Origin of the sequence: Cryobacterium sp. Hh38 (assembly GCF_004403235.1) — a bacterium.
Taxonomy (GTDB): domain Bacteria; phylum Actinomycetota; class Actinomycetes; order Actinomycetales; family Microbacteriaceae; genus Cryobacterium; species Cryobacterium levicorallinum.
Map to the genome: position 1 here is coordinate 1 of NZ_SOHD01000049.1, position 55,122 is coordinate 55,122.

The following is a 55,122-nucleotide window of genomic DNA, read 5'->3' on the forward strand; positions in this document are numbered from 1 at the left end:
CGGTGGTGGGGAACTGGGCGGCGCTGAGGTGTTCCCCGGTGACGGAGATCACGGCCGCGTAGTGCGTGTCCTTGTGCGTGTCCACCCCCGCGACGATCAGAGACTGATCGTTCATGGTGTACTTCCCTTCGTTCGTGTTTCAGAATGGGAAGTGGCGGCCGGGCGAGCAGACAAGACGTTGACGAGACCGGGTCGAAGAGGTCAAGCTCCTATGAGGTCATGCCCGCCCGGCCGCCACTTCAGCACCGCCCAGGCCAGACAGATCAAAGCAAAGACAGACCCCTCGCGGGGCCGTCAGTCAAGTTGAGGGTCATGCCCTGAACGGCTGTTTCCAGTATCAACGTCAAGNCCTGAACGGCTGTTTCCAGTATCAACGTCAAGACCCGCTCTTGGTATCAGTGAACCGTGCACGCGCTGCCGCAGCGCAGTTGGGTAGGTCAGCAGCGTCAACGGCCACCATGCATCCGCGCTCCCACGGGCTAGTCCATATCCAAAACCTTGTGCGTCCCGATAAGTAGGAACGCCAGGGTGGTGCCGTCGAAGCTCCAGGCTAGTCGGCCATCCGGCGCGAACGTGGCTTCGAATCGTTTCGGGCTGATCGACTTGAAGCGCTGAATGACCTTGATACGCCGTCTGGTCGCGATACTTCGAGACTCACTCTCGCTACCTTTTCCGGCTGCTTGCAACTGCAGCAGATGAAGGATGTCCCTCTGCGCCTCCAGAGCCTGTTTTCGCAGGTCATCGGATTTCAGTTTTCGGAATTGCCGCTGATAGATGGTGGAGAGGGCTATCTGAATTTCAGCCATTCAGTGCGCGCTCTGCCTCGTCGAGCGACGTGAACGTCGTGAACGGCCCCTTGGCCGCGGCGTCGATCTCGGCGAGTGTCTCGTCGGTCAGCCAATCCTCCTGGGCGACGGGAGCCATCCGCTTGATGACGATCGTGTCGCCGACGATCAGGACGTCGAGCGGATCCCCGACACTGAGCCCGAGCTCGCGGGTCAGTTTGGCGGGTACGGTGATCTGGTTATGCGTACGGAGTGTGAGTATGGCCATGTCAACCTCGAAATTCTTGTTTTCTTAAATTCTAATATATCTGGCCATCGTCAGTCCGTCTAGCTCACGCCGGAACCGGGTCGGGTACTGCCGGGGCAGGCGACTTGGCTCAGCACGCGACGGCGAGACGTCTCGAGGGCATCGCCGCTCGGCATCCGTTTCACGCGGGTGCAAGTACTTTCACCCTCTTGTTTACTTATCGACGGATGCGATCTCAAGAAGGCCTAGGAGGCCGCCGCCAGGCGGTAACCGACGCCGCGCACGGTTTCGATGCGCTCGGCCCCGGAGCTCGTGCGCCCGATCTTTCTGCGCACATTGGCCACGTGTACCTCGAGGGAGCGCCGGTCGGAATCCGTCACGAGACCGCTCGTGACGTAGCTCTCCCCGCGCAACTCCAGAATGAGCTCGGCCTTGCTGTGCACCCAGTTGCTGGGCTGGATCAGGGTCGCAAGCAGGTCGAATTCGCTGCGCGTCAGCAGAACGGATGCCCGTTCCACCTCAACGAGGCGCCGCTCGGGGTTGAGGCGCAGGCCATCGTGCTGCAGCCATCCGCTTTCCAATAGGTCGGGCTCAGCCGCGGCCGGCGCTCGGCGCAGCACGGCGTCGATGCGGGCGCGCAGCTCTCCGGTGCGAAACGGCTTGGCCACGAAATCGTCGGCTCCGGCGCTCAGGCCGCGCACGACGTCGATCTCGTCGAAGCGGGCGGAGATCATGATGATGCTCCGGTCGGTGAGCAGGCGAATGCGCTTGAGGGTTTCGAAACCGTCCATGCCGGGCATGTTGACGTCGAGGGTCGTCAGCGTCGGATTCAGGTCTCGCACGAGCTGCACACCCGCGGCGCCGGTGCGGGCGATCTTCACGACGAATCCGGCCTCGCCGAGGATGGCCTCGAGTACCTCGCCAATGTCGGCGTCATCTTCGATCACCACGGCCACGCGTTCAGCGGTCTCAGCCATGGCGCCCTCCCTGCAGTGCAGAAACGCTGAGCGGCGGCGCAGCCACGGTCACCCCCGCGAGCGGCAGCGTGAGCTCAAACCGACTGCCCGCAGCCGACGAGTGGGCCAGGCGCAGATCGCCGCCGTGCCGCTGGGCGATGTCGCGACTGATGCCGAGGCCCAGCCCGGTACCGGACTGGGTCGACAGCCGCGCCGACTCGGTGCGAAAGTACGGCTCGAAAACCCGCGCGCGATCGGCCGCAGCGATTCCGCATCCGCTGTCGGTGATCGCAAACGTCACCGTGTCACCGTCGCGGGTCTCGCTCACGGTCACCGTGCCGCCGACGCGGTTGTATTTGACGGCGTTGGTGAGCAGATTGTCGAGCACCTGTCGAATGCGGCTCGGGTCGACCTCGGCCCAGGCCGGGGAGGCCGCGGGGACCTCGATGGTGATCTGGCGCGCATCGGCGGCAGCACGGCTCGCCGCATGGGAATGGTCGATGAGTACCCGAATGTCGGTCGCCGCCCGGTGCAGCTCCATCTGCGAGGTGCCGGTGCTGCGCGCCAGCAGCAGATCGGCGAGGATCGTCTCCATTTGTTCGGCGTTCCGCACGATCACCCCGGCCCGCCGCTCGACGGTCTGCGCGTGCTCGCTGGCGCGCTGCACCAGCTCGGCATTGCCCAGAATGGAGGTGAGCGGAGTACGCAGCTCGTGGGTGACCGCCTCGATCAGGTCGTCGCGGGCCCGCACCGCCTGCTCGGTGAGGGCGGTCTGCGCGGCCAGTTCACGACGTTTACGACGGATGCGGGTGCCCGACACCCCCGCTGCCGCCGACATGATGACCATGGTCAGTGGAAAGGCGACGAGGCGGGTGAACTCCTTGGAGTCGAAGTCGGCGTAGCCCGCGAAAAAGCTGCTCGGGCTCGTCGCTGCCACGAGGGCGAGGCAGATCACGAAGCCCCAGGGGCCGAAGGAGTAGGCAATCCAGATGATCGGCAGCATGAGCAGCAGCGCCCCACCCGACAGCATGGGATCGTCAGCTAGTGCGGTCAAGCGGATGCCCACAATATCCACCAGGGGCACCAGTAGAGAGAACCGCTGGAACAGCACTGTGCGGTTCCCGAGCACGGTCGCGAGCGTCGTGAGAGCGATGAGGCCTGCCCCGGTACCGTACAACACCGGGTCCAGGCTGTTCGGACGGCTGAGCAGTAGGGCCGTGCCCACGACGAGCAGCGCCCCAAACACCACAATCTGAAATTCCAGCAGGGATCGGGCGTAGCCCTCGTAGTGCCTCGCCATGCCCATTTACCCCCTGGTTGTAGCCTAACGACCGGCGGCGCCAGTGGGAGCCCCTGAACGGGGCGCAGGGCGCGCGGTCCGCGCGGCGTCGTTCAACCCGGTCACGCGGTGGCGCGCTGTCGCCTGCTCGTGGTCACCAATGCGAGGCCGAGGAGGAGCGCGGCACCACCACCCGCGAGCAGCAACACGGGAGCGTCGTAACCGGTGGAGGCGAGCCCGCTGTAGCCGACATACACCTCGTCCGGCGGGACCAGGGTGCCGGTCACGGCCAGGGGTGACCTGCCTTCGGGAACGTAGGTGGCAGCGGATGCTGCGGCCGGCACGGTAAAGATGGTGAGCGCGGTCAGCGCGGTGAGGGCGAAGAGCTTCTTGAGCATGAGCGAATTCCTGTCAGAACGGTCGTTTTGGCACCAGTGGAGGCGTCGGGTGGGCCTTGAAGGCCTCACCGTATCGACCTTCACCGTAGATATCTACGGGTAGCTGATGATTTCTCACCTATTCGTGCTGACTGTTATGCTCTCCTGGCGCGTTGCGCGACGTGGAACAATTGCGTATGACCAACGAGACTTCGCCCCTGCCGCTCTTCCTCGTGCTGAATGGCCCGAATCTCAATCTTCTCGGCACTCGCGAGCCCGAGCGGTACGGATCCGAAACCCTGCTCGACCTCGAGACGCGCGTCACCGCTGCGGCCGGCCGGCTGAACGTGCGGGTCGAGTTTTTCCAGAGCAACCATGAGGGCGCGCTCATTGACGCCATCCACGGCGCCCGCGGTGGGGCCACCGGAATCATCCTCAACGCAGGGGCCTACACCCACACCTCGATCGCCATTCGCGATGCGATCGTCGGCGTCGCCATCCCCACCGTCGAGGTGCACGTCACCAATGTGCACGCGCGCGAGGAGTTTCGTCATACCTCTTATATCGCCGAGAAAGCGGATGCCGTCATCGCCGGCGCCGGCCTGCTTGGCTATGTCTTCGCACTGGAGCTCCTGGTCGCCAAGTACGGGCGTTGACCCGCTGCGTCAGAGCTAACCGGGGTGCACTGACTTTCGGTGCTGCAATCTTGCTGATGTGGCGGTTGCTTTGGCACGCCCGCCTTGCGCAACTTGTCGCTCGTTGGCCGTCATTGCGAAGCGATACCAGCCGCCGCCGATTGCACACTGCCCGCCGGTAGGGTGGCAGGACGCCCCGACCGAAAGCCGAACCATGCCCGATCTCGTTTTGCGCTCCGTCAGGCAGCCCGGCGACACCACATTCTCGGATGTGCACATAACCGGCGGCATCATCACGCAGATCGTGCCCGCCGGCACAGACTCAACCCGCCCGGCCCCCGCCGTTGCAGGCCCGACGGGCACCCCCGCCGCTGTGGATCTCGAGGGCCGCACCGTCGTCCCCGGCCTCTGGGACGAACACGTGCACCTCACCCAGTGGGCGCTCACCGGCGCTCGGTTCGACCTCTCGGCGGCAGCATCGGCTCGCGAAGCCCTCGAGCTCGTGCGCGCGCAGGCCATTGCTGCGGCGCGGCCGACCCCGCTGATCGGCGTCAGATTTCGCGATGCGATCTGGGCCGACGCGCCCACGCTACGCGGTCTCGATGAGGTGACGCGGGGGCATCCGACCGCTTTGATCAGCCACGATCTGCACTGTGTCTGGCTCAACAGCGCGGCCGCCGAGCGTTTCGGCGTGCGAGTCGACGAGTCCGGACTGCTGCGCGAGCATGCCGCATTCGCCCTCACGATCGCGCTCGGGCAGCTGCCCGATGCTGAGGTTGACGCCCTGGCCACCCAGGCCGGAGCCCGGGCTGCTTCCCGCGGCGTTGTCGGCATCGTCGACTTCGAAATGACCTGGAACCCGGGCGTCTGGCAACGCCGCATCGCCGACGGATTCGACTCCCTGCGCATCGACGCCGGCATCTACCTGGCCGACCTCGACCGCGCCATTGCCGAACGGATGCACACCGGCGACCGCATCGCAGACACCCGCGGCCTGCTCAGCGTGGGGCCGCTTAAGATGCTCATCGACGGTTCGCTGGGAACCCGCACGGCGTTCTGCGTCGACGAGTATCCGGTCGGCGGGCACGGCGTACTCACCGTGAGTGAAGACGACCTGGTCGAGATTCTCGTGAACGCCACCGCGGCCGGGCTGCTGCCCGCGGTGCACGCGATCGGCGATGCGGCGAACACGATCGCGCTCAACGCCTTCGAACGCGCAGCGGCCACCGGACGCATCGAGCACGCCCAGTTTCTGCAGGCCGACGACTTTGCCCGCTTCGCCCGCCTCGGGGTCATCGCGAGCGTGCAGCCGGAGCACGCGCTCGACGACCGCGACACGGTGGAACTGAATTGGGCCGCCGGAGCCAACCGCGTCTTCGCCCTGCGCTCGCTGCTCGACGCCGGCGCGACACTCGCCTTCGGCTCCGACGCCCCCGTCGCACCCCTCGACCCGTTCACCACCATGAGCGCCGCGTCGTCGCGGGCCCGCAGCGACGGCCGCGAACCCTGGCGACCCGACCAGGTCGTGACTCGCGCCCAGGCACTGGCCGCCTCAGCACGCGGACGCACCCGCCTGCGCGTCGGCGACGTCGCCGACATCGCCATCCTCGACGGCGACCCGCTGACCGTCTCCGACGCAGTCTTCGAACGGATGCCCGTCGCCGCGACGCTCCTGGCCGGTCGCGTCACCCACGGAGGAGCCCTCTTCGCGGGCTAGCTGTCCCTGGACGGGTCTCAGTGGACAACTTCGGTGGGTGAAGGTCGGTCGTCACCCACCAAAGTTGTCTACTGAGTCGATGCTGTGAAACTCACGACTCCGACCAGCGGGCGACCTACCCGAACCGACCTGACACGTAGTCCTCGGTCGCCTGCACGCTGGGGTTCGAGAACATCGTGGTCGTATCGTCGTACTCGATCAGCTTGCCGGGCTTGCCGGTGCCCGCAATGTTGAAGAACGCGGTGCGGTCAGACACCCGCGAGGCCTGCTGCATATTGTGCGTCACGATCACGATCGTGTACTCGCTCTTCATCTCCTCGATGAGGTCTTCAATGGCGAGCGTCGAGATCGGGTCGAGCGCGGAGCACGGCTCGTCCATCAGAATCACATCGGGCTCTACCGCAATGGCGCGCGCGATGCAGAGGCGCTGCTGCTGCCCGCCGGAGAGGCCCGATCCGGGACGCGCGAGGCGATCCTTGACCTCGTTCCACAGGTTGGCGCCGCGGAGGGCTTTTTCGGTGAGGTCGTCGGCATCCGTTTTGCTCATGCGACGGTTGTTGAGCTTGACGCCGGCCAGCACGTTGTCCTGAATCGACATGGTCGGAAACGGGTTCGGCCGCTGAAAGACCATGCCGACCTGGCGGCGCACGAGCACCGGGTCAACCCCGGGTCCATAGAGGTTGTTGCCGTCGATGAGCACTTCACCCTCGACGCGCGCGCCGGGGATGACCTCGTGCATGCGGTTCAGCGTGCGAATGAACGTCGATTTTCCGCATCCGCTCGGCCCGATGAACGCGGTCACCGTGCGGGGTTCGATCACGATCGACACGCCTTCGACGGCGAGAAAGTTGCTGTAGTAGACGTTGAGGTCGTTGACTTCGATGCGCTTGGACATGAGTCCCTTTCTAAGAAGTGTTAGCGGCCCAGCTTGGGCGAGAACCAGTGGGCGATGAGGCGGGCGAGTCCGTTGAGCAGCATCACGATGAGAATCAGGGTGAGCGCCCCGGCCCAGGCCCGGTCGATATATGCCTGCGAATCCGCTCCCTGGTTGGCGTATTGCGTGTACACGAACACCGGCAGCGTCATCATCCGCTCACCGAACAGGTCATAGTTCATGCTCGAGGTGAATCCGGCGATGATCAGCAGCGGAGCGGTCTCACCGATGACCCGGGCGATCGACAGCATCACACCGGTGACGATTCCGGCAATGGATGTCGGCAGCACGACCTTGAGAATGGTCAGCCATTTCGGCACCCCGAGGGCAAAAGCGGCCTCGCGCAGTTCGTTCGGCACGAGCTTGAGCATCTCTTCGCTCGAGCGCACCACGACCGGAATCATCAGCACCGACAGCGCGATCGCCCCGCCGAATCCAAAGCGGATGCCCGGGTCGTCAAACAGCAGCGCGAACAGCGCGAAGGCGAACAGCCCGGCAACGATCGAGGGGATCCCGGTCATCACGTCGACGAAGAAGGTGATGGCTTTGGCGAGCTTGCCACGGCCGTACTCGACCAGGTAGATCGAGGCCAGCAGCCCGATCGGCACCGAGATGAGCGTGGCCATTCCGGTCACCATGAGCGTGCCGATGACCGCGTGCAGCACGCCGCCGCCGGCACCGACCACGTTGCGCTGCGAGGAGGTGAAGAACGTCGGCGTCAGAAACGCGGGCAGCCCGTTGACCACGGTCGTGTAGATGATCGACACGAGGGGCAGCAGCGCGATGACGAAGGCCGCCGTCACGAGCGCCGTCATCAAGCGGTCCTTGGCCTTACGCGAACCCTCGACCAGTCGGGAGAGCACGTAGATGGCCACGCAGTACAGCACCGTGCCGAACACGACCGTGCCGACGACGTTGAAGCCGTCGACGCTGCCCGACAGAAACAGCATGGCGAAAAACGCGGCTGAAACGGCCCAGCTGGCCAGCAGTACCCAGAGCGAGGAACGGCGGGGCAGCTTGCCCGCGGTAAGCGAGTTGGTCAGCGGCGAAGCTTCCAAAACGGATGTCATCAGTTGGCTCCCGAAAATGCCTTACGGCTGTTGATAATGACGCGGGCCAGCATGTTCACGAGCAGGGTGACCACGAACAGCATGAGGCCGGTTGCCAGCAGAATATTCACGCCGACGCCGTGTGCCTCCGGAAAGTTCAGCGCGATATTCGAGGCGATCGTGTTCGAATTCTGTGAGGTCAGCAGCTGAAAGATGACCTCGGAACTGGGGGAGAGCACCATGGCCACGGCCATGGTCTCACCGAGGGCCCGGCCGAGGCCGAGCATCGAGGCCGAGATAATGCCGGGCAGTCCGAACGGCAGCACCGCCATGCGGATCATTTCCCAGCGCGTTGCACCGAGGGCCAGAGCGGCTTCCTCGTGCAGCAGCGGCGTCTGCAGAAAGATCTCGCGGCAGATGGCGGTGATGATCGGCAGAATCATGACGGCGAGCACGATGGCCACCGTGAAGATGGTGCGACCGGTGCCCGAGACGGGGCCCTGGAACGGGGTGAACCACCCGAACCACTCGACCAAGGTGGTGTAGAACGGCTGCACCATCGGGGCGAGCACGCCGATGCCCCAGAGCCCGAAGACCACCGAGGGAACGGCAGCGAGCAGGTCGACCAGGTAGCCGAGGCCCTGCGCGAGCTTACGAGGGGCGAAGTGCGAGATGAACAACGCAATGCCGATAGCGACGGGCACTGCCATGAGCAGGGCCAAAATAGCCGAGTAGATGGTGCCGAAGACCAACGGGCCCACGTACGACCAGAAGTTGGTCACGTCACCGCTGAAATCATCGGGTGCGGCGACAAACGCCGGCAGGCTCTCCACGAGGAGGAAGACTGCCACGGCAGCGAGCATGGCAAGAATCAGGCTGCCGGCAATGACGGTGGCAGAGGAGAAGATGCGGTCACCCGGTCGTTGCCTGGCCTTGATGGTCGTGGCGGCAGCTGTGGTCATGCCGGGGTCTCCCTAGAAAACAAAAACTGGTGAAATCCTGATGCCGGGTATCGGTGTTGGGGTGCGAACGTCAATAAAAAGACGTACACACCCCAGTCTGCCCGATCAGCTCCCGCACATGTGCGAAAAGCTGACCGGGCAGGTGTGTCCAGGTGTTACTTGACGGTCGCGAGAACAGCGGCGACGTTGGCTTCGAGCTCGGAAGTCATCGGTGCAACGCCGGCGTTTTCTGCGGCAACGGCCTGCCCTTCGGCGCTGGAGATGAACTCGATGTAAGCCTTGACGAGCTCGCCCTGGGCGGCATCGGCGTACTCGTTGCAGACGATCGCGTAGCTCACCAGAACCAGCGGGTATTCCGCCGGGTTGGTGGTCTTGCGGTTCAGGTCAAGCGCGAGGTCGTCGGCTGCGCGGTCGGCCACGAGGGGTGATCCGGCAACAACCTCGGCCGCGGCCTCGGGGGTGTAAGCAACGAAGTCGGTGCCGACCATGAGCTTGGCGGTGCTGAGGTCTCCGGCCTGCGAAGCGTCGGCGTAGCCGATCATGTTCGTGCCGTTGGTGACAGCGTCAACAACGCCCGAGGTGCCCTTGGCGCCTTCACCGTCGAACGGGAAGGTGTCGGAGGCCTCTTCGGTCCACACGCTTGGTGCGGTCTGGCCGAGGTAATCGCTGAAGTTCTTCGTGGTGCCCGAGTCGTCCGAGCGGTGCACGGCGTTGATCGTTGCGGCCGGGAGGGTCGCGTCGGGGTTCAGCGCGACGATTGCGGCGTCATCCCAGCTGGTGATCGCGCCGGAGAAGATCTTGGCGAGCGTGTCAGCGTCGATGTTGAGTTCGTCAACACCCTCGACGTTGAAGATCACGGCGATGGGGGAGATGTAGACCGGCAGGTCGACAGCCTTGGTGTCGGGAGCGCAGGAAGCGAAGGTTCCCGCGAGCTCGTCGTCGCCCAGGTAGGAGTCGCTGCCGGCGAAGTCGGTGCCGCCGGCGATGAAGGCTTCGCGGCCGCCGCCGGAGCCGGAGGGCTCGTAGTTGATGGTGACGCCGTTGTTGGCGATCTGGAAGGCAGCGATCCAGGCCTGCTGGGCGGCGTCCATTGCGGAGGAACCGGCGCCGTTCAGGGTGCCGGTGAGCGTGCTCGCAGATGCCTCGTCGCCGGTGGTGGCAACATCGCCTTCATTTGCTGCACAGGAGGAGAGTGCGAGGCCTGCGGCAATGGCGATGACCGCGGGGCGGCCGAAACGCTTGAAGTTCACGTGAATCCCTTTCAAGAAGAACAAGACATGATTGCTGGTGCATGGGCCGGTGCTGACCCGTAGACGACGCTAAGTAAATGAAGTAACCGCCGACCGACGCCAAGGTAAACGGAAGGTTAACGGGCGATAACGTTTCCGGCGTGGGCGGGCCGTGATGCGGGGCATCCGTTCTATGAAGCGGTCGCCAGGCAGATGGCCGAGGCGGAGTCGGTGAGCATTTGGGATGCACTGCGCCGGGGCCGATTATAGGACTGAATTGCCAAAAGGCAATCTCATACCATAAGCTTGATCCTTGGTGTCTGGTGTCGTCTTTTGTGGCGTGTCTGGCACCAATCCCGCGTGACCAGCATTCAATACAGAGCGACAGTGAGGGTATGGCCAAAAAAGACGGTGTCATCGAAATCGAGGGCGCGGTAGTCGAAGCTCTGCCCAACGCGATGTTTCGCGTTGAGCTGTCAAACGGCCATCGAGTTCTTGCCCACATCTCGGGCAAGATGCGTCAGCACTACATCCGTATCCTCCCAGAGGACCGCGTGATCGTTGAGTTGAGCCCGTACGACTTGACCCGCGGCCGGATTGTCTACCGCTACAAGTAACGACTGCTGTAAGTAACGGCCGACGGCATCCCGTTGGTACGAAGACAGCGAAAAACAAGGAATCACCATGAAGGTCAAGCCCAGCGTCAAAAAGATCTGTGACAAGTGCAAGGTCATCCGCCGCAACGGCAACGTGATGGTCATCTGCGAGAACCCGCGTCACAAGCAGCGCCAGGGATAATCTCTCTCTTCGAGATTCACCTGCATAAGTAAATAGCAGTTCCGGGAGCCCTTCGGGGTGACACCATCGGTTGGAGGCCGGTGTACAGGAACTGTTACAGACCTCCATCACTAAACAGGAGACACAATGGCACGTCTAGCCGGCGTCGACATCCCGCGCGATAAGCGCGTGGAAGTTGCATTGACATACATTTACGGTGTTGGCCGTACGAGGGCCCTCAAGACCCTCGCCGACACTGGAATCGACGGAAACATCCGCGTCAAGGATTTGAGCGACGACCAGCTCGTCCTTCTCCGCGACTACGTCGAGGGAACCTTCAAGGTTGAGGGTGACCTCCGCCGCGAGGTTGCCGCTGACATCCGCCGCAAGGTTGAAATTGGCAGCTACGAGGGCATCCGCCACCGCAAGGGCCTGCCCGTTCGCGGTCAGCGCACCAAGACCAACGCTCGCACCCGCAAGGGCCCGAAGCGCACCGTAGCCGGCAAGAAGAAGGCGCGCTAGGCCTCGGCCTAGCCCGCTAACGCCTTTAGGATTCAGGAGAAATTCATGGCACAACCCAAGTCGGCCGTACGGAAGCCGCGTAAGAAAGAAAAGAAGAACATTGCTGTGGGCCAGGCTCACATCAAGAGCACCTTCAACAACACGATCGTGTCGATCACCGACACGACCGGTGCCGTCATCAGCTGGGCCTCTTCGGGCCAGGTTGGTTTCAAGGGTTCGCGCAAGTCGACCCCCTTCGCAGCACAGCTGGCCGCCGAATCGGCTGCCCGCCAGGCGCAGGAACACGGCATGAAGAAGGTTGACGTCTTCGTCAAGGGACCCGGCTCAGGCCGCGAGACCGCGATCCGTTCGCTGCAGGCCGCTGGCCTCGAGGTCGGATCGATCAACGACGTGACGCCCCAGGCTCACAATGGATGCCGTCCGCCCAAGCGCCGCCGCGTCTAAAGCACTCGCTGTCATCTCGACGGGCTCGGCACTTGAATGGCGCCGAGCCCCGTCGGGACTCTTTTCTTTCAACTTTTCACACTCTCGTCATTGCAAGTGTCATATAGCGGACACTTAGCCGAAAGGAATCAACAGTGCTTATTGCACAGCGTCCAACGCTCACCGAAGAGAACATCTCGGAGTTCCGTTCACGGTTCATCATTGAGCCGCTCGAACCTGGCTTCGGCTACACCCTCGGCAACTCGCTTCGCCGTACTCTGCTCTCCTCGATTCCCGGCGCTGCTGTAACCAGCATCCGTATCGATGGCGTGCTGCACGAGTTCAGCACCGTCCCCGGTGTGAAGGAAGATGTCACCGAGATCATCCTGAACATCAAGGGCCTCGTCGTCTCGAGCGAGCACGACGAGCCCATCACCGCGTACCTGCGCAAGCAGGGTGCCGGCCAGGTTACCGCCGCTGACATTTCGGCTCCGGCCGGCGTCGAGGTGCACAACCCGGAACTGGTCATCGCAACCCTCAACGACAAGGCGAAGTTCGAACTCGAACTGACCATTGAGCGTGGCCGTGGTTACGTGTCCAGCACCCAGAACCGCAACGAGTTCTCCGAAGCCGGCCAGATTCCGGTCGACTCGATCTACTCGCCCGTGCTCAAGGTGACTTATCGGGTCGAGGCAACTCGTGCCGGAGAGCGCACTGACTTCGATCGCCTCGTCGTTGACGTGGAGACCAAGTCGGCCATCTCGCCGCGCGACGCCATCGCCTCCTCTGGTCGCACCCTGACCGAGCTGTTCGGCCTGGCCCGCGAGCTCAACACCGCAGCCGAGGGCATCGAGATCGGCCCAGCGCCGGTTGACGCTGTGCTCTCGACCGAGCTTTCGATTCCGATCGAAGACCTCGACCTGTCGGTGCGCTCGTACAACTGCCTCAAGCGCGAAGGCATCAACAACGTCAGCGAACTGGTCGCCCTGTCGGAGACCCAGCTGATGAACATCCGCAACTTCGGGCAGAAGTCGGTTGACGAAGTGAAGGACAAGCTCGTTGAGCTCGGCCTGTCACTGAAGGATTCGGTTCCCGGATTCGACGGCGCGCACTTCTACAGCGGCTACGAAGAAGAGACCAACTAAGGCTCGGCTTCCCGCTGCCTTTCGATTTTTTGATACTGGAGATTACCAATGCCTAAGCCCACAAAGGGCCCCCGTCTCGGTGGCGGCCCGGCGCATGAGCGCCTCATGCTTGCGAACCTGGCCGCGGCCCTGTTCACCCACAAGTCGATCAAGACGACCGAGACCCGTGCCAAGCGCCTGCGTCCGCTCGCCGAGCGCATGGTGCAGTTCGCCAAGCGCGGCGACCTGCACGCCCGTCGTCGCGTTCTCGCGACGATCACCGACAAGTCCGTCGTGCACGAGCTGTTCACGGTCATCGCCCCGCAGGTCAACGAGCGTCAGGGCGGCTACACCCGCATCACGAAGCTTGGTTTCCGCAAGGGTGACAACGCGTCCATGGTGCAGATGGAGCTCGTTCTCGAGCCCCTGACCCCCAAGGTCAAGCGTTCCAAGACCGCGACCGTTGCCGCGACCCCCGTCGGGTCCGAGAACGTCGTTGTCGAAGACGTAGTTACTGAAGACGTAGTTACTGAAGACGTAGTCGTCGAAGACGCTGCCGTCGAAGAGACCGTCGTAGCCGAAGATGCAGCCGTCGAAGACGCTGCGCCCGAGGCCGACAAGAAGTAGCACCACCACCGAAGGGGGGGCCCACGAAAGTGGGCCCCCCCTTTTGCGCCCACCAGGTCGTCGAGAGCGCAAAAAGTGCCCGATTGGACGCCTCAATCGGGCACTTTTTGCGCTCTCGACGAAAGATAGGGTGGAGGGATGGTTGATTACGAGACATCGTTGACGGAACGCGTTGGGGATGCCCCGGCGCCGGTGGTTCCGTCGCACCCGGACGTCGCTGGGTGGCGAGCGGCTACCGAGAGCGACATCGACGGCATCTGGCAGCTGCGCCAGGCCATGGGCGAGGTCGATCACCCCAACTACCTCACGGCCCGCGGCGCGATCGCCGCCGACTTCGGCTACTCGCACTTTCACCCTGAGCTCGATTCGCTGGTGGGTCTCGACCAGACCGGCCGCATTGTCGCTGTCGGCATGGTCATGTTCCCGCCACGCCAGGTGACCCTCGCACGCTCGCTGCCGATCGGCGGGGTACACCCGCTGCTACGCGGACGCGGCATCGGACGCCAGCTGCTGGACTGGCAGCTCGCGCGAGCGAAGCAGCAGCTCGCCTCGTCGGCCAGCACTGTGCCCGGCTGGATCCTGACCTATGCCGAAGAACGTTCCCCGCAGAACGCCGCCCTGTTCGAGCACGCTGGCCTCAGCCTGGCGCGCTATTTTCTCACCCTGGAACGACCGCTGGATGCCCCGGCGCGGGCAATCGACCCGGCCGACGGCATCCGTATCGCCGCGTTCACCACCGAGGCCTCGGCCGAGGTGCACGCCGCCCGCGACGACGCATTCATGGACCACTGGGGCAGCCAGCCGATGAGCGATGAGAACTGGAATGCCTTCGTCGGCGGCAAATGGTTTCGCCCCGACCTGTCGTTCGTGGCCTACGGCACAGACCGCGCCAACATCGAGCAGGTTGTCGGCTTCGTGCTCTCGACCGCGAACGAGAACGTCTGGGCCACCCAGGGGTTCACCGGCAGCTATATCGACCTGGTCGGCGTCTTGAGCGGATGGCGCGGCCGCCACATCGCGCAATCCCTCCTGGCCGCCCAGCTGGCCGCGGGGCAGGCGCTCGGCCACGAGCGGGTGACCCTCGCGGTCGACTCCGCGAGTCCCACCGGCGCTCTTGGCCTGTACACCGGAATGGGCTTCGTGCCTACCCACAAGAAGATGGCGTACTCGCTCGAGTTCTGAGTCTGGCCCCGTTCAGGGCGACGGATAGGGTGAAGCATGACCGATCACACGACTCCACTCTCTACGCGCGTGACCGCTCCCGCGCAGCTCCCCGTTCCCGAGCACGCCGAGGTCGCGCTGTGGCGCCCGGCGACTCCCGCCGATATCGACGCCATCTGGGAGCTGGAGAAGGCGATCGGCCGCGCCGACCACCCCAACTATGTGCTGGAGCGCGATCAGATCGCCGAGATCTTCGACTTCTCGTTCGTCGACCCGGCGACCGACACGCTCGTCGCTCTCGACGCCGACGGTCACGTCGTCGCCGACGGCCTGGTCGTGCTGCAGCCCGGGCAAGAAACCCTAGTGAAGTCCAACCTGAGCGGTGGGGTGCTGCCCGAGATGCGCGACCGGGGCATCGGGCGCGAGCTGCTGGGCTGGCAGGTCGCCCGGGCCCACCAGCAACTCGCGACCTCCGACAAGCTGCTGCCCGGCTGGATCTCCACCTTCTGCGACGAGCGCGCCCCGCAGAACGGGCGCCTCTACGAACGGTTCGGTTTGGCCTGCACGCGTTACTTTCTCACCCTCGACCGTATGCTCGCCGACCCGATCCGCGAGGTCACGGTGGGCGCGGGCATCCGCTTGGCCGGGTACACACCCGAGCTGTCAGCCGCCGTACACGCCGCGCGCAATGCCGCCTTCATGGACCACTGGTCTAGCCAGCCCATTCCCGACGAGAGTTGGAACGCGTACGTCGCCGGGCCGTCGTTCCAGAACGACCTCTCCTTCGTCGCCTTCGCAACCGAACCCGATGGCACCGAGCACGTCGTCGGTTTCGTCATGACGAGCGTCAACGAAGAAGACTGGGCAGCGGCCGGCTACCGCAGCAGCTACATCGGCCTGGTCGGTGTGCTGAGCGGATGGCGCGGCCGCCACATCGCGCAGGCCCTGTTGGCCGCGCAGCTGGCCGCCAGCCGCACCGCCGGGCACGAGCGGGCCACCCTCGACGTGGACTCGGCGAGTCCGACCGGCGCGCTCGACCTGTACACGGGCATGGGCTTCTTCGCCACCCAGCGTGAGTTGGCCTACGTGCTCGAGTTCTGAAGCGTCAGCGGTACGGCGGCGCGCTGGGCGCGTCGGCGTCACGCAGCAGCCAGCTCATGTCGGCCAGCGGCGGCAGCGCAGCCAGACGTTCCAGCGCCGCCAGCACCTGGTCGGCGTAGAGCTGCCCGCCGCTCGGGCCCGGATGTACCTGGTCGCCGGCGAGCAGGTCGAGGCGCCCGGCGATCGTGTCGTGCCAGTTGGCGAGCTCGACCCGGCGATTGCCCGCTGCGAACTCGGCCAGGGTCGCATTGACCCCGTCGGTCCAATCGCGGTCGGCATAAGCGTTCACGAGCACGAGCTGCCGGTCCGGGCCGAGAATGCGCAGAATGGACACGAGCTCGCTCGCCGTGATCGGGCCGTTGGTGCCGAGACCGATCACGACCACCGGATGCAACTGGCCGGCAGCCTTGAGCGCCAGCAATATGTCGTCTGCGGAATACATTCCGCGTGACACCGAAGCATCGATCGTGATGCCCGTGAGGGTTTCCTGCAATTCTGGGGCTGAGGCGAGCATGACCGAGTCGCCGACGGCGGTGATCAGTCCCTCGGCTGGGACCGGGGTCACCGTGGCCTGGCGGGCCGCCTCGGCGGCCGCAGCCTGCGCGGCGGCGCGCGCCGCAGCATCCACTGCCCGTTGGCCGCGTTCGATGCGCAACTGCGCCGAGGTCTGGGCGGGGGCGGTCAGGACGGCGGCCGTGGTGCCGCCGACCAGCAGAAGCGAGAGGGCTGCGGCGGCCGCGACCAGGCGGCGTCGCTGCACGGGGCCGGTCATGACCGTGCCAATCAAACGGATGCTGCCGCGCAGGCCGATCCGCCGGATCGGCTGCTCCAACCAGCGGTACGACAGGCCCGCGCAGGCCAGCGTGATCGCCGTGGCGAGCAGCCCGATCGGCAGCAGGCCGCCGGTCGGCCAGAGCAGCTGCACCAAGACGAGCAGCGGCCAGTGCCACAGGTAGATTCCGTAGGATCGTTCGCCGACGTAGCGCAGCGGCGCCCGGTCGAGCAGCTGGCCGAAGCGGCCGCCACGCACACCGGCCCAGATGGCGACGGCTGTGGCCAGGCTCACCGCGACCAGGCCGCCGCGGTAGGTTGCGCTGCCGTCCTCAGACAGCCAGATGGCGAACGCGATGATCGCCCCGACCGCGGCCGCGCCGAGCCAGGGCCGCAGCCGGGGCAGCTCGTTGCGGTGCCCGCTCGGACGACGCAGCAGCAGGGCCAGAGCGGCGCCGGCAAACAGTCCGAAACTGTGCGTGTCCGAGCCGTAGTAGACCCGGGTCGGGTCGGCGCCGGGCTGATACAGCACACCCATCCAGATCGCGGAAGCGACGAATAGTGCGGTGACGATGGCCAGCCGCAGACGCGGGCGGCGAAGGAGCAGTACGGCCAGCAGCATGAGCGGCCAGACCAGGTAGAACTGTTCCTCGACGGCGAGCGACCAGAGGTTGCGCAGCAGCTCGGGCTCGTTCACGCTGAAGTAGCTGTTGTCCGTCGCGATCGACACCCAGTTGTAGCCGAAGGTCGTGGCCCCCAGCAGCTGAGCGCCGAGGCCGACGAGAACATCGCCGCCGATCAAAAATGCCACGGTGCAGCTGATCAGAATCACCGGAACCAGCGGCGGCACCAGGCGCCGGGCCCGCCGCTGCCAAAACCGGCGCAGCGAGATACGCCCGGTGCGGGTGTGCTCGGAGACGAGCAGACCCGTGATTAGAAAACCGCTGATCACGAAGAAAACGTCGACGCCGATAAAGCCTCCGGGCAGCAGCACCGGAAAGAAATGGTAAACCACGACGGCGATCACGGCGAGGGCGCGCAGGCCGTCGAGACCGGCTAGACGGCCACGGCGCACGAGCGGCGCTGCGGCCGCCCGAGCCGGACTGTTTTGCGGCCCGATCACGGGTTCTTCGAACACGGCGGCGCCGGTCGACGACGGAGTCCTCCCGGCAATGGGAGACGGTGCGACAGGGCGGGTCATGGGTAAGACGAGCATTCGGATGCCACGCACACGGGGGTCATGCGCTGGGCCGGATTCAACGATAACCCGCACGCGCCGCCTAGGCTTACCCTCGTGAATCTTTTCGTACCCCGCGCCGGCCATGCCGCGCCAGGGTCCACGCGCATCAGACTTGACCTCGCCTACGACGGCACGGATTTCACCGGCTGGGCCCGCCAGCCGGGCTTTCGCACCGTTCAGGCCGACATCGAAAACGGGCTCGCCGGCATACTGCAGAGCTTCCCCCCGCACCCCACGCTGATCGTCGCCGGTCGAACGGATTCCGGGGTGCACGCCCGCGGGCAGGTCGCCCACTTCGACCTCACCGCCGAGCAGGCACACTCCCTCGTGCGCATTCAGCGCGGCACCGGAAACCGCCCGCCGGTCGACCTCGGCACCGCCGTGCTGCGCCGCCTCGGCGGCATCCTGGTGACCAAGCCGGACATTGTGCTGCGCCGTGCCACGGTCGTGCCCGGCGGTTTCGACGCCCGATTCTCGGCCATGTGGCGCCGCTACGAGTACCGTCTCGCCGACCCCCTCGCGCTGCACGACCCGCAGCAGCGACTGCGCACCACGTGGCATCCGTTTAAACTCGATCTCGCCGCAATGGACGCGGCGGCGGCGACCCTGGTCGGCCTGCACGACTTCGCCGCCTATTGCAAGCCGCGTCCCGGTGCCACGACCATCCGCACGGTGCAGGACTTTCGCTGGCGGCGCGACGACGACGGCCTCATCATCGCCACCATTAAAGCGGATGCCTTCTGCCACAGCATGGTGCGCGCCATGGTCGGCGCCTGCGTCGCCGTGGGGGAGGGGCGGCTCGACGGCAGCACCCTCGCGCACCTGCACTTCGACAAACACCGCATCAGCGAGTTCAAGGTGATGCAGGCGCACGGTCTCACCCTGATCGACGTCGGCTACCCGGAAGACGCCGAACTGGCGCTGCGCGCCGTCGCCACCCGCAACCGGCGTTCGCTGCCCGGCCCCGTCGAAGTTGCGTCCGCAGCACTCTGAGACTACTGTTGACCCTTGGTGTCTGTGCGTTGCAGCGCGGCGCCCGAACGTGAGCCCTCCATCGACAGTGTTCTGCTTGACAGAACACGCCCGGAGCGGGATTCACGAACACCTCCGTTCGAAAAAGAAGAAAGCAGCACACTAGTGACGCGCACTTATAGCCCCAAGGCAAGCGAACTCCAGCACGACTGGGTAGTCATCGATGCCACCGATATCGTCCTCGGACGTCTGGCCAGCCACGCGGCAATCCTGCTGCGCGGCAAGCACAAGGCCACCTTCTCCCCGCACATGGACGGTGGCGACTTCGTCATCATCATCAACGCCGAGAAGGTTGCCCTCACCGGCAAGAAGCTCGACCTGAAGATCGCTTACCGCCACTCGGGTTACCCGGGCGGCCTCACGGCGACGAACTACTCCGAGATGCTCGAGAAGCACCCGACCCGTGCGGTTGAAAAAGCGATTCGCGGCATGCTGCCGAAGAACTCGCTCGGTCGCACCCAGCTCACCCACCTGAAGGTTTACGCCGGCTCCGAGCACCCGCACTCCGCTCAGCAGCCCACGCCGTACACCCTCAGCCAGGTCGCGCAGTAGCGCCGGCAACCAGACTTCTCGACTCTTAGATAAAAAGGATTCCCATCATCGTGGCGAAGATCGCAGACCAGATTGACCAGGCTCCGGAGAGCTACTCCACCGAGACTCCGGCCGAAACCGTAACCAAGGCGCCCCGCGCCGTCCTCAACGTTCCCGGCGCAGCCGTCGGCCGTCGCAAGCAGGCCATCGCCCGCGTGCGCATCGTCCCCGGCTCCGGCACGATCGTTGTCAACGGCCGCGAGTTCGCTGACTACTTCCCGAACAAGCTGCACCAGCAGCTGATTAACGACCCGTTCAAGGTTCTTGACCTGCTCGGCTCGTACGACGTCATCGCGCGCATCACCGGTGGTGGCCCGTCCGGCCAGGCTGGCGCGCTTCGCCTCGGCATTGCCCGCTGCCTCAACCTGATCGACGAAGAGAACAACCGCGCCATCCTCAAGAAGAACGGCTTCCTCAGCCGCGACGCTCGAGTCAAGGAGCGTAAGAAGGCCGGACTCAAGAAGGCCCGCAAGGCACCTCAGTTCAGCAAGCGCTAATCCGATTGCCGACGACGATATGACTCGTCTGTTCGGCACGGACGGCGTTCGGGGCCTGGCCAACCGTGATCTCACGGCTGGCCTGGCCCTGAGCCTTGCCCAGGCCAGCGCCGCAGTGCTGACCAAGGGTCGTCGTGCTCAAGCACGCCTCGAACAGGGCCGCCGCCCCGTTGCTGTGGTCGCCCGCGACCCGCGAATTTCCGGCGAATTCTTGACGGCTGCCGTTTCGGCCGGCCTGGCCTCCAGCGGTGTCGACGTGCTCGATGCCGGAGTCATCCCGACGCCCGCCGCCGCATTCTTGATCAACGACATCGGTGCCGACTTCGGTGTGATGATTTCTGCCTCACACAACGCGGCGCCCGACAACGGCATCAAGATCTTCGCCTTTGGCGGAACCAAACTTCCCGACGACGTCGAGGACCGCATCGAGTCCTACATTGGACGCGACACCCTGATGCCGATCGCCGGCGACGTTGGACGCATCCGTCGTTTCGCCGACGCCGAAGACCGCTACGTCGTGCACCTGCTCGGCACCCTGCCGCACCGCCTCGACGGCATTCATGTCGTGCTCGACTGCGCCCACGGTGCTGCCGCTGGCGTTTCGCCGCAGGTGTTCACGGATGCTGGCGCTCGCCTCACCGTGATCGGCGCCGACCCCGACGGGCTCAACATCAACGATGGCGTGGGGTCGACCCACCTCGACAACCTGGCGCGCGCCGTGCTCGAGCACGGTGCCGACATCGGAATCGCCCACGACGGCGACGCCGACCGCTGCCTCGCAGTGGACCGCGACGGCAACATTGTCGACGGCGACCAGATCATGGCGATCCTCGCCGTGTCGATGGCCGAGCGCGGTGTGCTCAAGGACCGCACGCTCGTGGCCACGGTCATGAGCAACCTCGGTCTGCGCAAGGCGATGGCGGCCAACGACATCGCGATGGTGCAGACCAAGGTCGGTGACCGGTATGTGCTCGAAGAGCTCAACGCCCACGGGTATTCGCTCGGCGGTGAGCAGAGCGGCCACGTGATCATGACCGAGTTCGCCACGACCGGCGATGGTATTCTCACCGGGCTGCACCTCGTGGCAGAAATGGCGCGCACCGGTAAAACGCTCGCCGAACTCGCATCCGTTATGACGGTCTACCCGCAGATTCTGGTCAACGTGCGTGGAGTGAACCTCAAGGGGCTCGCTGCCGATCAGGTTATTTCTGACGCTGTCGTGGCCGCGGAGACCGAACTCGGCGACACCGGTCGTGTGCTGCTGCGCCCGTCCGGCACCGAACCGATGGTGCGGGTCATGGTGGAGGCCGCCGACCAGCCGACCGCCGACCGCCTGGCGCACTCCCTCGCCGACGTAGTGCGGTCCCGTCTGGCCCTCTAGCCCTACCGACCGGGCCCGGGCCCGGAAGCCAGGCCCATGTTCTATCATGGGCCCGCTTTCCGGGCCCGGGCCCGGTCGCATTGTCATGAGTCGAGACGGCCGGGGAACGGACCGGGCGCGCCTGCGTACGCTTCACCCGTCGGGCACAGGTTCGGGAACTGGGTCCATGTTCTATCATGGGCCCCGTTTCCGGGCCCGGGCCCGGGCCCGGTCACAGGGGACCTCGCGGAAGCGCGGGTCAGACCTTGCGCAGGAGCACCTTGGAGACGGCGTGTGTGGGGTCCTTCCGCAGCACGAGTGTCGCCCGCGACCGGGTGGGACGGATGTTCTGCAGCAGGTTGGGCTCGTTGATGCTGGTCCAGATACTGCGCGCCTTGGCACGGGCCTCATCCTCGGTGAGCGCGGCGTAGCGGTGAAAGAACGAGTTCGGGTTCGCGAACGCGCCGCGCTGCAGCTTGAGAAAGCGTTCCTCGTACCAGCGGGCGATGTCCTGGGTGCGGGCATCCACGTAAACCGTGAAGTCGAACAGGTCGCTCACGGCCAGGCCGCGGCCCGGCCCGGGCGGCTGCAAAACGTTCAGCCCCTCGACAATGAGGATGTCCGGCTGGCGCACAACGATCTGCGCGTCGGGCACGATGTCGTAGCTCAGGTGCGAGTAGAACGGCGACCGCACCTCGGGGGCGCCGCTCTTGACGGCACTCACAAAGCGCAGCAGGGCGCGTCGATCGTAGGACTCCGGGAATCCCTTGCGCTCCATCAGCCCCCGGCGGTTCAACTCCGCATTGGGAAACAGAAAACCGTCCGTCGTGACGAGCTCGACCCGGGGAGTGTCGTCCCAGCGGGCCAGCATCTCCCGCAGCAGCCGCGCGGTGGTCGACTTGCCGACGGCGACTGAGCCGGCGACGCCGATCACAAACGGAGTGGGCCGGGCACGCTGACCGAGGAATCCGCTGGTCGCCCGATGCAGTTTGCGAGCGTTCGCCGCGTACAGATTGAGCAGCCTGCTTAACGGAAGGTAGACATCCGTCACCTCGTTAATGTCGAGCGGCTCACCGAGGCCGCGCAACTGCACAATCTCGGTCTCTTTGAGCGGCAGCAGGGTGGTCGGCGCGAGGGCCGCCCAGTCGGCTCGGTCGAGTTCCACGAAGGGGGTACCGTGGCCGTTCATGACAGGGGCCAGCACCAGATCGGACATTCCACCAAGCTTAGTCCGGCTAAAATCGACTTCTATGTGCGGAATCGTAGGTTATGTCGGAAGCAACAAGACCGTTGACGTTCTCATGGGAGGGCTCGGACGGCTCGAATATCGCGGGTACGACTCCGCGGGTATCGCCGTGATTGACGAGTTCGGGGTGCTTAACACGGCCAAGAAGGCCGGCAAGCTCGTAGCCCTCACCAACGAGCTCAAAGCCCACCCGATCAACGACGGCGCGACCGGCATCGGTCACACCCGCTGGGCCACGCACGGCGGCCCCAACGACGAAAACGCGCACCCGCACCTCGGTGACAATAACAAGCTCGCCCTCATTCACAACGGCATCATCGAGAACTTCGCCCCGCTGCGTGACGAACTGCTCGCCGAGGGCTTCACCTTACTGAGTGAAACCGACACCGAAGTGGCCGCTGTGCTGCTCGGACGCGAATACCAGCGCGTCGGCGACCTGGCCGAGGCTTTTCGCACCGTCGTTGCCCGCCTCGACGGCGCCTTCACGCTGCTGGCCGTGCACCAGGACCAGCCCGGCGTCGTCGTCGGCGCCCGCCGCAACTCGCCGCTCGTCATCGGGCTCGGCGACGGCGAGAACTTTCTCGGCTCCGACGTGGCCGCTTTCGTGGAATACACCCGTCGCGCCGTCGCCATCGGCCAGGACCAGATCGTCACCATCACAGCGGATGCCGTCACTGTCACCGATTTCGATGGTCACCCGGTCGAGACCGAGGAATTCGATGTCGCCTGGGACGCCTCGGCGTCGGAGAAGGGCGGCTGGTCCAGCTTCATGGCCAAGGAGGTCTCCGAGCAGCCGGACGCCGTCGCCAACACCCTGCGCGGCCGCATCGCCGACGGCCACGTGGTCGTACCCGAACTGAGCGCATTCGGCGATGACGTGCTCGCCGGCATCCGTCGGATCGTCATCATCGCCTGCGGAACCGCCGCCTACGCTGGCCAGGTCGCCAAATACGCCATTGAAAAGTGGGCGCAGGTGCCCGTCGACGTCGAGCTCAGCCACGAGTTCCGTTACCGCGACCCGGTGCTCAGCGACGACACCCTGGTCGTGTCGATCAGCCAGTCCGGCGAAACCATGGACACGCTCATGGCCGTCAAGTACGCCATGTCGCTCGGTGCCAAGGCGATCTCGATCTGCAACACGCAGGGCGCGACCATCCCGCGCGAGAGTGATGCCGTCATCTACACCCACGCCGGCCCCGAGGTCGCGGTCGCGTCGACCAAGGCTTTCGTCGCGCAGATCACGGCGCTCTACCTGTTTGCGCTGCACCTGGCCCGGGTGCGCGGCAGTCTCACCGAGGCCGAGCAGGCCGCGCAGGTCGCCGAACTGCAGGCCATCCCGGCGAAAATCGAGACCGTTCTGCAGGTCGAAGACGAGGTGCGTCAGCTGGCCCGCTGGATGAGCGACACCCGCGCCGTGTTGTTCCTCGGCCGTCACGTTGGTTTTCCGATCGCGCTCGAGGGAGCACTCAAGCTTAAGGAGCTCGCCTACATCCATGCCGAGGGCTTCGCTGCCGGTGAGCTCAAGCACGGTCCGATCGCGCTGATCGAACCCGGTCAGCCGGTGTTCGTCGTGGTGCCGAGCCCGCGCGGCTCGGCACACCTGCACCCCAAGGTCGTCTCCAACATTCAGGAGATCCGCGCCCGCGGTGCCCGCGTCATCGCCATCGCCGAGGTCGGCGACGCCGCCGTGCTGCCGTTTGCCGACACCGTCATCCGCATTCCGCTCGCAGCTCCACTGTTCGAACCGCTGCTGGCCGTGGTGCCGCTGCAAATTTTCGCCATGGAGCTCGCCATCGCCAAGGGCCTCGACGTGGACCAGCCGCGCAACCTCGCCAAATCCGTCACGGTCGAATAGTCCGCAGTGATCAAGGGCATCGGGGTCGACGTGGTCGACCTGGCGCGGTTCACCCGCCAGGTCGCGCGCACGCCGGGCCTGGTACCACGCTTGTTCGCCCAGAGCGAACGCGGTCTGCCGGTACATTCCCTCGCTGCGCGTTTCGCCGCTAAGGAAGCTCTGATCAAGGCCCTCGGCGACAGTGCGGGGGCCACCTGGCAGGAGATGGAAATCGTGAACGACCCACACGGCAACCCCGAATTCAAGCTCAGCGGGGCGGCCCTGCAAGCGGTGAAAGATCGCGGCATCAGCCGCGTGCACGTCACCATGACGCACGACGCCGGCGTGGCCTGCGCCTTCGTCGTGGCCGAGTCGTGAGCGGGTTTCGCGAGGCCGTGATCAACCTCGCCGCGATCCGAAGCAATATGGCGCACCTGCGTGCGCTGGTCGGCACCCCGCACGCCATGGCCGTGGTCAAGGCCAACGCCTACGGTCACGGCGCCGTGCCCGTGGCCCGCGCCGCCCTCGCCGGTGGCGCCGACTGGCTCGGCGTCGCCGACATCGACGAAGCCCTGCAGTTGCGTGACGCCGGAATCGACGCGCCGATCCTGGCCTGGCTGCACGATCCAGACGCCGATTTCAGCGCCGCCATCGACGATGACATCACCCTCGGCCTCTCGTCAGCACGCCAACTGCAACGGGCAGCGGATGCAGCGGCGGAACTCGGCCAGACGGCATCCGTTCATCTCAAACTCGATACCGGCCTGAGCCGAAACGGTGTGCACGAGAACGACTGGGCCGAGGTATTCGCGCTGGCCGCGGCCCTCGAGCAGGTGGGGCTGCTGCGCGTTGACGGCGTGATGAGCCACCTCTCCAACACCTCAGCCACCGACGACCAGCAGGCGCTGGAGTGTTTCGAGCGCGGTGTCGCCTTAGTGCGTGCCGCCGGATTGGCCCCGACCCTCGTGCACCTTGCCTCCTCCGCGGCCGCACTGCGGCTGCCAGCCGCGCGCTTTTCGATGGTTCGCCTGGGCATCACCCTGTACGGGCTGTCGCCGTTTGATGATGCCAGCAGCGCCGACCTCGGCCTGGTGCCGGCCATGACCCTGCGCGGCCGGGTCGCCCAGGTGCGCCGGGTGGCCGCGGGCGCCGGCGTCTCCTACGACTATCTCTGGCGGGCGCCGGAAGACTCCACGCTCGTGCTCGTGCCGCTCGGCTACGCCGACGGAATTCCGCGGCAGGCCTCCGGCAGTGCGCTCGTGCAGATTCACGGCGCGACCTACCCGCTGGTCGGTCGTGTCGCGATGGACCAGTTCGTGGTCAATCTCGGAGCCGACAATCCAGGCGTCGCCGTGGGCGATACCGTCGTGCTGTTCGGAGACCCGGCCACGGGAGCGCCGAGCGCGACCGACTGGGCCGACGCGGCCGGCACGATCAACTACGAGATCGTCACCCGCATCGGACACCGGGTGCCCCGGCTGCACATCCATGGCTGAGTCGGGTCGGTCTGAACTGCGGCGAACCATCCCCGATGCCGCCGCGATGCACCGCTTCGGTATCGGACTCGCGGCCACGCTGCGGGCCGGCGACCTGATCGTGCTCACCGGGCCGCTCGGCGCGGGCAAGACCACCCTCACCCGCGGCGTCGGCGAGGGGCTGCAGGTGCGTGGCGCCGTCACCAGCCCGACCTTCGTGCTCGCGCGCACGCATCCGAGCCTGGTTGGTGGCCCACCGTTCGTGCACGTCGACGCCTACCGCCTTAACAGCGCCATGGAGCTCGACGACCTCGACATCGACTTCGCCCACTCCATCGTGGTCGTTGAATGGGGTCGCGGCCTGCTCGACGGCATCACCGAGTCCTGGCTCGACATTGAAATCGAGCGACCGCAGGGCCGGTCTGACGCCATCAGCGAAGCGGATGCCGCGGTATCCGTTATCGATCTGGATCACGACCTCGACGAACCGCGCACCGTCACGTTGATCGGCCACGGGCCGCGCTGGACGGATGCGACCGACGTCGGGCAACTGCGACCGCGGCGCTGAGCCCCAGGCCGCTACTTCAGCAGCGCGACGTCCGAGACGAGTTCGATGTGTGCGAGCATCTTCGCCGCGGCCTCGTCGGCATCCTGCGAGCGGATGGCCGCCGTGATCGCTCGGTGCGACGCCAGGGACTGCTCGGGTCGTCCCGGCTGGGCGAGTGACTCGAGCCGCGTTTCGAGGATCATCTCGGCGATGAATGCCATCAGCTGGGCGAGCACGGGGGAGTGCGCAGCCGTCGTGACGGCTTGGTGGAAGAGCTCGTCGCCGTGCGACCCGCGGTCACCGACGGCGATTTCCTCGGCCATGACTCGGAGCGCATCCTCGATCGCGAGCAGGTCGGCATCCGTTCGGCGTTCCGCGGCGAGCTCGGCGAGTTTTACCTCGAGGGTGCTGCGGGCTTCCACGATCTCGGGGAGCCGGTTGCGATGTTCGCGGAGCCCACTGATCACCGTTGCGATGCTCGGACGGTGGACGAGAACGGCGCCGGTGCCGTGTTGAACGTCGATGACACCGAGCACTTCCAGGGCCACGAGGGCCTGGGCGAGGGTGGCGCGGGAGACACCGAGCCGTTCCGCGAGATCGCGTTCGGCGGGTAACAGGTCACCGGGGCCGAGGTGGGCGGACTCGATGTAGGCGAGAAGCTGGGCCACGAGCTGTTCGTAAAGGCGTGGTTTCGTGACGCGCATAAGCGGCTGGGGTATTGCGTCCCTCGTCATGTCTGCCTCCCTAAGATCTCTGGGCTCAACTTTACACGGCTCTTGACAAAGTCACCTACTGTCTAGGAGGCTAGTCCAGTGAGCCAATAGCCCACATTCATCTGAACCTATGGAGGAACAACGATGTCCGCTCCCGTTATCTCAATCATCATCCTGGCGGTGATGTTTCTGATCGCCACGCTTTTGCCCGTCAACATGGGTGCGCTGGCCTTCGTGGGTGCCTTTCTACTCGGTGCTGTCTTCCTCGGCATGGAGACCACCGATATTCTCGCCAACTTCCCGGGCGGGCTGTTCCTCACGCTCGTCGGCGTTACGTACCTGTTCGCGATTGCGCAGGGCAACGGCACGATCGACCTGCTGGTGCGCGGTGCAGTGCGGCTCGTCGGTGGTCGGGTGGCCCTCATCCCCTGGGTGATGTTCGTGATCACCGCCGTGATCACGGCCGTCGGTGCGCTGTCCCCGGCCGCGGTGGCCATCGTGGCGCCGATCGCGCTCGGCTTTGCCCGCAAGTACAAGATCAGCCCGCTGCTGATGGGCATGATGGTGATCCACGGCGCGCAGGGCGGCGGATTCTCGCCGATCGCCGTCTACGGCGTGATCGTGAACAGCCTCATCTCGACCACCGGGCTCGACGCGAGCCCGACAGCGGTGTTTCTGTCGAGCCTCATCTTCAACTTTCTGATCGCCGTCGTGCTGTTCATTGTGCTCGGTGGCCGAAACCTGATGTCGAGCCGGGTCGGACATTTCGTGGAGCAGGCCGCCGAAGCGCGCATGGCCGTGAGTGTCGGTGCGCGCGCCGGCGGTGATGTGGCGTTCAAGGGCTTCGGCTCCGGCATCTACGGCCCCCGCGACCCCGCAGGCGACGGAGTGCTGGCCACGGCCACCCGCGGAGAGCGCATTCCGCAGCTTGTGACGGTGGCCGGCCTCATCGCCCTCGCCGTGATCGCGCTCGGCTTCAAGGTTGACGTGGGCTTCGTTGCCATCACTATCGCCGTCATCCTCGCCCTCGTCTCGCCTGCGGCGCAGAAGGGCGCGGTCAACAAGATCAGCTGGTCCACCGTGCTGCTCATCTGCGGCATGCTCACTTTCGTCGGTGTTCTCGAAGAGGCAGGCACCATCGAATACGTGTCGGAAGCGGTGGCCAACCTCGGCATGCCCCTGCTTGCCGCACTCTTGATCTGCTACATCGGTGCCGTCGTCTCGGCCTTCGCCTCGTCAACGGCCATTTTGGCCGCGCTGATTCCGCTCGCCGTGCCGTTCCTCGCGACCGGGGAAATCAGCGCCATCGGCGTGATCTGCGCGCTCGCCGTCGCGTCGACCATCGTGGACGTGTCGCCGTTCTCGACCAATGGCGCGCTCGTGCTCGCCAACGCCCCCGACGACGTGGACAAGGACCGCTTCTACAAGCAGATCCTCGCCTACAGCGGAATCGTCGTTGTGGCCGGGCCGGCCATCGCCTGGGCGGTGCTCGTGCTGCCCGGGTGGCTGTAACCCGTCACCGACCCCACGCACCTCGAGAAAGGACCGATCATGAGTACCGAAACCGACACCCGTTCTGAAACCGACCGACAGGGCCCCCTCGCGGGCTACCTCGTTGTGGATCTCAGCCGCGCGCTCGCCGGTCCGCACGCGAGCATGATGCTCGCCGACCTCGGCGCACGCGTGATCAAGGTGGAGAATCCAGGCACGGGAGACGATACCCGCGGCTGGGGCCCGCCCTTTGTGGGCCCCGCGAACGATCCGCAATCCACGTACTTTCTCTCGTGCAACCGCAATAAAGAATCCATCGCCCTCGATCTGAAGAGTGACGACGGCCGGGAGGTGCTCAGCGAGCTGCTGCTGCGCGCGGACGTTGTGGTGGAGAATTTTCGTCCAGGGGTGCTCGACCGGCTCGGATTCTCGCCCGAGGCGATGCACGCTCTCAACCCGGCGCTGGTGATTCTCTCGATCACCGGTTTCGGCCACGACGGCCCGGAATCCAGTCGAAGCGGCTACGACCAGATTCTGCAGGGCGAGGCCGGCCTGATGTCCCTCACCGGCTCCGCCCCCGACGACCCGCAGCGTGTGGGCGTGCCGATCGCCGATCTGCTCTCGGGCATGTATGGCGCGTTCGGACTGCTCGCCGCGCTGCTTCAGCGCGAGCGCACCGGTCAGGGACAGATTGTGCGCACCTCGCTGCTCGCCGCACTGGTGGGAGTGCATGCCTTCCAAGGCACCCGCGCCACGGTGGCCGGCGAGGTGCCGGAAGCCCAGGGCAACCACCATCCGTCGATCGCTCCCTACGGGCTCTTTCCCTGCCGCGGCGGGAGCGTGCAGATCAGCATCGGCAGTGAGAAACTCTGGGCCACCTTCGCAGCCGAGTTCGGCCTCGATGCTGCGCAATCCGAGTGGGCCACCAACGCGCACCGCGTGCGCAATCGGGAGGGCCTCAAGGCTGCCATAGCGGATGCCTTCGCCAACTTCGATGCCGTGACTCTGCTGAAGAAACTGACCGACGCCGGAATCCCGGCCGGCAAGGTGCGTTCCCTGGATGAGGTCTATCAATGGGATCAGGTGCTCTCGCAGGGGCTGCTGATCGACGTTGAACACGAGGTGCTCGGCCGGATCAGCCTCCCCGGGCCTCCGCTTCGGTTCTTCGGACCCGCCGATACGGTCGAGACAACGAACACGATGCACTCCGCTCCGCCCGTGCTCGATCAGCACGGCAACGACATTCGCACCTGGCTCAACCGTTCACTGGAAGGTATCTCACTTTGATTTCTCAACCCGCGCTCGCAACTCGCCACCTCAACGCCACGGAGCTCATCGACGTGGTGCTCGATAACGGGTCCTTTACGAGCTGGGATCAGCCCGTGGTTGACCCCGACCCGAACGAGGCGTACCGGGCCGACCTCGTGAAGGCACGAGCGAAGAGCGGCACCGACGAGGCGGTGCTCACCGGCGAGGGGCTGATCCACGGACGCCGGGTGGCGATCGTCGTCAGCGAGTTCGCGTTTCTTGCCGGATCGATCGGGCTTTCTGCTGCTGACCGGATTGTGGACGCGATCGAACGGGCCACACGCGAGGGGTTGCCGGTCCTGGCCGGACCGGCATCCGGCGGTACCCGCATGCAGGAGGGCACGTTGGCCTTTTTGTCGATGGTGAAGATCACCGCCGCCGTGCGCGCGCACCGCGAGGCCGGGCATCCGTATCTGGTGTACCTGCGGCACCCCACCACGGGCGGGGTGATGGCCTCCTGGGGCTCACTCGGGCACGTGACGGTGGCCGAGCCGGGCGCGCTGCTCGGGTTTCTCGGCCCGCGGGTCTATGAGGCGCTGTACGGCAAGAAATTTCCGGAAAACGTGCAGGTCTCTGAAAACCTGTTCAACCAAGGGCTGATCGACGCCGTTGTGCCGCCGGAGCAGCTGCCGGAGATCGTGCACCGCGCCCTCACAATTCTCACCGACCGGGCCTCCATGCCGGTGGCGGCACCGGAGACCCTGAACGTGCGGCCGGCAGTGAGCGGCGCGTGGGCATCCATTCAGATTTCGCGCAACCCGCGGCGACCAGACCTGCGCCAGCTGCTCGCCTACGGCGCGCACGACGTGCTGCCGCTCAACGGCACGGGCGAGGGTGAGAAGGACCCGGGGCTCATGCTCGCCATGGCACGGTTCGGGCAGCAGAGCTGCATCGTGCTCGGGCACATCCGGGCGCGGCCTTCGCAAGACACCAGGATGGGCCCCGGATCGCTGCGGGAGGCCCGTCGCGGTATGCGCCTTGCGGAAGAACTCGGGCTTCCGCTGCTCACCGTGATCGACATCGCCGGGGCCGCGCTGTCGAAGGAGGCCGAGGAGGGCGGCATGGCCGGGGAAATCGCGCGCTCTTTGCACGAGCTGATCGGCCTGCGGTCGGCAACCGTGTCCGTGCTGCTCGGACAGGGTGCCGGCGGCGGGGCGCTCGCGCTGCTGCCCGCCGACCGTACGATCGCCGCCCAGCACTCCTGGCTGTCGCCGCTTCCTCCCGAAGGGGCAAGTGCCATCGTGCACCACAACACCGAGTTCGCACCGGCCATGTCGGAGGCTCAGGGCGTGAACGTGGCCTCGCTGTACGCCAATCGGATCGTCGACCACATCGTGGACGAGCGCCCCGACGCCGCCGACGAGGGACGGGCGTTCTGCCAGCGGCTGGCTGAAGCCATCGAATACGAGCTGTCCACGCTGTCCACGGTGCCCGTTGACGAGCTACTTCCGCGTCGCTTGGCCCGCTACCGTTCCCTCGGTCGCTGACTCTCGTCCTTTCGACGGATGATTTGACCCTCCAGCCGCAGCGGCCGACGCGCGCAGCGCCTGCCGCATCAAAGCTAGGCTGAGCGGGTGCTACTTGCCATCGATACCTCTGCCGGCACGAGTGTCGCCGTGGTCGACCTTGACCGCGGGATAATCGCCGAACGCGGCGAGGCTGACACCATGCGCCATGCCGAAATCGTCGGCCCGTTCATTCTCGACTGCCTCCTTGACGCGAAGATCACCCCGGCGGATCTCTCCGGCGTGGTCGGCGGCATGGGCCCGGGCCCCTTCACCGGCCTGCGCGTCGGCATCGCCTCGGCGCGCGTGTTCGCCCTCGGCGCCGGCAAGCCGCTCGTGCCGGTGATCAGCCACGACGCCATCGCCTACGGCCACTACCGTCGCGGCCACACCGGCCCGCTCGTCGTCGTCACCGACGCTCGCCGCCGCGAAATCTACTGGAGTGCTTACAGCGAAGCGGATGCCGTCGGCCTGCCCGTGCGCGTCGGCCCACCCGGACTCGCCAAACCGGCCGAACTCGACGAGCCCGCCTGGCAGCACGCGCTCTGGCCGCGCCTCGACGCCGCCACGGTGTCGGCCGGGGAACTCGGTCTGGTCGCCGAACTCAACTATGCCCATCGGCGCCCGTTCGCCGCGAACGAGCCGCTGTACCTGCGCTCACCCGACGTCACGCTCTCGAATGGACCCAAGCGGGTCAGCCGATGACGTGGCAGCTGCGCCGTGCGCACGAGGCAGACCTCGCGGCGATCATGCACCTCGAAACCAGTATCTTTGAAAACGATGCCTGGTCACAGCCGATGATGGCCCGGGATCTCGGCGACCCCGCCTGCTATTACCTTGTTGCTTTTCCCCCGGACGACCCGGATAATATCGAGGCCTACGCCGGACTGCTCGCCCCGCAGGGAGCCAACGAGGGCGACATTCAGACCATCGCCGTCGCCGACTCGGCCCGCGGCCACGGCCTCGGACGCACCTTGATGCAGGCCCTCATCTCCGAGGCCCGCAAACGCGGCGCCCGGCTGGTGTTTCTCGAAGTGCGCGCCGACAACCCCAGCGCCCAGCGTCTCTACGATCGGCTCGGATTCGTGGAGGTCGGCGTGCGCCGCGGCTACTACCAGCCCGACAACGTCGACGCCATCGTCATGCGCCTGAATATTCCAGAATTGGAATCTATGCTCACCGCCCCAGAATCAGCCGTGCCCACCTCCGCGGAGAATCCGTGACGACCATGAACCGCACCGCCCTGAATCGATCAGAACCGCTCGTACTCGGCATCGAAACCTCCTGCGACGAGACCGGCATCGGCATCGTGCGCGGAACCACCCTGCTCTCCAACACCATCGCGAGCTCGATGGACGAACACGCCCGCTACGGCGGCGTCGTGCCCGAAATTGCCGCGCGAGCCCACCTCGATGAGCTCGTGCCGGCCATTGACGCGGCCGTCGCCGAGGCCGGCATTCGCTTGAGTGATCTCGATGCCATCGCCGTCACCTGCGGTCCGGGGCTCTCCGGAGCTCTCATGGTCGGGGTCGGCGCCGCCAAGGCGCTCGCCGTCGCTCTCGACAAACCGATTTACGCGGTCAACCACCTGGTCGGCCACGTCGGCGCCGACCTGCTGCGCGGCGCTTCCAGTACCAACGACACCGAGCCACTCGAGTACCCGACGATCGCGCTGCTCGTGTCGGGCGGGCACACCTCGCTGCTGCTTGTGCGTGACCTGGTCAGCGACGTCGAGCTGCTCGGTGAGACCATCGACGACGCCGCCGGGGAGGCCTTCGACAAGGTCGCCCGGCTGCTCTCGCTGCCCTACCCCGGCGGGCCGCAGATCGACCGGGTCGCAGTCCTCGGCAACCCGAAGGCCATCCGCTTTCCGCGCGGACTCAGCCAGCCCAAGGACATGGCCGCGCACCGCTACGACTTCTCCTTCTCTGGCCTCAAGACCTCGGTCGCCCGCTTCGTCGAACAGCGCCAGGACGCCGGCGAGCCCGTGCCGACAGCCGACGTCGCGGCGAGCTTTCGCGAGGCGGTGGTCGACATTCTGCTCACCAAAGCTCTCGCTGCGTGCGCCGACCACGACGTGCCGCGGCTGCTGCTCGGCGGCGGCGTCATCGCCAACGCTCGACTGCGCCAGGTCGCCACCGAGAGAACGGATGCTGCCGGCGTTGTCCTGCGCATCCCGCCGCTCTCGCTCTGCACTGACAACGGCGCCATGATCGCCGCCCTCGGCGCGCAACTCATCATGGCCGGGCATGAGCCCTCGACCCTCGAATTCGGCGCCGATTCCACCCTGCCGGTCGGGCAGATCCAGGTTTGAGCAACGCCCAGTCGCCGGGTACCCGCTAACGGGATAATCTGGCAGGGCGAGCACCGAACGAAATTATGAAGGAGACCGCAGATGTCTGATCCCACCCAGCCCCCCGTCGAACCGACGAACAGCGGCCCGACGAACTCGAATCCGGCCGGTGCCAGCGTGCCCCCCGCCGCGCCCGCCTATCCAAGCTATCCGGCGGCGGGTACGCAGCCCCCCGCTTACGGCCAGGCTCCCGCGTATGGCCAGAATCCCGCGACCGGTCAGAACCCGTATGGCCAGCAGAACCCGCAGGACAAGTACAACGTTCTGTCGATCATCTCCCTCGTCACGTCGATCCTCGCGATCTCGATCGTGGGCATCATCACCGGCCACATCGCCCTGAGCCAGATCAAGAAGACCGGCGAAAAGGGCTACGGCCTCGCCCTCGGTGGTCTGATTGTCGGCTACCTCGGGTTCGTCGTGGGAATTTTGGTGCTCATTGGTTCCATCGGGCTGCTCGTCGGAATCGCCAACAGTGGTGTGAGCGAGCCCTACTAACCCCACCCGGTTCGCAGCACGAGGACAGCAATGAGTACACCGCACCAGAATTCCGACACGCATCGGGATTACACCCGTGACCCCGCGCCCCCGGGCGGCCAGCTCAGCTGGGAATCGACCGTCACTGCGCCCACCGAGTTCGTGCCGTACACGTACACCGAGGCGGAGGTGCGGCGCATCACCGGCCGTCGCCGACTCTCGGTCGCCTCCGTCGTCTGCGGGTTCATCGGGCTCGCGCTCGGCGTACTCGGAGTGTTCGGCCTGCCGGTCGCGCTCGTTGCGATCGTCCTCGCCTTGATTGCGCGCACCACCGAGCATCGGGCGCGTGCCCTCTGGAGCAGCGGCCTGGCGAGCGGCATCGTCGGGATTCTGCTCGCGGCTGGCTGGTTCGTCTACATCAGCCAGACCGTGCTGCCCCTGCTGGAGGCCGACCGTTAGCGCACGCGGTCCACGAGCAGCGCGACCCGATGTCCGGCCACCCGGGTCAAGATCAGCGTCGCGACTTCCGGCCCCTTGAGCTTCAACCGGGTGCGCAGCGTCGCGGGATCAACGTCGACGCCGCGCTTCTTGATCTCGAGCGTTCCGATGCGGCGCTCGAGCAGCGCGAGCCGCAGCTTCTTCTCGTCGAACGACAGCGTTTCGAGCACCCGAAAGGCGGTTGCGAACGGCGTCGGCGTCAGCGTGTCGTTGGTCAGGTAGGCGATTCCCTCGCTCAGCATGCTGGCCTTCATCGAGCGGGCCAGATCGCCGATCAGTCGCGCCCGAATGACCGCGCCGTCGGGTTCGTAGACGTAGTGACCGAGTTCGCCGACCGGCTCGTCTTCGCTGTCGGCATCGTTGCTCAGCTCCTGCACGCCATCCCGGGTCAGCAGCAACGCCGATCGACGGATGCCCGGGCGGGCGAGAGCGCCGAACCACAGTCCCATCTCCACCAGCTGGCCATCCACCGACACCCACTGGGCCTCCGCGTCGACCGGAATCTGGTCGCGATCATGGCCGGGACCGAGCTTCATGCCGAGCGGCAGCGTCGTTGCCAGCAGGTAGGCGAAGTCGAGGGAGGGGGAGTAATCTTCGGAGCGGGTGAGTCGCTTGGTGTTGCTGTGTCCGCCCGTGCGCCGGGCTGGATCGAGCCAGACCGCGTCGAAATCGGTCAGATCAACCGTCTCGGCGTCGGCCTGCAACGCGGAGGCATTGGGGAACGGGGCCAGGTTGTAGCTCGCAACCGTGGCCGTGACCTCGTCGGCGTCGACGGCCACGACCGGTAGATCCATCGCGGCGAGGGCCATCGCGTCGCCGCCGATGCCGCAGCCGAGGTCGGCGACCCGCGGCGCGCGGCCGAGGGCGGCTCCAAGCCCGGCGAATCGCCCGGCGTGCAGTGCGGCAACCCGCAACCGAGTCGCCTGTTCCAGACCGGCCTCGGTGAACAGCATCCGCTCGGCAAATTCTCCGAACTTGGCCACGGCTTTCGCCCGCAGTCGCGACTGGCTCAACACGGCCGACACGAGCCCGGGGGCGTGCCCGGCCTTGCGCAGCTCGCTCACGAGCTTCAGCACATCACCGTTTGCCTCGTAGGGCGGCAGGGAATCCAGCAGCCGTAAACTCGCGGGGGAGAGCAGCTCAACGAGCTCGGTTCGATCCATTCTGTAACGGTACCAAACGGCCCGATCTGGCACTCACGTTGCGCGAGTGCCAGCATCCCCCCTAAACTTCACTTGGCACTCTCGCTGTGAGTCTGCTAACCCAAGTCTTAGAAAGAGGTCAACCGTGTCGGTCTCCATCAAGCCGCTCGAGGATCGCATCGTCATCAAGCAGGTCGACGCAGAGCAGACCACCGCATCAGGTCTGGTCATTCCTGACACCGCGAAGGAAAAGCCCCAGGAGGGCGAAGTTGTTGCAGTCGGCCCCGGCCGCATTGACGACAACGGCAACCGCGTTCCCCTCGACATCGCCGTCGGCGACAAGGTCATCTACTCCAAGTACGGCGGAACCGAGGTCAAGTTCGGCGGCGATGACCTTCTGGTCCTCTCCGCTCGCGACGTGCTCGCTGTGGTCGTGCGCTAAGTAGGTTTCATCACTACCTAGCCTTCAGACTGAAATTGGTCTTTAGACTGAAACTCCCGGATGGCCTGGCCATTCGGGAGTTTTTGTTTGCGCAGTTAGTGTCTCGGTAGGGAGAATATTTATGACGGATGCCGCCGCACCGGCCGATTCGGCCGCTCGCGCCACCCACCGCACCGGCCTCGTCTTCGGCGGCCTGGCCTACGGCCTCTGGGGCGTGCTGCCGCTCTACTTTCTGCTACTCATCCCCTCCGGCGCCTTCGAAATCGTGGCCTGGCGGGTGCTGTTCTCCCTCGTTTTCTGCGCCCTGATCATTACCGTGACCCGCACCTGGACCGTGCTCGGGCGTGCGTTCAAGCAGCCGCGTCTGGTTTGGACCATGGGCCTGGCCGGTGCGTTCATCTTCGTCAACTGGCAGACCTACGTGATCGCCGCGACCACCGGGCACGTCGTCGAAGCAGCCCTCGGCTACTTCATCAACCCGATCGTCACGGTGCTTCTGGGCGTCTTCGTGCTGCGCGAACGGTTGCGCCGCCTGCAGTGGGTGGCCATCGGCATCAGTTTTATCGCCGTGATCGTGCTGGCGGTCGGCTACGGCTCGCTGCCGTGGATCTCGCTCATCCTCGCGTTCTCCTTCGGCTTCTACGGGCTGATCAAGAAGCGCGTCGGCCCGAACGTCGACGCCGTCACCGGCCTCACCCTCGAAACGGCCTGGCTGGCCCCGGTCGCCATCATTCAGCTTCTGGTCGTTTCCGGCATGTCCGGCCTCACCTTCGGCACCGTCTCCGGCTGGCACACGGCTGGCCTGCTCGCGGCCGGGGTCATTACCGCTGTTCCCCTGCTGCTCTTCGCCGCCGCCGCCCGGCGCCTGCCGCTGACGGTACTCGGACTCATTCAGTTCGTCGCGCCGGTCATTCAATTTCTCGTCGGCGTAGTCCTTCTGAAAGAGGCGATGCCGCTCGAACGCTGGGCCGGATTCGCCCTGGTCTGGGTGGCCTTGATCATACTGATGGTCGATATGGTCGCCTCCGGCCGCGGACCCCGTCGCAGCTCGCTTGAGCCTGCCTAATACCGTCCGACTTGGCTCCGCACCCCCGTCCGGCCCAGCCGATACGCTGAACCGACACGTCACCTCAGCTCGTACCAAAGGATTTTAGATGCCCCGTCGCACGCTCACCGTCGTCGTTCTGCTCGGCGCCCTGGCCCTCACCGGCTGCACCAGCACGACCCCGGCCGCGCCGAGCACGACCCCGGCCGCGGTCGTCACGGCCGCTCCGAGCGGTGACGGAACCTTGAGCATCGGCACCCTCTTTCCCACCACCGGGGACAATGCTGCGAGCGGCGCAGCGCAGGTGGCAGGCACCGAGCTCGCCCTGCGCGACATCCTGGCCGAGCAGGCGACGCCGACGCAGCCGATCCAACTCGTGCATCGCAACTCGGCCGGTGACCTCGCCGCCGCCTACGCCGACCTCGCCGCTCGCGGCGTTGACCTGGTCTTGTGGGACGCGACGACCGCGCTGCCAGCGGATGCGCACAGCTCCGTTGGCAGCGCCGCTCTGGTATCACTGGGTGACTTCGCCAACGGTGGCACACCGCTCGCCGCAGACGAGACATTCACCGCGCATCTGAAGACCGCCGACCCGGGACTGAACGCCACCGCTGGCGGCGCGGAGGCCTACGACGGCCTGATCACGGCCGCCCTGGCCGCCGTGATCACCGGGGACGACGGCGGCGCATCGCTCGATGCCGGCTGGCCGCAGGTGATTTCGGGAACGGCCGTCTGCCTCTCCTGGGGCGAGTGCGTGTATGCGCTGGGGCAGGAGCAAACCATTGATTATCAGGGTGTGACCGGTCGCCGTTCGTAACGATTTGATCGCTTTACCCGGTTGTAACACGCACAGGTAGGTTTCTGTGCCGTTGATTGCCTAATCTGTCACCACGGCAGTCAATCGGCTGACCAGACTTACCTCTCGTTATCTATCAAGGAGCAACATGAGCGTATTCGCGAAGGCCTCCGCCTCCCGCTCCGTTCGTACCCTCGTTACCGGTGTCGCGCTCGTCGGCGTGAGCGCACTTCTGCTCACCGGCTGCAGCAACGACGCTGTTACGGCACCCAGTGATTCTGCGGCGCCGTCGGCGGATGCCGCAGACTTCAATACGGTAGAGGCCGGTGACCGCGACCTGACGCTGAAGATCGGCACCGCCCTTCCTCAGAGTGGTGGACTGGCGTTCCTCGGCCCGCCCGAAGAAGCCGGTGTACAGCTGGCTGTCAACGACATCAACGCGGCCGGCCTCGGCATTACCGTCGAAGCCATTTTCCGCGACTCGGGTGACACCACGACCGACACCGCCACCGTTTCGGTGACCGACCTGCTGTCGCAGGACGTCTCGGCGATCGTCGGTGCGGCCTCTTCTGGTGTCTCCAAAACCATAATCGACCAGATCACCGGCGCCGGCGTCGTGCAGTTCTCCCCGGCCAACACCTCGGACGCCTTCACGACCTACGACGACAACGGTCTGTACTGGCGTACGGCTCCGTCTGACGTTCTGCAGGGCGAAGTGCTCGGCACCCAGATCGCTGACGATGGCAACGCCACCCTCGGCCTGATCGTGCTGAACGATGCTTATGGAACCGGCCTCGCCAAGTACACCAGCGACGCGTTCACCGCTGCCGGCGGCGAGGTGGTTGCGGAGGTACTCTTCAACGAGGGCGATTCCAACTTCGCCTCGCAGATCGCCGAAGTGACCGCGGCAGATCCCGACGCGATCGCGCTTGTCACGTTCGACCAGGCCAAGGTCATCGTCCCGGCGCTCGTCGGTTCCGGTTTTCCCGGCGACAAGCTGTACTTCGTCGACGGAAACGTCGCCGACTATAGCGCCGACTTCGCAGCCGGCCTCATCGAGGGCTCCAAGGGCACGTTGCCCGGCCTCGACACCGCCTCGCTCGGTGACTTCACCACCCGCCTCCTCGAAGTAGACCCGACGCTGACCGACTACAGCTACGCTGCCGAGTCCTACGACGCCGTGATCCTGATCGCCCTGGCCGCCTACGCGGCCAACGACGTGTCGGGTGAATCCATCGCGAGCTACCTGCGTCAGGTCTCCGGCGGAACCGGTGATGGCACCAAGGTCACCGACTTCGCCGAGGCTGCTGCAGCCTTGAAAGCTGGCGATCAGGTCGATTACGACGGCTTCTCCGGCCCGATCACGTTCGACGAGAACGGCGACCCGACCGGCGCTAGCATCGGCATCTACGAGTTCGATGCTGGCAACAAGTACACCCGCATCAACTAGCTCCACCGTTTAGCTGAATGATTGAAGGGCCCCGGCTTCGGTCGGGGCCCTTCTGCGTACCGCGTTGATTCACGCGAGCGGATGCGGCGACCCGGCCGCCAGCATCCGCTCAGCAAGCCCACACACAGAAGCGGCGCCCGAGAGAGTCTCGGACGCCGCCACGGGCTGGTACGGGTTATTTCGGGAGCTAATCCTGCCCGAGGGTGCCCAGGTAGAGGCCGATCACCTTGGGGTCGTTCAAAAGCTCACGTCCGGTGCCGGTGTACGCGTCCCGGCCCTGGTCAAGCACATAGCCGCGGTCGCAGATCTGCAGGCAGCGGCGGGCGTTCTGCTCGACCATGATCGTGGTCACTCCGGCCTTGTTGATCTCCTTCACCCGCAGAAAGGCTTCATCCTGGCGCACCGGGGACAGCCCGGCACTCGGCTCGTCGAGGAGCAGCACGTGCGGGCCCATCATGAGCGCGCGGCTCATGGCGACCATCTGTCGTTCGCCGCCGGAGAGCGAACCGGCGCGCTGGGACATCCGCTTGCCGAGCTCTGGAAAGATCTCGGTGACGAACTCCAAGCGTTCCACGAGCCCCTTGGGCTTGAGAAAGATGCCCATTTCGAGGTTCTCTCGAATGGTCAGGGTGGGAAAGACGTTGTTGTTCTGCGGTACGAAACCCACACCCTGTGCGACCAGCTTGTTGGCCTTGAGGTTGGTGATGTTGTTGCCGCGGAGCAGAATTTCGCCCTCGCGTACCTTGACCAGCCCGAAGATCGACTTGAGCAGCGTGGACTTGCCGGCGCCATTCGGGCCGATGATGCCGATCAGTTCGCCTTCGTAGGCGGTGAGCGAGCAGGAATTGAGAATGTTCACGCCGGTCACATACCCCGCGGTCACGTTCTTGACCGCGACGACCGCTTCCCGAGTCTCGGCCGGTGCTGGCGGGGCCAGCGGATTAGCGTTCGTCATCGAGCAACTCCTTTATGGCTGAGACGTTTTCGGCTTCGGCGGCCTGGTCTTCGCCGATGTCTTCGTCGTGGTGCTGCCCGAGATAGGCGTCGATCACGGCCGGGTTTCTCATGACCTCGTGCGGGTCGCCCTCGGCGACCACCTGGCCCTCGGCCATCACGATGACCCAGTCGGCGATGTGCCGCACCATGTGCATGTCGTGCTCCACGAACAGAACGGTCATGCCCTGGGACTTGAGGTTCAAAATATGGTCGAGCAGCGACTGGGTCAGTGCCGGGTTTACGCCGGCCATTGGCTCGTCGAGCATTACCAGGGTCGGGTCGCTCATCAGCGCTCTGGCCATTTCGAGCAGCTTGCGCTGCCCGCCGGAGAGGCTCGCCGCGTAGTCGTCCTTCTTGGTATCGAGCTTGAACCGGGTGAGCAGATCGAGTGCTTTGGCCCGGTTCTCCTCCTCCTGGTTGCGCCAAAGAAACGGCATCAGCGCGCGGAACATATTCTCGCCGGTCTGGCCCTTGGCGCCGAGCAGCATATTGTCCATGACGGTCAACAGCCCCAGGGCCTTGGTGAGCTGGAACGTGCGAATCTGGCCCATGCGGGCGACCCGGTAGGCGGGAACGCCGGCCAGGGAGCGGCCGTCGAAGGTCCATTTGCCGGCGTCGGGCTTGTCGAAACCGGTCAGCAGGTTGAACAGGGTGGTCTTGCCGGCACCATTGGGGCCGATCAGCGCGGTGATGGCGCCGCGCGGAACTTCGACGTGGTTGACATTCACCGCGGTCAGGCCGCCGAAGGTGCGGCGCACGCCGTCGACGACGAGAATCGGGTCGACCTTGCGGCAGCCCGGTTCGGCCTCGCCGATGTGCAGGCCGGTCGTTTTGATCGGCTTCTGGGTGGGAACGGGCGGCTCGAGCGGAGCGGCCGAAACAGCGTTATCGGACAAAAGCCAACTCCTTCTTATTGCCGAAGATGCCTTGCGGTCTAAAGATCACGATTAACATAATCGCGAGTCCCACCAGGATGAAGCGCAGCTGGCCGCCCTGAATGGCCGTCATGAACGGCAGCCAGCCGGCCTCGACGGCCCGGGAGATGAAGCCGGAGAAGAACGACAGCAGCACCCAGAAGATCATCGAACCGATGATCGGGCCGAGCACCGTCGCAGCCCCGCCGAGCAGCAGGATGGCGTAGATGAAGAAGGTCAGCGTGGTCTGATAGTTCGACGGCACGACCGCTCGGGGCAGGGCGAAGATCATGCCGGCGATGGTGCCGAGTACTCCACCGAAAATGAGCGACTGCATTTTGTAGGCGTACACGTTCTTGCCGAGCGCACGCACGGCGTCTTCGTCTTCGCGGATGCCCTTGATCACTCGGCCCCACGGGCTGCGCATGATCTGCCAGACGAACAGCGCCGCGAGAATCACGATCGACCAGGCGACGATGCGCAGCCAGGTGTCGTAGGCGTTGTTCTCAAACGGCCCGAATCCGTAGCTGCCCTCGGCAAGCGGGTTGAGCGCCGCGAACTCGTTCTTGTAACCGCTCAGGCCGTTGGCCGACCCGGTCACTGCGGCGAAGGTGTTCGTCGTGAACAGCAGCCGCACAATCTCGGCGGCGGCGATCGTGACGATCGCGAGGTAGTCAGCGCGCAGTCGCAGTGTCGGAATACCCAAAATCAAGGCGAAAATAACGGATGCTCCCACCCCCACCAAAAAGGCGCCCCAGACGGGAAAACCGAAGGTCAGGATGGAAATGGCGTAACCATAGGCGCCGAGGGCCATGAAGCCGGCCTGGCCAAAGTTCAGCAGGCCGGTGTAGCCGAAGTGCACGGCGAGCCCGAGGGCGGCGAGTGCGTAAGCGGCAGTGGTCGGGCTAATCAGCTCGACGGCTGCGTTGCCAAAGATTGCTCCCCAGTCCATGTGAACCCCTAACCAATTCTCTCTTTACGACCCAGAATGCCTTGCGGTCGAAACAGCAGCACCAGGATCAAAATAACAAGGGCGCCGACAATCTTCATGTCGGACGGAAGCCAGAGCGTTGACAGCTCAACGAAGAGCCCAACGATGAGGGAACCGACGAGGGCTCCAAAGGCGGTACCGAGACCACCCAGGGTGACGGCCGCGAAGACGAGCAGCAACATTTGAAAGCCCATGTCCCAGCTGACCCCCGGGCGGAAGTAGGCCCAGAGCACCCCGCTGAGCCCGGCCAGTGCTGCCCCGACCACCCAGACGATGCGAATGACGTTGTCGACGTCGATGCCGCTGGCCGAAGCCAGGCTGGGATTGTCGGAGACGGCACGGGTGGCTTTGCCGATGCGGGTGCGCAGCAGAAAGTAGGCCACGGCGAGCAACACCACGATGCTGATGCCCATGCTCGCGAGGTCGATCGGGGAGAGCGAGATCGGGCCGAACTTGAGGTCCGCCATGCCCGCGCCGGGCAGCTGACTCGTGCTGCCGCCGAAGAAATACTGGTACAGGTAGCGCAGCGCCAGCGAGAGTCCGATGCTCACGATCATGAGGGGGATCACCGCCACGCCTTTACGGCGCAACGGTTTCCAGAGCACCGCATCCAGGCTGAATCCGAGCGCGCCGCTCAACGCAATGGCGATGAGAATGGCGAGCCAGATCGGCAATCCGAAGTTGACTGAGAACACCAGCGTCATCAGCGCACCGAAGGTGATCAGCTCGGCGTGCGCGAAGTTGCTCAGCCCAGTGGTGCCGAAGATCAGCGACACGCCAATCGCCGCGAGGGCGAGCAGCAGACCAAAGTTCAGGCCGTTGAAGAACCGGTTCACAAACTGGTCGAAGAAGCTCACCGTATTGCGGACGCCTTCGCCGAGGAAGAAGTTGACCGAGCGACGGTCGGTCAGCCCGAACTCCGTTTCGATCACATTGCTGCCCTCGGTGACGACGACGCCCTCCGGAAGGGTTTCTTCGTCAAGGGTGACCTCATAGGTACTCTTTTCGGGAACCCCGATGGCCCATCGGCCATCAGCATCCGTTACCGTGTCGGCCTCGTAGCCGTTGCCGGACACGGCGATCGCTACGTCGCCGAGGGCTTCCCCGTCGAATTGCACGTTGCCGGAGATCGTGAAATCGAACTCGGTGCCGACCTCGTCGGCGTGCGCGCTGCCCGCCGAGAAGGTGGCCATGGTGAGGGCCGCGAGAAGTGTCACAAACAGGATCACGAGCATCCTGGGAACGTATCTCTGAGCCGTATGTGTGGGCTGCACGGGACCTCCATGTTGGTGCCGACCGATGGGTAACCGGGCGGGCGCCGGGTGACTAATGCCAACTTCTCTGTTGAGAGTATTTGCCGATTATGTCCTATATGTTTCGAAACTCCGCACCGGCTGGCCAATGGTTTGCGGAATGTGATGAGCCCAAACACGCTTAACATTGAAGGACCGGTCTATTCCCTTCACGTCCCGTGGGGTGGTATCGCGATTTTCCGGACAATTTTCAGTTTTTCAGCTACAGGTAAGGGGTTTCATGGATCAGCCAGATCCGTTCGGATTCACCGGACTCACCTACGACGACGTGCTGCTCCTGCCGGGGCACACCGACGTCATTCCGAGCGAGGCGGTCACCAAATCCCGGTTGACCCGGCGCATTGATGTGTCGCTACCGCTGCTCTCCAGCGCCATGGACACCGTGACCGAGACCCGCATGGCGATCGCCATGGCCCGTGAGGGTGGCCTCGGAATTCTGCACCGCAACCTGTCGATCGGGGATCAGGCCGAACAGGTCGACCTGGTCAAGCGCAGCGAATCCGGCATGATCACCAACCCGGTCACCACTTCGCCCGACGCCACCGTCGCCGAGGTTGATGCCCTGTGCGGCCAGTTCCGCGTGAGCGGGCTGCCGGTCGTCGACAGTGACGGCATCCTGGTGGGAATCATCACCAACCGCGACATGCGCTTCGTGCCGCATGCCAAGAAGGCCCTCACCCGGGTGCGCGAGGTCATGACGACCTCCCCGCTGATCACCGGCAAGGTCGGGATGGCTCCCGAAGACGCCCTCGCGATCTTTGCCAAGCACAAGATCGAAAAGCTGCCACTGATCGACGTCAACGGCAAGCTCACCGGCCTGATCACCGTGAAAGACTTCGACAAGAGCGAGGAATATCCCCTCGCCACCAAGGACGACGCCGGACGCCTGCGCGTCGGCGCGGCGATCGGCTTCTTCGGTGATGCCTGGCAGCGCGCGACCGCTCTGCTCGAATCCGGGGTGGACGTGCTCGTGGTCGACACCGCCAACGGCGACAGCGCCGGCGTGCTCGACATCATTCGTCGTCTGAAGTCGGACAAGGCCTTCGCTGACGTCGATGTGATCGGTGGAAACGTCGCCACCCGCTCGGGCGCCCAGGCGCTCATCGACGCGGGTGCCGACGCCATCAAGGTCGGCGTGGGCCCCGGCTCGATCTGCACCACCCGCATCGTGGCCGGTGTCGGCGTGCCCCAGATCACCGCCGTGTATCAGGCCTCGCTGGCCGCGCGCGAAACCGGTATTCCGGTCATCGCCGATGGTGGCCTGCAGTATTCCGGTGACATCGCCAAGGCCCTCGTGGCCGGCGCCGACACCGTCATGCTCGGTTCCCTGCTCGCCGGTTGCACGGAAAGTCCCGGTGAACTCGTGTTCGTCAACGGCAAGCAGTTCAAGACGTATCGCGGCATGGGCTCGCTCGGCGCGTTGCAGACTCGCGGGTCGAAGACGTCGTACTCGAAGGACCGCTACTTTCAGAGCGATGTTCCGAGCGACGAGAAGCTGATCCCCGAAGGTATTGAGGGGCAGGTGCCGTTCCGTGGCCCGCTCGCCGCGGTGGCCTACCAGCTCATCGGCGGCCTGCGCCAGTCCATGTTCTATGTGGGCGCGCGCACGATCACCGAGCTCAAGCAGAAGGGCAAGTTCGTGCGTATCACCCCGGCCGGGCTCAAGGAATCGCACCCGCACGACGTGCAGATCGTGGTCGAGGCTCCGAACTACCGTCGGTAGTTCCGGCCCGGGCCGCCGCTCGCGTTGTCTAGGCGGCCCGCGCTGGCGGCCTGCGGATGCCGGGTGACGGCATCCGCTGGAAAAGGGGATGCCGGTGGCTTCCTCTAAACTGGAATCATGGAAATCGAGATCGGCCGCTCCAAGCGCGCTCGCCGCGTGTACGCCTTCGACGACATCGCGGTGGTGCCCAGTCGGCGCACCCGCGATCCGGAGGACGTGTCGGTCGGCTGGACCATCGACGCTTACCAGTTCGCCATTCCGGTGCTGGCTGCGCCGATGGACTCCGTCGTCTCGCCCACCACGGCCATCATGATGGGCCAGCTCGGCGGCGTTGGCGTGCTCGACCTCGAGGGGCTGTGGACCCGGCATGAGAACCCCGAGCCGTTGCTCGCCGAAATTCGCAGCCTGCCCGCCGATAAGGCGACCGCGCGCATGCAGGAGATGTACTCCGCCCCGATCCAGCCGGAGCTTGTCACCGCGCGCCTGGCCGAGATTCGGGCCGGCGGAGTCACCGTGGCCGGGGCTCTCTCGCCCCAGCGCACCCAGGAACTCTACGAAACCGTCGTTGCCGCCGGCGTCGACCTGTTCGTCATCCGCGGCACCACGGTCTCGGCCGAGCACGTCTCGCAGAACCAGGAACCGCTCAACCTCAAGAAGTTCATCTACGAGCTCGACGTTCCCGTCATCGTCGGCGGCGCTGCCACCTACACGGCGGCCCTGCACCTCATGCGCACGGGAGCCGCGGGCGTTCTGGTCGGTTTCGGCGGGGGCGCTGCGTCGACCACCCGCGCGACCCTGGGCATCCACGCCCCGATGGCCACAGCCGTAGCGGATGTCGCAGGCGCGCGCCGCGACTATATGGACGAGTCCGGCGGGCGTTACGTGCACGTCATCGCCGACGGAGGGCTGGGCACCTCGGGCGACATCGTCAAGGCGATCGCCTGCGGCGCCGACGCCGTCATGCTCGGCACAGCGCTCGCCCGGGCAACGGATGCTCCCGGCGGCGGATTCCACTGGGGCGCCGAGGCGCACCATCCGCAGCTGCCGCGCGGCAAGCGCGTCGAGGTCGGCACCGTCGCGCCGCTCGAGGAGATCCTCTACGGTCCGGCTCCGGTCGCCGACGGCACCGCCAACCTGATCGGCGCGCTGCGTCGGTCGATGGCTACCACCGGTTACTCCGATCTCAAAGAATTTCAACGGGTTGAAGTGGTTGTCGCGCCGTACCGAGTGAACTAACGTCAGCTTAAATCAATATCGGTGAGAACTGGCGTCGGTTTAGATCAACACCGAAGTCAGCTCGTTCCGCCGGTACCCAGATTCACCCGCCACAATTCAGTACTGCAACAGCGTTGTTGCAACACGCCGCTTGAATTTGAACACGGAGTCTGAACAGGAGTAGTCATGGCCCCCCACAATTCGGTACCGCACATTTCAGCAGGGACTAATTCAGCAGTCACTAATTCAGTGACGCGATCCTCGAGATTAGGGCCGGAGGAGCGCGAGGCGGCCCTGGCCAAGCTCAAAGACAAAGAGCTCGACATTCTCGTGGTCGGCGGCGGAATCGTCGGTGCCGGGGCCGCTCTCGATGCCGTCACGCGCGGGTTGAGCGTCGGCATTCTGGAGGCGCGGGACTGGGCCTCAGGCACATCGAGCCGGTCGTCCAAGCTCGTGCACGGCGGCATCCGCTATCTGGAGCAGCTGGACTTTCGTCTGGTGCGGGAGGCGCTCACCGAGCGGGGCCTGCTGTTGCAGCGCATCGCGCCGCACCTCGTGAAGCCGGTGCGGTTCCTGTATCCCCTCAAGAAACGCTTCACCGAACGGTTCTACATCGGCGCCGGAATGCTGCTGTACGACATCTTCTCGTACACCGGGGGGCGCCCGCCCGGGGTGCCGCATCACCGCCACCTGTCGAAGAGTCAGGTGCAGAAGCTCATCCCGAGCCTGACCAACAACGCCCTGGTCGGCGGCATTACCTACTACGACGCCCAGGTCGACGACGCTCGCTACGTGTCCTCGCTTGTACGCACCGCCTCGTTCTACGGCGCGCACGCCGCCAGCCGCGTGCGGGTCGAGGGATTCATCAAGGTGGGGGAGCGCGTCGTCGGCGTGCACGCCCACGACCTGCAGACCGGCGAACGCTTCGATGTGCGGGCCAAACAGGTCGTGAATGCGACCGGCGTCTGGACCGACGACACCCAGCGCATGGTCGGCGAACGCGGCACCTTCAAGGTGCGGGCGTCGAAGGGCGTGCACCTCGTGGTGCCGCGCGACCGGTTCCAGAGCGCGATGGGTCTGCTGCTGCGCACCGAGAAGAGCGTACTGTTTGTGATTCCGTGGGGCCGACACTGGCTCATCGGCACGACCGACACCGACTGGTACCTCGACAAGGCGCACCCGGCCGCGACGGCCGCCGATATCGACTATATCCTCGAGCACATCAACTCCGTGCTGAGCGTTCCGCTCACCCGGGAAGATGTCGAGGGCGTCTACGCCGGGCTGCGTCCGCTGCTGGCCGGCGAGAGTGACGAGACCTCCAAGCTCTCCCGCGAACACCTCGTCGGGCATTCCGTTCCCGGCCTCGTCGTCATCGCCGGCGGCAAGTGGACCACCTACCGCATCATGGCCAAAGATGCAGTGGATGCTGCGGTGTCCGCTCTCGACGGGCGCATTCCCGCGTCGGCGACCCACGACATCCCCTTGCTGGGGGCCGAGGGATACCAAGCCGCCTGGAACAAGCGCGGCAAGATCGCCAGGGCGTTCGGCCTGCACACCGTGCGCGTCGAACACCTGCTCAACCGGTACGGCACCCTCACCGACGAGCTGCTCGACCTCATTCGCGCCACCCCGGCGCTCGCCGAACCGTTGCCCGGCGCCGACGACTACATCGGCGCCGAAGTGGTCTACGCGGCCTCGCACGAGGGCGCGCTGCACCTCGAAGACGTGCTGGCTCGGCGTACCCGCATCTCGATCGAGGCGTGGGATCGCGGGGTGTCGGCTGCGCCGGTCGCCGCAGCGCTCATGGCCGGCGTGCTCGGCTGGGACCAGGAGCGCATCGACCGTGAGGTCGGCTTCTACCTCACCCGGGTCGCCGCCGAGCGGGCTTCGCAGGAGCAGCCGGACGACGAGTCCGCCGACCGGGTCCGCCTCGAGGCCCCCGACATCGTCGTGACCACCTAGCGGTCCTCCGGCCAGGACCGCGCCCGCTTTGGGTGGCCGACACTGCCTCGAGCGGATGCCCGCGCCCGGTTTGGGTAGCGGCTACGGTAATCGGCGTAGCGGCTACCGAAATGGGGCGCAGGCACCCTTGGGGCGCGGGCATCCGCTGGTCGAGCGCACGAGTGAAGCGGAGGCGCAGCGAGGGGCGCGCGGCGGCAAAAGCGGCTCCGGTAGAATAGGGCTACTGCCCTCTACCTCAGGAGTCATGACAATGGTTGATGTTCGGCGGGTCAAACTTCCCGGCGTGGGTGTATTGCACACCTTTATCACAGATGACGGTGGCAAGGTCGGCGTCATCGCCCACCGATCCGGCCACAGCGATCTCATCACCTTTGCCGATGATGAAGGCGGCCCCGACGCGAGCAAGGTCTCGCTGAGGCTCAACGAAGACGAGGCGCACACCCTCGCCGAGTTGCTCGGCGGCACCCAGATCACCGAGTCGCTCAGCGCCCTCGACCAGATCCCTGGCCTCAGCATCGATTGGTTCACCGTCGACTACGAAGACCACATCGCCGGCCAGGCCCTCGGCAATCCGGCCGACCGCGGCATTGCGGGCCTCACCGTCGTCGCCGTGGTGCGCGGCGAATCCGCCAACCCGGCCCCCGCCGCCGACTTCAAGGTCTTCCCCGGTGACACCCTCGTCGTCGCCGGCTCGCCGGAAAAGGTCGTCAAGGCCTTCGCGTTCTTTCGTACCGGTGAAGTGAAGGCGAAGACCGTCGACGCTCCACCCGGGGGGTAAGCGATGCACGTGGGCGAAGACCTCCTCGTTCTCGGCATCCTGCTCGTCGTCGCCTACGTTCTTGGCCGCCTGGGCAAGGTGATCGGGCTCCCCACCATCCCGATCTACATGATCGTGGGCGTGCTCGCCAGTCCCAACACCGACTTCTTCCCCCTCGACTTCCAATCCGGCGATATCGAACTCATCGCCGTGTTCGGCCTGATCCTGCTGCTCTTCAGCCTCGGCCTCGAATTCGACCAGGAAGAATTCTTCGGCAACGCCAAGACGCTGATCATCTCCGGCGGTTCCTGGGTGCTCATCAACATGGGCGCGGGTTTCATCTTCGGCATGCTGGTGGGCTGGGGCCCTCGCGAAGCCCTCGTCATCGCCGGTATGACCGGCACGTCGTCGAGCGCGATCATCACCAAACTGCTCATCGAACTGCGCCGCCTGGCCAACAAAGAGACACCGATGATCCTCGGCGTGACCGTCGTGGGTGACATCTTCATCGCGATCTACCTCTCCATCGTCTCCGTCGTGCTCAGCGGCAAAACCGAGATCTGGCCGATCGTGTTGCAGCTGTCCATCGCGTTCCTCTTTCTCGTCGCGATGTTCTCTCTCGCCCGCTGGGGCGGCCGGGTGGTGTCGCGTCTCATGCGCACCAAGGACGACGAACTGTTTACCATTTTGTTCTTCGGCCTGGTCGTGCTGTTCGCCGGCATCGGCGAGATCATCGGCGTGACGGATGCCATCGGCGCGTTCCTGATCGGCGTCGTGCTCGGCGCGAGCAGCTACCGCGCCAAGATCGAACGTGTCGCCGTGCCCCTCCGCGATATCTTCGCGGCGTTCTTCTTTCTCAACTTCGGCCTCGCCCTCGATATCGCCCAGTTCGGTTCGGTGATCGGTGTGGTGTTCATCGCCATCGGGATGACCTTTGTGCTCAGTCTGCTCTCGGGCGCGCTGCTGGCCTGGCTGCACAAAATGGGGCCACGCGAAGCCCTCAATACGGCCGCGATCTTCGTCAACCGCGGCGAGTTCACCTTGATTCTGGCGACCCTGTCGGTGTCGGCCGGGCTCGACCCGCGCCTGCAACCGTTCGCCGGCCTGTACGTGCTCTCCATGGCCATCCTCGGCCCGCTGTTCGCGGCGAATTCGGAGAAGATCGGGTCGGCACTGCGCCGGCGCGTGCCGGCATCCGTTTCGCCACAGGCATCGCGCAATCCGATGCGGGACGAGGAGATCGCCCTCGTCGAGGCGGCGACGGCGGCCCAGGCCACGGACGCCGACGAGCACACCCGGCGGGCAGCCAAACGTGACTCGGTCAATTCCCAAGCGACGGAAGCTACGGTTACCCAAGCGAAACGCTTAGATTCAATGGCCGATTTCGCGCTCGGCCAGCACTCCCCAGATCCCGATGATGACGCCGACAGACCGGCACGCAAACCCGGGCGAGAAACCCACACAGGTGACTATTCGTGATCAAAATGATGCTGCGCCCCCGCTGGGTGCTCGCGCTGCTGCTGGCCCTCGGCGTCGCAGCAGGCTTCGCCTTGCTCGGACACTGGCAGCTGGAGCGCGCCATCGAATCCGGCGTGGTCGTGGAGCGCAGCACTGAGCAGGTCAAACCGCTCGCCGAGGTCGTGCAGCCCGACGGTACGGTGACGCAGATCGCGACCGGCCAAATGGTCACGACGACGGGCTCCTGGGTGCCCGGCGATGAGCAGCTCATCACCACGCGCCTCAACGGCGGCATCGATGGTTTCTGGGTGGTCAGCCATTTTCAAACGGATGCTGCCGCCAGCGTCGCCGTCGCGCGCGGCTGGGCTCCCGACCGGGCCACCGCCCAGTCGGTCATCGAGGTATTGGCGACGGAACCGTCGAACGCTCCCGTCACGCTGACCGGACGCTTTCTCACCGGGGAGGCCCCGGAGTTGCCCGACCCGGAGGGCGACTCGATGGAAATGACTAAGGTCGCGCCATCCGCTCTGATCAATCTGTGGGCCGATTTCAGCGACGAGTCGGTCTATTCCGGCTACATCGTCGATGCCGAAGCAGCGCCCGGCCTTGATGTGATCGATTCCCCGGTGCCGGAAGTCGACCAGTCGCTGAACTGGCTGAACATCTTCTATGCCATCGAGTGGGTCGTCTTCGCCGGCTTCGCCGTTTTCCTCTGGTACCGCCTGGTGCGCGACGCCCTTGAGCGCGAAATTGAAGACGCCGAAGCCCTCACTGCGCTCACGTAGAATTAGGCACATGCCTCGTCTACCCAAGCCCGCCGATATCTCCAGAATTCCCGGTGCGCTGCGGCTGTACCAGGTGTCATCGACCATCACCGGCGTCTTCCTGCTGCTGCTCTGCATCGAAATGGTCATCAAGTACGGCTTCGGCCACGAGATCGAGATGGGCGGTTCGCAGGGGTTTCTCGCGCTCGTTCCGACCGACACGGTCGCCGCGGTCAACCTCAGCACCGGCATTCTAATCGCGCACGGCTGGTTCTACGTGCTCTACCTGTTCGCCGACTTTCGCCTCTGGAGCCTCATGCGCTGGCCGTTCTGGCGCTTCGTGCTCATCGCCCTCGGTGGCGTCGTTCCCACCCTGTCCTTCATCGTCGAGGTTCCCGTTGCTCGCACGGTGAAGCGTTTCCTCGCCGAGAATACCGAAAAGACCGCGGCACTTGCCGAGAAGGCGAAGGCCCAAGCATGACCATTCCAGCGGATGCCCCCATCACCGACTCCGGGCTGGATCGCCCCGTTCTCGTGGTCGACTTCGGCGCGCAGTATGCGCAGCTGATCGCAAGGCGCGTGCGGGAGGCATCCGTTTATTCGGAGATCGTGCCGCACACCATCACCGCCGCCGAAGTGCTCGCCAAGAACCCACGCGGAATCGTTTTGAGCGGTGGACCGTCCAGCGTCTACGCCGAGGGCGCACCAGCTTTCGACGCTGCGATCTTCGAGCTCGGCGTGCCCGTGCTCGGCATTTGCTACGGCTTCCAGGTGATGGCGACCGCCCTCGGTGGCACCGTCGCCCACACCGGGGCCCGCGAATACGGCTCGACCCCGGTCACCGTGAGCAACGCAGGCAACGTGCTGCTGGCCAACCAGCCCGACAGCCAGACGGTGTGGATGAGCCACGGCGACTCGGTCGCCACCGCACCGGCGGGCTTCACCGTGCTCGCCTCGTCGGTGTCGACTCCCGTCGCCGCGTTCGCCAATGACGAGAAGCGGCTCTACGGCGTGCAGTGGCACCCGGAGGTCAAGCACTCCGAAAATGGCCAGCACGTGCTTGAAAACTTTCTGCACCGCGCCGCCGGTATCAACGCCGACTGGAACAGCGGCAACGTCATCGCCGAGCAGGTCGCGAAGATTCGCGCCCAGGTCGGAACCGGCAAGGTTATCTGTGGCCTGTCCGGCGGAGTCGACTCCGCCGTGGCCGCGGCCCTCGTGCACAAGGCCATCGGCGACCAGCTGGTCTGCGTCTTTGTCGACCACGGTCTGCTGCGCCAGGACGAACGCCGCCAGGTTGAAGAGGATTACGTCAAGGCCACCGGAATCCGTCTGGTCACGGTCGACGTACGCGAGCAGTTCCTGACCGCCCTCGAGGGCGTGAGCGATCCGGAGACCAAACGCAAAATCATCGGCCGCGAGTTCATTCGCACCTTCGAGCAGGCCCAGGCCGAGCTGATCAAGGAAGCCGCCGAAACAGACGGCGATCCGATCGCCTTCCTCGTGCAGGGCACCCTGTACCCCGACGTCGTCGAATCCGGCGGCGGCAGCGGCACCGCGAACATCAAGAGCCACCACAACGTGGGCGGCCTGCCCGAAGACCTGCAGTTCGAACTGGTCGAACCGCTGCGCACCCTGTTCAAGGACGAAGTGCGCGCGATCGGCGCCGAACTCGGCCTGCCGGCCGAAATCGTGCAGCGCCAGCCGTTCCCCGGCCCCGGCCTCGGAATTCGCATCGTCGGCTCGATCACCCAGGAACGCCTCGACCTGCTCCGTCAAGCGGATGCCATTGTGCGCGCCGAGCTGACCGCAGCCGGCCTCGACCGCGAGATCTGGCAGTGCCCGGTCGTGCTGCTCGCCGACGTGCGTTCGGTGGGCGTGCAGGGCGACGGCCGCACCTACGGCCACCCGATCGTGCTGCGCCCGGTGTCGAGCGAGGACGCCATGACCGCCGACTGGACCCGGCTGCCCTACGACCTGCTGGCCAAGATCTCGAACCGCATCACCAACGAGGTCGACGGGGTCAACCGCGTGGTGCTGGACGTCACCTCGAAGCCGCCGGGAACGATTGAGTGGGAGTAATCCCCAAGTAAAGAAGGGCCGGCTCTCGTGAGCCGGCCCTTTTTGTGTGCCCGGCACCCGCATCTGCTCGTAGCCGCGCCCGAAACGGCCACCCGTTTTGGGCGCGCTCATGCGTTTCTGGGGCGCTGGCCTACCGGGCGGCGGGCGGAACCGGCGGCCGACCCGACCGCGCGGCGCTCAGCGGGCGGGCCGCGCGAGCAGCGCGCGGGCCACGTCGCGGGCGACTTCGACCGGATGCGCGAAGGTCTCCGTGCCGACGGTGACGAGCGCGCACTCGTGGAGCAGCATCATCCGCTTCGCCATGCACCAAAGCGGATGCCGCCACCCCCTCCTCGGCGCCCGAGGGAATCCCGGCCCACTGAGCAAATCATATGCAAAGTGCATCATAGTTGAGCTAATACGCCTCCATGAGCTCTCTCTTGCAGATTAGAAATGTGCCCGATCATGCTCGTCGTGCGCTGAAAGCACGGGCCGCTGATCGCGGTGAGTCGCTGAACTCCTACCTGCTCGACCTCCTCGACCGAGAGGTGGCGCGGCCGACCGTTGGTGAGGTGCTCGATCGTGCGGCCCGACGGGCTGAGCGGGCAGAGATATCTGCACTGGAGACGCTCGCGAGCGCCCGAACCGAGCGTTTGGGTCAGCTACAGGAGCGGACTGGCGCGTGATCGTGGTGGATTGTGCTGCGGTGGTTGACGTATTGACCGCCGTCGCCGGCACCGATGCGCTTGACTGGGCAGATGACGCGCACACTCAGTCCTGCCCACGAGATGGGGGAGCGGCCCGTGGCAGAACGCCGATCATGACCAGCCCTGACCTTCGCGACTGGCCGGCCAGCGACCCACGATTCCGCCGATCGGAAGTGTCGGCGGTCGTGGGGAGGGGTGACGCGGTCTGGGAGCGCGCCGCCCGGGATGTGCTTCGGTGGCGGGTGAAGACCGCGAGCGGGTTTGCGGTCGACTCACCCGGTGCGGTGTCGCCCGGCGACCGTGTAATCGTCACTGCAGGCCTGTTCAACCTGACCGTTGTCGAGCCGGTGGAGGTCGTGGCCGTCGTCGATGAGCCGGACCGGGTCGGGTTTGCCTATCGAACCCTGCCCGGGCATCCGGTCAGCGGTGAGGAGGCGTTCATCGTGCACCGCCGTGGTGACGAAGTACATATCACCGTGCGCTCGCTCACGAGAGCGGCGCCGCAGCAACCGTGGCGAGCTCTCTACCCACTGCTCCGCGTCGCGC

General features: G+C 65.4%; 58 protein-coding genes (1 of these 58 only partly in view). 40 read left to right on the forward strand and 18 right to left on the reverse strand.

Translation table 11 applies throughout. From position 1 onward, the window contains the following. Positions 1–479: 479 nt before the first annotated feature. The 5 genes from E3T41_RS17290 to E3T41_RS17310 all read right to left on the reverse strand — a co-directional run bounded on the left by E3T41_RS17290 (position 480) and on the right by E3T41_RS17310 (position 3,665). Entirely contained in the window at positions 480–806 is a 327-nt protein-coding gene (locus E3T41_RS17290; RefSeq protein ID WP_092453178.1) for a hypothetical protein, read from the reverse strand. Then, positions 799–1,053 carry an AbrB/MazE/SpoVT family DNA-binding domain-containing protein gene (locus E3T41_RS17295; protein ID WP_092453175.1) on the reverse strand — a complete coding sequence of 85 codons (255 nt, stop codon included), beginning with the start codon at positions 1,051–1,053 and terminating at the stop codon, positions 799–801. Before E3T41_RS17295 ends, E3T41_RS17290 begins: the two co-directional genes overlap by 8 nt. A gap of 224 nt (positions 1,054–1,277) precedes the next feature. After that, positions 1,278–2,009 carry a response regulator transcription factor gene (locus tag E3T41_RS17300; protein WP_134479485.1) on the reverse strand — a complete coding sequence of 244 codons (732 nt, stop codon included), beginning with the start codon at positions 2,007–2,009 and terminating at the stop codon, positions 1,278–1,280. Continuing rightward, positions 2,002–3,288, reverse strand: coding sequence for a cell wall metabolism sensor histidine kinase WalK (locus E3T41_RS17305; protein ID WP_166791608.1), 1,287 nt, complete (start codon positions 3,286–3,288; stop codon positions 2,002–2,004). Before E3T41_RS17305 ends, E3T41_RS17300 begins: the two co-directional genes overlap by 8 nt. A gap of 101 nt (positions 3,289–3,389) precedes the next feature. Then, positions 3,390–3,665: an LPXTG cell wall anchor domain-containing protein gene (locus E3T41_RS17310; protein WP_092449475.1), complete on the reverse strand. Its 276-nt coding sequence runs from the start codon at positions 3,663–3,665 to the stop codon at positions 3,390–3,392. A gap of 176 nt (positions 3,666–3,841) precedes the next feature. On the opposite strand from E3T41_RS17310, the gene aroQ reads away from it, so the two are divergent. Together aroQ and E3T41_RS17320 are read left to right on the forward strand one after the other, a co-directional pair. After that, positions 3,842–4,300: a type II 3-dehydroquinate dehydratase gene (gene aroQ, locus E3T41_RS17315; RefSeq protein WP_092449477.1), complete on the forward strand. Its 459-nt coding sequence runs from the start codon at positions 3,842–3,844 to the stop codon at positions 4,298–4,300. A 193-nt stretch (positions 4,301–4,493) separates the two neighbouring features. Then, the gene (locus E3T41_RS17320; protein ID WP_134479487.1) at positions 4,494–5,996 is read left to right on the forward strand and encodes an amidohydrolase; all 1,503 of its coding nucleotides are present in this window, start codon (positions 4,494–4,496) and stop codon (positions 5,994–5,996) included. 115 nt (positions 5,997–6,111) lie between these two features. On the opposite strand, the gene pstB is transcribed toward E3T41_RS17320, so the two are convergent. The 4 genes from pstB to pstS all read right to left on the reverse strand — a co-directional run bounded on the left by pstB (position 6,112) and on the right by pstS (position 10,191). After that, complete coding sequence (pstB, locus tag E3T41_RS17325; RefSeq protein WP_092449481.1) at positions 6,112–6,891, reverse strand: phosphate ABC transporter ATP-binding protein PstB; 780 nt, start codon at positions 6,889–6,891, stop codon at positions 6,112–6,114. 20 nt (positions 6,892–6,911) lie between these two features. Next, entirely contained in the window at positions 6,912–8,000 is a 1,089-nt protein-coding gene (gene pstA / locus E3T41_RS17330; RefSeq protein ID WP_092449483.1) for a phosphate ABC transporter permease PstA, read from the reverse strand. Then, positions 8,000–8,941 carry a phosphate ABC transporter permease subunit PstC gene (gene pstC / locus E3T41_RS17335; protein WP_092449485.1) on the reverse strand — a complete coding sequence of 314 codons (942 nt, stop codon included), beginning with the start codon at positions 8,939–8,941 and terminating at the stop codon, positions 8,000–8,002. The genes pstA and pstC overlap by 1 nt, the downstream gene beginning before the upstream one ends. A 155-nt stretch (positions 8,942–9,096) precedes the next feature. Continuing rightward, positions 9,097–10,191: a phosphate ABC transporter substrate-binding protein PstS gene (gene pstS, locus E3T41_RS17340; protein WP_104132213.1), complete on the reverse strand. Its 1,095-nt coding sequence runs from the start codon at positions 10,189–10,191 to the stop codon at positions 9,097–9,099. Between the two features lie 374 nt (positions 10,192–10,565). On the opposite strand from pstS, the gene infA reads away from it, so the two are divergent. The 8 genes from infA to E3T41_RS17380 all read left to right on the forward strand — a co-directional run bounded on the left by infA (position 10,566) and on the right by E3T41_RS17380 (position 15,905). After that, entirely contained in the window at positions 10,566–10,787 is a 222-nt protein-coding gene (gene infA / locus E3T41_RS17345; RefSeq protein ID WP_035834638.1) for a translation initiation factor IF-1, read from the forward strand. A 67-nt stretch (positions 10,788–10,854) separates the two neighbouring features. Then, a complete protein-coding gene (rpmJ, locus tag E3T41_RS17350) occupies positions 10,855–10,968 on the forward strand; it encodes a 50S ribosomal protein L36 (RefSeq protein WP_035834639.1) in 114 nt (37 codons plus the stop codon). Positions 10,969–11,094: 126 nt separating this feature from the next. After that, positions 11,095–11,469, forward strand: a complete 375-nt coding sequence (gene rpsM / locus E3T41_RS17355; RefSeq protein WP_092449488.1) for a 30S ribosomal protein S13 — start codon at positions 11,095–11,097, stop codon at positions 11,467–11,469. A gap of 45 nt (positions 11,470–11,514) precedes the next feature. After that, entirely contained in the window at positions 11,515–11,913 is a 399-nt protein-coding gene (gene rpsK / locus E3T41_RS17360; RefSeq protein ID WP_035834641.1) for a 30S ribosomal protein S11, read from the forward strand. A 134-nt stretch (positions 11,914–12,047) separates the two neighbouring features. Then, complete coding sequence (locus tag E3T41_RS17365; RefSeq protein ID WP_092339419.1) at positions 12,048–13,037, forward strand: DNA-directed RNA polymerase subunit alpha; 990 nt, start codon at positions 12,048–12,050, stop codon at positions 13,035–13,037. A gap of 48 nt (positions 13,038–13,085) precedes the next feature. Continuing rightward, a complete protein-coding gene (gene rplQ, locus E3T41_RS17370) occupies positions 13,086–13,643 on the forward strand; it encodes a 50S ribosomal protein L17 (protein WP_092449490.1) in 558 nt (185 codons plus the stop codon). A 138-nt stretch (positions 13,644–13,781) separates the two neighbouring features. Continuing rightward, entirely contained in the window at positions 13,782–14,825 is a 1,044-nt protein-coding gene (locus E3T41_RS17375; RefSeq protein ID WP_134479488.1) for a GNAT family N-acetyltransferase, read from the forward strand. A gap of 36 nt (positions 14,826–14,861) precedes the next feature. Further along, positions 14,862–15,905 carry a GNAT family N-acetyltransferase gene (locus tag E3T41_RS17380; RefSeq protein ID WP_134479489.1) on the forward strand — a complete coding sequence of 348 codons (1,044 nt, stop codon included), beginning with the start codon at positions 14,862–14,864 and terminating at the stop codon, positions 15,903–15,905. Between the two features lie 4 nt (positions 15,906–15,909). Here E3T41_RS17380 and E3T41_RS17385 read toward each other — a convergent pair whose 3' ends face one another. Continuing rightward, complete coding sequence (locus tag E3T41_RS17385; protein ID WP_166791609.1) at positions 15,910–17,877, reverse strand: acyltransferase family protein; 1,968 nt, start codon at positions 17,875–17,877, stop codon at positions 15,910–15,912. Between the two features lie 93 nt (positions 17,878–17,970). Here E3T41_RS17385 and truA point away from each other — a divergent pair, with 93 nt between their 5' ends. The 4 genes from truA (at position 17,971) to glmM (ending at position 21,417) form a co-directional block, all read left to right on the forward strand. Next, positions 17,971–18,909 (forward strand): tRNA pseudouridine(38-40) synthase TruA, encoded by a 939-nt coding sequence (gene truA, locus E3T41_RS17390; RefSeq protein ID WP_241991232.1) that lies wholly within the window; start codon positions 17,971–17,973, stop codon positions 18,907–18,909. 144 nt (positions 18,910–19,053) lie between these two features. After that, a complete protein-coding gene (gene rplM / locus E3T41_RS17395) occupies positions 19,054–19,500 on the forward strand; it encodes a 50S ribosomal protein L13 (RefSeq protein ID WP_092449498.1) in 447 nt (148 codons plus the stop codon). 50 nt (positions 19,501–19,550) lie between these two features. Next, complete coding sequence (gene rpsI / locus E3T41_RS17400; RefSeq protein ID WP_092107287.1) at positions 19,551–20,036, forward strand: 30S ribosomal protein S9; 486 nt, start codon at positions 19,551–19,553, stop codon at positions 20,034–20,036. Positions 20,037–20,055: 19 nt separating this feature from the next. Continuing rightward, a complete protein-coding gene (glmM, locus tag E3T41_RS17405) occupies positions 20,056–21,417 on the forward strand; it encodes a phosphoglucosamine mutase (RefSeq protein WP_104132218.1) in 1,362 nt (453 codons plus the stop codon). A gap of 238 nt (positions 21,418–21,655) precedes the next feature. Here glmM and coaA read toward each other — a convergent pair whose 3' ends face one another. Then, positions 21,656–22,612, reverse strand: a complete 957-nt coding sequence (gene coaA / locus E3T41_RS17410; RefSeq protein ID WP_092449502.1) for a type I pantothenate kinase — start codon at positions 22,610–22,612, stop codon at positions 21,656–21,658. Between the two features lie 34 nt (positions 22,613–22,646). On the opposite strand from coaA, the gene glmS reads away from it, so the two are divergent. Genes glmS through tsaE form a run of 4 tightly spaced genes read left to right on the forward strand, consistent with a single transcriptional unit; the run spans position 22,647 to position 26,519 of the window. Next, a complete protein-coding gene (gene glmS / locus E3T41_RS17415; protein WP_092449504.1) occupies positions 22,647–24,497 on the forward strand; it encodes a glutamine--fructose-6-phosphate transaminase (isomerizing) in 1,851 nt (616 codons plus the stop codon). 6 nt (positions 24,498–24,503) lie between these two features. Continuing rightward, the gene (locus tag E3T41_RS17420) at positions 24,504–24,854 is read left to right on the forward strand and encodes a holo-ACP synthase (protein WP_092449506.1); all 351 of its coding nucleotides are present in this window, start codon (positions 24,504–24,506) and stop codon (positions 24,852–24,854) included. A 47-nt stretch (positions 24,855–24,901) separates the two neighbouring features. Then, a complete protein-coding gene (gene alr / locus E3T41_RS17425) occupies positions 24,902–25,972 on the forward strand; it encodes an alanine racemase (RefSeq protein WP_092449777.1) in 1,071 nt (356 codons plus the stop codon). Continuing rightward, a complete protein-coding gene (gene tsaE, locus E3T41_RS17430; protein ID WP_134479492.1) occupies positions 25,965–26,519 on the forward strand; it encodes a tRNA (adenosine(37)-N6)-threonylcarbamoyltransferase complex ATPase subunit type 1 TsaE in 555 nt (184 codons plus the stop codon). The genes alr and tsaE overlap by 8 nt, the downstream gene beginning before the upstream one ends. A gap of 11 nt (positions 26,520–26,530) precedes the next feature. On the opposite strand, the gene E3T41_RS17435 is transcribed toward tsaE, so the two are convergent. Continuing rightward, positions 26,531–27,232, reverse strand: a complete 702-nt coding sequence (locus tag E3T41_RS17435; RefSeq protein ID WP_104132220.1) for a FadR/GntR family transcriptional regulator — start codon at positions 27,230–27,232, stop codon at positions 26,531–26,533. A 123-nt stretch (positions 27,233–27,355) separates the two neighbouring features. Between E3T41_RS17435 and E3T41_RS17440 the strand changes: the two genes are divergently transcribed. The 8 genes from E3T41_RS17440 to E3T41_RS17475 all read left to right on the forward strand — a co-directional run bounded on the left by E3T41_RS17440 (position 27,356) and on the right by E3T41_RS17475 (position 34,801). Next, positions 27,356–28,723: an SLC13 family permease gene (locus E3T41_RS17440; RefSeq protein ID WP_104132221.1), complete on the forward strand. Its 1,368-nt coding sequence runs from the start codon at positions 27,356–27,358 to the stop codon at positions 28,721–28,723. A 39-nt stretch (positions 28,724–28,762) separates the two neighbouring features. Further along, positions 28,763–29,989 (forward strand): CaiB/BaiF CoA-transferase family protein, encoded by a 1,227-nt coding sequence (locus E3T41_RS17445; RefSeq protein ID WP_134468454.1) that lies wholly within the window; start codon positions 28,763–28,765, stop codon positions 29,987–29,989. Next, positions 29,986–31,497, forward strand: a complete 1,512-nt coding sequence (locus E3T41_RS17450) for a carboxyl transferase domain-containing protein (RefSeq protein ID WP_134479493.1) — start codon at positions 29,986–29,988, stop codon at positions 31,495–31,497. The genes E3T41_RS17445 and E3T41_RS17450 overlap by 4 nt, the downstream gene beginning before the upstream one ends. Positions 31,498–31,584: 87 nt before the next feature. After that, positions 31,585–32,220 (forward strand): tRNA (adenosine(37)-N6)-threonylcarbamoyltransferase complex dimerization subunit type 1 TsaB, encoded by a 636-nt coding sequence (gene tsaB, locus E3T41_RS17455; protein ID WP_092449528.1) that lies wholly within the window; start codon positions 31,585–31,587, stop codon positions 32,218–32,220. Then, positions 32,217–32,738: a ribosomal protein S18-alanine N-acetyltransferase gene (gene rimI / locus E3T41_RS17460; RefSeq protein WP_134479494.1), complete on the forward strand. Its 522-nt coding sequence runs from the start codon at positions 32,217–32,219 to the stop codon at positions 32,736–32,738. The genes tsaB and rimI overlap by 4 nt, the downstream gene beginning before the upstream one ends. A gap of 5 nt (positions 32,739–32,743) precedes the next feature. Next, on the forward strand, positions 32,744–33,829 hold the full coding sequence (gene tsaD / locus E3T41_RS17465) for a tRNA (adenosine(37)-N6)-threonylcarbamoyltransferase complex transferase subunit TsaD (protein ID WP_134479511.1): 1,086 nt from the start codon (positions 32,744–32,746) through the stop codon (positions 33,827–33,829). 81 nt (positions 33,830–33,910) lie between these two features. After that, on the forward strand, positions 33,911–34,363 hold the full coding sequence (locus tag E3T41_RS17470) for a DUF4190 domain-containing protein (protein WP_092449532.1): 453 nt from the start codon (positions 33,911–33,913) through the stop codon (positions 34,361–34,363). 30 nt (positions 34,364–34,393) lie between these two features. Next, on the forward strand, positions 34,394–34,801 hold the full coding sequence (locus E3T41_RS17475; protein ID WP_134479495.1) for a hypothetical protein: 408 nt from the start codon (positions 34,394–34,396) through the stop codon (positions 34,799–34,801). On the opposite strand, the gene E3T41_RS17480 is transcribed toward E3T41_RS17475, so the two are convergent. After that, positions 34,798–36,003 (reverse strand): class I SAM-dependent methyltransferase, encoded by a 1,206-nt coding sequence (locus tag E3T41_RS17480; protein ID WP_134479496.1) that lies wholly within the window; start codon positions 36,001–36,003, stop codon positions 34,798–34,800. The two genes, E3T41_RS17475 and E3T41_RS17480, sit on opposite strands and share 4 nt — an antisense overlap. A gap of 124 nt (positions 36,004–36,127) precedes the next feature. On the opposite strand from E3T41_RS17480, the gene groES reads away from it, so the two are divergent. From groES to E3T41_RS17500, 4 genes are all read left to right on the forward strand, one after another. After that, a complete protein-coding gene (gene groES, locus E3T41_RS17485) occupies positions 36,128–36,424 on the forward strand; it encodes a co-chaperone GroES (protein WP_092107311.1) in 297 nt (98 codons plus the stop codon). 121 nt (positions 36,425–36,545) lie between these two features. Continuing rightward, complete coding sequence (rarD, locus tag E3T41_RS17490) at positions 36,546–37,490, forward strand: EamA family transporter RarD (RefSeq protein ID WP_104132228.1); 945 nt, start codon at positions 36,546–36,548, stop codon at positions 37,488–37,490. An 88-nt stretch (positions 37,491–37,578) separates the two neighbouring features. After that, positions 37,579–38,286, forward strand: coding sequence for a hypothetical protein (locus E3T41_RS17495; protein WP_104132229.1), 708 nt, complete (start codon positions 37,579–37,581; stop codon positions 38,284–38,286). A 127-nt stretch (positions 38,287–38,413) separates the two neighbouring features. After that, positions 38,414–39,715 (forward strand): ABC transporter substrate-binding protein, encoded by a 1,302-nt coding sequence (locus E3T41_RS17500; protein WP_134479497.1) that lies wholly within the window; start codon positions 38,414–38,416, stop codon positions 39,713–39,715. Between the two features lie 187 nt (positions 39,716–39,902). Here the strand turns inward: E3T41_RS17500 and E3T41_RS17505 are convergent, their stop codons facing one another. From E3T41_RS17505 to E3T41_RS17520, 4 genes are read right to left on the reverse strand one after another with little or no spacing between them, the layout of a single operon-like run. Then, a complete protein-coding gene (locus tag E3T41_RS17505; protein ID WP_092449545.1) occupies positions 39,903–40,670 on the reverse strand; it encodes an ABC transporter ATP-binding protein in 768 nt (255 codons plus the stop codon). After that, positions 40,657–41,547, reverse strand: coding sequence for an ABC transporter ATP-binding protein (locus tag E3T41_RS17510; protein WP_233195182.1), 891 nt, complete (start codon positions 41,545–41,547; stop codon positions 40,657–40,659). The genes E3T41_RS17505 and E3T41_RS17510 overlap by 14 nt, the downstream gene beginning before the upstream one ends. A 49-nt stretch (positions 41,548–41,596) precedes the next feature. Further along, positions 41,597–42,577 (reverse strand): branched-chain amino acid ABC transporter permease, encoded by a 981-nt coding sequence (locus E3T41_RS17515; protein ID WP_092449549.1) that lies wholly within the window; start codon positions 42,575–42,577, stop codon positions 41,597–41,599. Positions 42,578–42,585: 8 nt separating this feature from the next. Next, positions 42,586–43,851 carry a branched-chain amino acid ABC transporter permease gene (locus E3T41_RS17520; RefSeq protein WP_092449551.1) on the reverse strand — a complete coding sequence of 422 codons (1,266 nt, stop codon included), beginning with the start codon at positions 43,849–43,851 and terminating at the stop codon, positions 42,586–42,588. Between the two features lie 298 nt (positions 43,852–44,149). On the opposite strand from E3T41_RS17520, the gene guaB reads away from it, so the two are divergent. From guaB to guaA, 8 genes are all read left to right on the forward strand, one after another. Further along, on the forward strand, positions 44,150–45,652 hold the full coding sequence (gene guaB, locus E3T41_RS17525) for an IMP dehydrogenase (protein ID WP_092449553.1): 1,503 nt from the start codon (positions 44,150–44,152) through the stop codon (positions 45,650–45,652). 117 nt (positions 45,653–45,769) lie between these two features. Beyond that, a complete protein-coding gene (locus E3T41_RS17530; protein WP_104132231.1) occupies positions 45,770–46,888 on the forward strand; it encodes a GuaB3 family IMP dehydrogenase-related protein in 1,119 nt (372 codons plus the stop codon). A 228-nt stretch (positions 46,889–47,116) separates the two neighbouring features. Next, positions 47,117–48,829 (forward strand): glycerol-3-phosphate dehydrogenase/oxidase, encoded by a 1,713-nt coding sequence (locus E3T41_RS17535; protein ID WP_092449555.1) that lies wholly within the window; start codon positions 47,117–47,119, stop codon positions 48,827–48,829. A gap of 244 nt (positions 48,830–49,073) precedes the next feature. Further along, complete coding sequence (locus E3T41_RS17540) at positions 49,074–49,607, forward strand: cation:proton antiporter regulatory subunit (protein ID WP_233193339.1); 534 nt, start codon at positions 49,074–49,076, stop codon at positions 49,605–49,607. A gap of 3 nt (positions 49,608–49,610) precedes the next feature. Beyond that, positions 49,611–51,065 (forward strand): cation:proton antiporter, encoded by a 1,455-nt coding sequence (locus E3T41_RS17545; RefSeq protein WP_104132232.1) that lies wholly within the window; start codon positions 49,611–49,613, stop codon positions 51,063–51,065. Between the two features lie 5 nt (positions 51,066–51,070). After that, positions 51,071–51,829, forward strand: coding sequence for an SURF1 family protein (locus E3T41_RS17550; RefSeq protein WP_241991236.1), 759 nt, complete (start codon positions 51,071–51,073; stop codon positions 51,827–51,829). A 10-nt stretch (positions 51,830–51,839) separates the two neighbouring features. Beyond that, positions 51,840–52,289, forward strand: coding sequence for a DUF3817 domain-containing protein (locus tag E3T41_RS17555; RefSeq protein WP_104132234.1), 450 nt, complete (start codon positions 51,840–51,842; stop codon positions 52,287–52,289). Beyond that, positions 52,286–53,890, forward strand: coding sequence for a glutamine-hydrolyzing GMP synthase (gene guaA, locus E3T41_RS17560; protein WP_092449563.1), 1,605 nt, complete (start codon positions 52,286–52,288; stop codon positions 53,888–53,890). Before E3T41_RS17555 ends, guaA begins: the two co-directional genes overlap by 4 nt. Before the next feature lie 177 nt (positions 53,891–54,067). On the opposite strand, the gene E3T41_RS18795 is transcribed toward guaA, so the two are convergent. Next, the gene (locus E3T41_RS18795; protein WP_255411839.1) at positions 54,068–54,193 is read right to left on the reverse strand and encodes a hypothetical protein; all 126 of its coding nucleotides are present in this window, start codon (positions 54,191–54,193) and stop codon (positions 54,068–54,070) included. 104 nt (positions 54,194–54,297) lie between these two features. Between E3T41_RS18795 and E3T41_RS17565 the strand changes: the two genes are divergently transcribed. Both E3T41_RS17565 and E3T41_RS17570 read left to right on the forward strand, forming a co-directional pair. Then, complete coding sequence (locus tag E3T41_RS17565) at positions 54,298–54,555, forward strand: hypothetical protein (RefSeq protein ID WP_104132236.1); 258 nt, start codon at positions 54,298–54,300, stop codon at positions 54,553–54,555. A gap of 134 nt (positions 54,556–54,689) precedes the next feature. Next, positions 54,690–55,122, forward strand: partial view of a DUF1990 family protein gene (locus E3T41_RS17570; RefSeq protein ID WP_134479499.1) — the 5' portion only. 41 nt of this gene lie beyond the right edge of the window; 433 of the gene's 474 nt are visible here — the first part of the coding sequence; the start codon lies at positions 54,690–54,692; the stop codon falls past the right edge of the window.

Excerpts from the sequence above, each read along its gene's own strand:
- E3T41_RS17565 (WP_104132236.1), top strand. The coding sequence starts at position 54,298 with ATGAGCTCTCTCTTGCAGATTAGAAATGTGCCCGATCATGCTCGTCGT.
- E3T41_RS17295 (WP_092453175.1), bottom strand. The coding sequence starts at position 1,053 with ATGGCCATACTCACACTCCGTACGCATAACCAGATCACCGTACCCGCC.
- E3T41_RS17440 (WP_104132221.1), top strand. The coding sequence starts at position 27,356 with ATGTCCGCTCCCGTTATCTCAATCATCATCCTGGCGGTGATGTTTCTG.
- tsaD (WP_134479511.1), top strand. The coding sequence starts at position 32,744 with ATGAACCGCACCGCCCTGAATCGATCAGAACCGCTCGTACTCGGCATC.
- E3T41_RS17500 (WP_134479497.1), top strand. The coding sequence starts at position 38,414 with ATGAGCGTATTCGCGAAGGCCTCCGCCTCCCGCTCCGTTCGTACCCTC.
- E3T41_RS17520 (WP_092449551.1), bottom strand. The coding sequence starts at position 43,851 with ATGCTCGTGATCCTGTTTGTGACACTTCTCGCGGCCCTCACCATGGCC.
- E3T41_RS17480 (WP_134479496.1), bottom strand. The coding sequence starts at position 36,003 with ATGGATCGAACCGAGCTCGTTGAGCTGCTCTCCCCCGCGAGTTTACGG.
- E3T41_RS17380 (WP_134479489.1), top strand. The coding sequence starts at position 14,862 with ATGACCGATCACACGACTCCACTCTCTACGCGCGTGACCGCTCCCGCG.
- rpmJ (WP_035834639.1), top strand. The coding sequence starts at position 10,855 with ATGAAGGTCAAGCCCAGCGTCAAAAAGATCTGTGACAAGTGCAAGGTC.
- E3T41_RS17385 (WP_166791609.1), bottom strand. The coding sequence starts at position 17,877 with ATGACCCGCCCTGTCGCACCGTCTCCCATTGCCGGGAGGACTCCGTCG.
- rarD (WP_104132228.1), top strand. The coding sequence starts at position 36,546 with ATGACGGATGCCGCCGCACCGGCCGATTCGGCCGCTCGCGCCACCCAC.
- E3T41_RS17445 (WP_134468454.1), top strand. The coding sequence starts at position 28,763 with ATGAGTACCGAAACCGACACCCGTTCTGAAACCGACCGACAGGGCCCC.
- E3T41_RS17320 (WP_134479487.1), top strand. The coding sequence starts at position 4,494 with ATGCCCGATCTCGTTTTGCGCTCCGTCAGGCAGCCCGGCGACACCACA.
- E3T41_RS17545 (WP_104132232.1), top strand. The coding sequence starts at position 49,611 with ATGCACGTGGGCGAAGACCTCCTCGTTCTCGGCATCCTGCTCGTCGTC.
- E3T41_RS17555 (WP_104132234.1), top strand. The coding sequence starts at position 51,840 with ATGCCTCGTCTACCCAAGCCCGCCGATATCTCCAGAATTCCCGGTGCG.
- rpsK (WP_035834641.1), top strand. The coding sequence starts at position 11,515 with ATGGCACAACCCAAGTCGGCCGTACGGAAGCCGCGTAAGAAAGAAAAG.
- alr (WP_092449777.1), top strand. The coding sequence starts at position 24,902 with ATGGCGCACCTGCGTGCGCTGGTCGGCACCCCGCACGCCATGGCCGTG.
- rplQ (WP_092449490.1), top strand. The coding sequence starts at position 13,086 with ATGCCTAAGCCCACAAAGGGCCCCCGTCTCGGTGGCGGCCCGGCGCAT.
- rimI (WP_134479494.1), top strand. The coding sequence starts at position 32,217 with ATGACGTGGCAGCTGCGCCGTGCGCACGAGGCAGACCTCGCGGCGATC.
- glmM (WP_104132218.1), top strand. The coding sequence starts at position 20,056 with ATGACTCGTCTGTTCGGCACGGACGGCGTTCGGGGCCTGGCCAACCGT.
- E3T41_RS17550 (WP_241991236.1), top strand. The coding sequence starts at position 51,071 with ATGATGCTGCGCCCCCGCTGGGTGCTCGCGCTGCTGCTGGCCCTCGGC.
- E3T41_RS17495 (WP_104132229.1), top strand. The coding sequence starts at position 37,579 with ATGCCCCGTCGCACGCTCACCGTCGTCGTTCTGCTCGGCGCCCTGGCC.
- E3T41_RS17540 (WP_233193339.1), top strand. The coding sequence starts at position 49,074 with ATGACAATGGTTGATGTTCGGCGGGTCAAACTTCCCGGCGTGGGTGTA.
- guaA (WP_092449563.1), top strand. The coding sequence starts at position 52,286 with ATGACCATTCCAGCGGATGCCCCCATCACCGACTCCGGGCTGGATCGC.
- E3T41_RS17305 (WP_166791608.1), bottom strand. The coding sequence starts at position 3,288 with ATGGCGAGGCACTACGAGGGCTACGCCCGATCCCTGCTGGAATTTCAG.
- pstC (WP_092449485.1), bottom strand. The coding sequence starts at position 8,941 with ATGACCACAGCTGCCGCCACGACCATCAAGGCCAGGCAACGACCGGGT.
- pstA (WP_092449483.1), bottom strand. The coding sequence starts at position 8,000 with ATGACATCCGTTTTGGAAGCTTCGCCGCTGACCAACTCGCTTACCGCG.
- E3T41_RS18795 (WP_255411839.1), bottom strand. The coding sequence starts at position 54,193 with ATGGCGAAGCGGATGATGCTGCTCCACGAGTGCGCGCTCGTCACCGTC.
- E3T41_RS17435 (WP_104132220.1), bottom strand. The coding sequence starts at position 27,232 with ATGACGAGGGACGCAATACCCCAGCCGCTTATGCGCGTCACGAAACCA.
- E3T41_RS17470 (WP_092449532.1), top strand. The coding sequence starts at position 33,911 with ATGTCTGATCCCACCCAGCCCCCCGTCGAACCGACGAACAGCGGCCCG.
- aroQ (WP_092449477.1), top strand. The coding sequence starts at position 3,842 with ATGACCAACGAGACTTCGCCCCTGCCGCTCTTCCTCGTGCTGAATGGC.
- E3T41_RS17475 (WP_134479495.1), top strand. The coding sequence starts at position 34,394 with ATGAGTACACCGCACCAGAATTCCGACACGCATCGGGATTACACCCGT.
- coaA (WP_092449502.1), bottom strand. The coding sequence starts at position 22,612 with ATGTCCGATCTGGTGCTGGCCCCTGTCATGAACGGCCACGGTACCCCC.
- guaB (WP_092449553.1), top strand. The coding sequence starts at position 44,150 with ATGGATCAGCCAGATCCGTTCGGATTCACCGGACTCACCTACGACGAC.
- E3T41_RS17375 (WP_134479488.1), top strand. The coding sequence starts at position 13,782 with ATGGTTGATTACGAGACATCGTTGACGGAACGCGTTGGGGATGCCCCG.
- E3T41_RS17300 (WP_134479485.1), bottom strand. The coding sequence starts at position 2,009 with ATGGCTGAGACCGCTGAACGCGTGGCCGTGGTGATCGAAGATGACGCC.
- E3T41_RS17290 (WP_092453178.1), bottom strand. The coding sequence starts at position 806 with ATGGCTGAAATTCAGATAGCCCTCTCCACCATCTATCAGCGGCAATTC.
- E3T41_RS17310 (WP_092449475.1), bottom strand. The coding sequence starts at position 3,665 with ATGCTCAAGAAGCTCTTCGCCCTCACCGCGCTGACCGCGCTCACCATC.
- rpsM (WP_092449488.1), top strand. The coding sequence starts at position 11,095 with ATGGCACGTCTAGCCGGCGTCGACATCCCGCGCGATAAGCGCGTGGAA.
- pstB (WP_092449481.1), bottom strand. The coding sequence starts at position 6,891 with ATGTCCAAGCGCATCGAAGTCAACGACCTCAACGTCTACTACAGCAAC.
- tsaE (WP_134479492.1), top strand. The coding sequence starts at position 25,965 with ATGGCTGAGTCGGGTCGGTCTGAACTGCGGCGAACCATCCCCGATGCC.
- E3T41_RS17515 (WP_092449549.1), bottom strand. The coding sequence starts at position 42,577 with ATGGACTGGGGAGCAATCTTTGGCAACGCAGCCGTCGAGCTGATTAGC.
- E3T41_RS17530 (WP_104132231.1), top strand. The coding sequence starts at position 45,770 with ATGGAAATCGAGATCGGCCGCTCCAAGCGCGCTCGCCGCGTGTACGCC.
- infA (WP_035834638.1), top strand. The coding sequence starts at position 10,566 with ATGGCCAAAAAAGACGGTGTCATCGAAATCGAGGGCGCGGTAGTCGAA.
- glmS (WP_092449504.1), top strand. The coding sequence starts at position 22,647 with ATGTGCGGAATCGTAGGTTATGTCGGAAGCAACAAGACCGTTGACGTT.
- E3T41_RS17505 (WP_092449545.1), bottom strand. The coding sequence starts at position 40,670 with ATGACGAACGCTAATCCGCTGGCCCCGCCAGCACCGGCCGAGACTCGG.